Origin of the sequence: Streptomyces sp. NPDC127119 (genome assembly GCF_042677425.1) — a bacterium.
Lineage (GTDB): Bacteria > Actinomycetota > Actinomycetes > Streptomycetales > Streptomycetaceae > Streptomyces.
In genome coordinates this window covers 56,168-111,195 of the sequence record NZ_JBHXTO010000014.1, presented here as the reverse complement: position 1 = coordinate 111,195, position 55,028 = coordinate 56,168, and the positions used below count along the sequence as shown (strand labels likewise).

The window sequence follows — 55,028 nt, the reverse complement described above, 5'->3', positions numbered from 1 at the left end:
GTCCTGGAGACGGCCGAGGCGCACGGCTACCGCCGGCTGGTGCTGGGCGCCTGGGGCTGCGGAGTGTTCCAGAACGACCCGGCGCAGGTCGCGAGCACCTTCGCCACGCTCCTCGGGGACGGCGGACGCTTCTCCCGCGCCTTCGAACACGTCGTCTTCGGCGTCCTGGACCGGACGAGGGGAGCGGTGGTCAGGACGGCCTTCGAGCAGGCGTTCAGGCCCGTTCAGCGCCAGCCGTAGCGCTCCCGCAGCCGGTGCACCACCAGGTTGAACCGCATCCGGTCCAGCGCGCACGCCTCCCGGCGCATCCCCTTCTCGTGCAGCCGCAGCACCCGGTCCACGTCCACCCACGAGTCGCGCCCGGACCGGTCCCAGGGCCCGCTGCCGATCGGCACCCACTCGCGGTCGCCGTCGTGCCCCTTGCTCGACAACTGCACGGCGAGGAACGTGTCGGCACCCTCGCGGGCGACCACCAGCACGGGCCGGTCCTTGCCCCGCCCGTCGTTCTCCTCGTAGGGCACCCAGGTCCACACGATCTCGCCCGGGTCCGGGTCGCCGTCGTGCGCGGGGGAGTACTCGGTCCGCACGACCCCGACCCGCCGCGGATCGGCCTCGACGGTGGCGGAGGGCCCGAATCGCCCAGGAACATCTTGCTCGGCAGAAGCAGTCACAGCGGACACGTTAACCCGCGCCCCCAGCGGCGATTGCCACGCCCCTTTCCAGCCAGGGGCACGGGCCAACCGCCGCTTCCAGGGGCGCGGGGAACGGCGCGACCGGCCACGACGGACCCGCACTCGCCCACGATCACTCACCCCGACGGCGCCGCTACGACTCCCCAATCCGCGCCTCTTTTCCGCCGGGGCCGCGGGTAACGGCCGTTTTTTAGGGGCGCGGGGAACTGCGCGACCAGCCACGACGGACCCGCACCCGTCCACGATCACCCACCCCGACGGCGCCGCTACGACTCCCCGTCCACCGCCACCTTCTGCGAACCCGGTGAAGCCCCCGGAGACGTGAACCCGTTCACAGGAGAACCCTCCTTGCCCGCATGCCCGTTCGTGTTCATGGACGCGAGCAACTGCCGGGCAAGCCCGAGCCCCGTCCCACCCATGGTCAGCGCCTTGGCGAACATGTCCGACATCCCCTCGGCCCCGTTCAGCAGCACCATGTGCTCGACGTTCCCGAACGCCCCCGCACCGGCCTTGACGATCTCCGGCCAGTTCTCGGCGAGTTGCTGCGCGACGACGGCCTCCTGGTTCTCGGCCAGGGCGGCGGCCCGCGCCGCGATCGCCTCCGCCTCCGCGAGCCCCTTCGCCCGCGTGGACTCGGCGATCGCCAGCCCCTTGGCCTGCGCGGCGGCGGCCTCCGCCTCACCCGTCGCCCGGGTGGCCGTCGCGACCGCGGACCCACGCGCCTTCGTGGCCTCGGCCTCCGCCCCCGCGGCCGTCTTGACCCGGGTCGCCTCCGCCGCGGCGGCCAGTTCCGTCTCCTTCGCCTTGGCCTGCGCCGCGGAGATCCGCACATCGCGCTCCGCCTCGGCCAGCGTGCGCTTCTCGTACGCCTTCGCGTCCGCGGGCTTGCGGACGTCCGCCTGGAGCTGCTGCTCGCGCCGGTGCGCCTCCAGTTCGGCTACGCGCGTCTCCTGGACCACGACCTCCTGGCGGGCCCCCGCGTCGGCGAGCGGCCCGGCCTGCCGCGACTTGGCCGCGGCGTTGTCGCGCTCCGCCTGGTAGCCGGCCTGCAGGATCTCGCTGTCCCTGGTCGCCTCCGCCATCCGCGCGGAGGCCTGCTGTTCGGCCTCGGTGGCCAGCCGGTTGGCCTCGGCCTGCGCGATCCGGGCGTCCCGCTGCACGGCCGCCGCGTGCGGCATGGCCAGGTTCTTGATGTAGCCCGTCGGATCCTCGATCTCGTGGATCTGCAGCGAGTCGACGATCAGCCCCAGCTTCTCCATCTCCGTACCGCACGCGGCACGGGTCTGCCCGGTCAGCTTCTCCCGGTCGCGGATCATGTCCTCGACGGTCAACCCGCCGACGATGGACCGCAGATGACCGGCGAACACGTTGTGCACCCGCTCCGACATCAGCTTCTGCTGGTCGAGGAAGCGGCGCCCCGCGTTGGCGATCGACACGAAGTCGTCGCCCACCTTGAAGATGACCACGCCCCGCACCTTGAGCGGTATGCCCTGGTGGGTCACGCAGTCCACGGACAGTTCGGTCTCGTTGAGGTCGAGCGAGAGTTTGCGCACCGCCTGGACGCCCGGCATCACGAGCGTGCCGCGCCCGGTGACGATACGGAAGCCCATGCCCTCCTCGAGGCCCTCCATCCGGTGCTTCGAACCGGAGATGATCAGAGCTTCGTTGGGCTCCGCGACCCGCCACATGAGCTTGAAGACCACGACGATGAAAACGAGCGCGAGGACCACTGCCCCCGCTACGACGCCGACGATCATCGGCATTCGCCCCCTGTTGCATGGTGCCCTTTCGGCACCGAACGAAGGGAGTGTGCGCCCGCGCGGACCCGCGGGTACAGAGCCCGACGCGTCCTTGGGACATCCTTGATACGTACTACACGCTCGCATGGTCAAAGCGCCCGCACCGGCTTCAACTGTCGTACGCGGGCGACACGTACACCGTGCGCGGCGGCAGGTACTCCACCACCATGACGACCGTGCCGGACTCGATGCGGTCCTTCGAGGAGGCGGCGTACGCGAGGAAGTGCTCGGCGCCGCCCCGCACCCGGACGATCACCTCGCCGACGAGCCCGGGCCCCACCGTTCCGGTGACCCGCCCCATGAGCCCCACCATCGACGCGTCGTCCATGACACCAAGCCTACGGGCCCGCGGACCATGAACCGGTGTGCGGACCGTACTCCGTCGCACCGCCGCCCGGTTCGTGACCTGTCGCGTGGCCCGGCCACCGCTCGAACCACCGCTGGTCCGCCTCCAGTTGCGCGGCGAGCGAGACGAGGAGCGGCTCGCTGTGCGCGGGGCCGAGGAGCTGGGCGCCGACGGGCAGGGAGCCGTCGACGAAGCCCGCCGGGACGTTCACCCCGGGCCAGCCCAGCACGTTCCACGGCCAGGCGTACGGACACGCGGCGATCATGGCCCGGTCCGTGCCGAACCCGCTCAGCTCGTGCAGCGCGCCGATCCGCGGCGCAGGAGCGGCCGTCGTCGGCGCCAGGACCACGTCGTACGTCGTGAAGAGCGCCCCGATCCGCCGGTGCAGCCGTGCCTCGGCGCGCCGGGCGGCCCGCAGCGGGGCCCCGCCGAGCAGCCGCCCGAGCCGGGCCGCCTCACGGGTGCGCCGGTCGAGGAGGGCGGGGTCGGGCACGCCTCGTACGCGCTCGGCGATCCCGGCGGTGGCGCGCGGAAGGAACGCGAGACCGATCTGCCCGTACGCCGGGTCGGCCTCCTCGACCTCGTGGCCGAGCGCGGCCAGCCGTTCCGCGAGGGCGACGACCCGGGCCCGTACGTCGGGGCGCAGGCGTGCGGGCACCGCCGTGAACGGGGGCTTCAGCGACAGCGCGATCCGCAGCCGCCCCGGGTCCCGGCCCACCGCGTCGGCCGTGCGGAGAGCGGGCGGGCGGTGCAGGTCGCGTGCGTGGCTGCCGCTCGCCGCGTCCAGGAGCAGCGCCGCGTCCTCGACCGTACGGGCCAGCGTGCCGTTGACCGTGATGCCGTGGAAGGACTCCGGGCGCGGCCAGGTCGAGATCCGGCCGCGCTGCGGTTTGATGCCGATCAGATGGGTCCAGGACGCGGGGATGCGTACCGAGCCCGCCCCGTCCGAGCCCAGCGCGGCGGGAACGAGACCCGCCGCGACGGCGGCGGCCGAACCGCCGGACGAGCCGCCCGGGGTGTGGCCGGTGTGCCACGGGTTGCGGGTGTCGCCGAAGGCCGGGCCCTCGGTGAAGGGCCACTGTCCCAGCTCGCAGGTGTTGGTCTTGCCGACGATCACGGCCCCGGCCGCCCGCAGCCGGCGTACCGCCTCGCCGTCCTCGGCGACCGGTGGGAACGCGCCGCGACAGCCGAAGGCCGTCGGCTCGCCCGCCACGTCCATGTCGTCCTTGACCGCCACCGGCACCCCGAGCAGTGGCCGGTGGCCGCCCGCCGCCCGTTCCCTGTCGGCGGCGTCGGCCTCCGCGAGCGCGGCCTCGGCGCGCACCAGCCGGAAGGCGTTCAGGGTGCCCTGGGTCGCCGCGATCCCGGCGAGGGCCTCCTCGACGAGCGTCCGCGCGGACACCGAGCCCTCGGCCAGGGCGCGGGCGCGCTCCGCGAGCCCCGCGGGACGGGCGGACGTCATACGGGCTTCCGTACACGGTTGGGCGTCATGGGGGGCTGCCACCTCCGGGAGCACGATGTCTACCGAACGGTAACCTCCGGATGGCGTATGCGGTACGGGGCGTCCGGCTTCGTTGGCGGGGACGGCCGTTCGCTCATGCGCCGGGCCCTTCCCGGCGGTCCGCCCTTGCCTTGGAGTGCTCTTCAAGTTCTACCGTCACGGGAGTCGGCGACCGTCCGGCGGTGGTCCGAGGGCGACGGAGAAGCACATGCGGGTCGGCGTGCACATCAACCGGTTCAACCATCCCCGCGGCGCGAGCGCGCTCGGCCCGGAACTGGCCGCGGCGGGCGCCGCCGCCGAGGCCGCGGGGGTGAGCTGGATGTCGGTCATGGACCACTACTTCCAGATGGAGTTCAACGGCGGTGCCGAGGACGCCATGCTGGAGTCGTACACGACCCTCGGTTTCCTCGCCGCCCACACCTCCACCGTGCAGCTCGGGACGCTCGTGACCGGGGTGACCTACCGCCACCCCGGCCTTCTCGCCAAGATCGCCACCACGCTCGACGTCCTGTCGGGCGGGCGGGCCACGCTGGGGATCGGGGCGGCCTGGTACGACCGCGAGCACGAGGGTCTGGGCGTGCCGTTCCCGGCGCTCGCGGAGCGTTTCGAACGGCTGGAGGAGACGCTGCGGATCTGTCTGCGGATGTGGGACCCGCAGACGAACGGCCCCTTCGAGGGCAAGCACTACCGGCTCGCCGAGACCCTCTGCGTACCGGCTCCGGTGAGCACCCCGCGTCCGGAGATCATGGTCGGTGGCGGCGGCGAGAAGAAGACGCTGCGGCTGGTCGCCCGGTACGCGGACGCCTGCAACCTGTTCGCCTCGACCCCCGAGGAGGTCGGGCACAAGCTGGACGTCCTGCGTGGGCACTGCGACGCCGTCGGCCGTGACTACGCCGAGGTGCGCAAGACGATGGTCCACTCGGGCGACCCCAGGAGCGGGGCCGAACTGGACGCCTTCACACGGGAGATGGCGGACTACGCGAAGCTGGGCGTCGAGACCGTGATCCTGGGCCCGCGCGTCGACGAGCCCGCCGAGTGGATCGAGCGCGGGGTAGCCCCGGTGGTCGAGCGGCTGGCCGGACTTGACTGAGGCGCACCGGCGCCGCGTACGGCACGAGCACCGTGTACGGCACGAGGGCCGCGTACTGCACCGGTACCGCATACGGCTGTGACGCGCGGCGAGGGCCGCGCGTCAGCAGGGAACGTACAGGTGTGAGGGTCAGGCGGCGACGGGCGCGGTGGCCTCGCCGTGGATCCGGCTGATGACCTCGGTCAGCTGTGCGGCGACCTCGGCGTCGTCGGAGGGGTGCGTCTCGGCGAAGCGGACGACCGAGCCGGCGATGGAGAGCTTGATGTCCTCGAGAACCTTGGCACCGGCGATGCCGGCGGCCTTGCGGGCCTCGTCCTGCGCCCAGACGCCGCCGAACTGGCCGTAGGCGGTACCGACCACGGCGAGGGGCTTGTCCTTGAGGCCGCTCGCGCCGAACGGGCGGGACAGCCAGTCGATGGCGTTCTTCAGGACGGCCGGGATGGTGCCGTTGTACTCGGGCGAGAACAGCAGGATGGCGTCGGCGCTGCCCGCGGCCTCGCGCAGCCGTGCGGCGGCGGCCGGGACGTCGCCCTCGATGTCGATGTCCTCGTTGTAGAAGGGGATGTCGGCCAGGCCCTCGAACAGGTCGACCTCCGCGCCCTCGGGCGCGAGCTTGACGGCGGCCTCGGCGAGCTGGCGGTTGTGCGAGCCGGCGCGAAGGCTGCCGACGAGCGCGAGGATACGAACAGTCATGGGGGGCTCCAAGGAGGATGAAACATTGCCGTTACGATCCGGACCGGGGTCCGTTTAAAGTTCTACCAGCCAAACGGACCACGGTCCAGTTTTCTTCCCCCGGCGTTACGCTGTCTTCATGTCCGCCTCCCTGCCGCCCTTTCCCAAGCCCCAGGTGCCGACCGGCGAGCCCGTTCTCCTGGAACTCACCACCGGTGAGGACGAGCCGTGCCTGCGTGCGGACGCGGCCCGCAACCGGGCCCGGCTGCTGGAGGCGGCCACCCGCCTGGTCGCGGAGCACGGCGCGGCCGGCGTCACGATGGAGGCGGTGGCCGTGGCCGCCGAGGTCGGCAAAGGAACCGTCTTCCGCCGCTTCGGCGACCGCACCGGTCTGCTCATGGCGCTCCTCGACCACTCCGCCAAGCAGCTCCAGGCCGCCTTCCTCAGCGGACCCCCGCCGCTGGGCCCCGGCGCGCCGCCGGTCGAGCGGCTGAGAGCGTTCGGATGCGCCGTGCTGCGTCAGTCGGTCGAGCAGCTGGATCTGCAGCTGGCCGCCCAGCCGGAACCGGCCCGCCGCTTCTCGTTCCCGCCCCAGCGTTTCCTGACCGGCCACGTCACCCTGCTGCTGCGCCAGGCGGCGCCGGACGCCGACTGCGCCCTCCTCGCCCAGACGCTGATGGGATACCTCGACCCCGCGCTGATCCACCACCTGACCAAGGAGTGCGGGATGCCGCTGGAGCGGCTGGAAGCGGGCTGGACCGACCTGGTCGCACGCGTGACGCGCACGGAGTCGCCGGCCTGACCCGTACCGAGGCACCGGCTTGCCCCGCGCGCAGTCGCCCACCTGATCCGAACGGAACTGCCTTGGCGGGGAAGCGACTTGGGGCGCCCCGGCCCCGGGCCCGCGCGGGGCTTCTGCAAGGATGCCGTACCTCATGGTGCAGATACCGAAAACATCCGCCCCTCCGCCGCCCGCGCAGCGCTCCGTGCCGACGAGTGCCGATGTGGCCCGTCTGGCGGGTGTGTCACGCGCGACCGTCTCCTACGTCCTCAACAACACCAGCGCCGTACGGATCAGCGAGCCCACCCGCCGCCGTGTCCACCAGGCGGCCGAGGAACTCGGGTACGTGCCGCACGCCGCGGCCCGCAGTCTGCGCGCCGGGCACAGCCGCATGGTCCTGATGCCCGCGCCGGACGTCCCCGTGGGCCCGCTCTACAGCCAGTTCTTCAACGAACTCCAATGGGCGCTCAGCCGCCTCGAATACACCGTCGTGCAGTACGGGGGACTGGGCCTGCGGGGCGACGAGGCGGCCCGCGCCTGGGCCGAGCTGCGGCCGGTCGCCGTACTGGCGCCCGGCGGAGGCCTCGGACCGCGGGGCGTGTCCGTGCTCAAGCGCTCCGGCGCCCGGGCCGTGGTCACCCTCGGCCCCGAACGCATCGAGGGCGCACACGCCCTCCTCATGGACCACCAGGAGGTCGGCCGCAGCGTCGGCGCGCACCTGCTGGCCCGGCGCTACCGGCGCGTCGGGGTGCTGGTGCCCGAGGATCCCGGTCTGGAGATCTTCTCCAGGCCCCGGCTCGAAGGCGTACGGCAGGCCCTGACCGGCACGGACGCCACGGTGACCGAGGTGCCGCTCGCCTACGACGAGAAGGCCGCGGCCGATCTCGCGGGGCGCTGGAGATCGCTCGGCCTGGACGCCGTCTTCGCGTACAACGACGAGTTCGCGATGCTGCTGATGCGAGCGCTGCAGGACGAGGGGGTCGGCATCCCGGACGAGACGGCCGTCGTCGGCGCCGACGATCTGATGCTCGGACGGCTGCTGCGGCCGCGGCTGAGCACGGTCCACATCGAGCTGCCGTCCGGGGAGGAACTGGCCGAGCTGGTCGACCGTGCGGTACGGGAGCCTTCGGCGGAGCCGGAGGCCCGCGTGGTGCTGGGTGCGGAGGTCGTCCACCGGGAGTCGAGCTGACGGCTCCCCGACCGGCCGGCCGGGGGCAGCGCCCTGAAGCCTGCTGCCCCGGCCGCCAGGGCGCTGCGGCAGCGCACTGCGGGCTGCCGCCGACCGCCGGAACCGTCCGGCAGGATGTTCGTCCGCGGCCGTGTGGGGGCTGCTCGCGCAGTTCCCCGCGCCCCCTTCGGGGCGCCGTCCACGCCCCGCTACTCGGCCTGCTTCGCCTGCTGCTCCGCCACCGACTTGCGGACCTCGTCCATGTCCAGCTTGCGGGCCTGGCCGATGACGTCCTCCAGGGCGGCCTCCGGCAGCGCACCCGGCTGGGAGAAGATCGCGACCTGGTCGCGGATGATCATCAGCGTCGGGATCGACTGGATCTCGAAGGCCGCGGCCAGCTCCGGCTGCGCCTCCGTGTCCACCTTGGCGAACACCAGGTCGGAATTGGCCTCCGCCGCCTTCTCGTAGACCGGGGCGAACTGCCGGCACGGGCCGCACCAGGACGCCCAGAAGTCGATCAGGACGAATTCGTTGTCCGTGACCGTCTGGTCGAAGTTCTCCTTGGTGAGCTCCACGGTGCTGCTCATGGTGTTGATTCCCTCTTCTCGGGGTCGGTGCGTGGCCGTTGTGCACAACGGCACCGACCGGCGCCGTATTCCGCGCGCATACCCGTGTGGCCACGACCCACACCAACGACCAGACTGACCCCATGACGGAAACGGAAACCAACGTGTACGACGTCGTGGTGCTAGGGGCCGGGCCCGTGGGGGAGAACGTCGCCGACCGCGCCCGCGCGGCAGGCCTCTCCGCCGCGATCGTGGAGAGCGAACTGGTCGGCGGCGAGTGCTCGTACTGGGCCTGCATGCCCAGCAAGGTCCTGCTGCGCCCGGCGATCGCCCGCGCGGACGCCCGCAAGGTGCCAGGGCTGCGCCAGGCGGTGCAGGGCCCCCTCGACGCGGCGGAGGTCCTCGCCCACCGCAACTACTACACCTCGGACTGGACGGACGACGGCCAGGTCCAGTGGCTCGAGGGTGTCGGAGTCGACCTCTACCGAGGACACGGCAGGCTCGACGGACCACGCCGGGTCACCGTCGAGGGCCCCGACGGGGAACGGCACGTGCTGACCGCCCGGCACGCCGTGGCGGTCAACACCGGCACCCGGGCCGTCCTGCCCGACCTGCCGGGCATCGACGAGGTCAAGCCCTGGACCAGCCGTGAGGCCACCAGCGCCCAGGCCGTCCCGGGCCGCCTCGTCGTCGTCGGCGGCGGGGTCGTCGGCGTCGAGATGGCCACCGCCTGGCAGGCCCTCGGCTCCCAGGTCACGATCCTCGTCCGCGGCAAGGGCCTGCTGCCCCGCATGGAGCCCTTCGCGGGCGAACTGGTCGCCGAGGCGCTCACCGAGGCGGGCGCGGACGTGCGCACCGGCGCCTCGGTCGAGTCGGTGACCCGGGAGGGTGGCACGGTCGTCGTCACCACCTCCACGGGCGACCGCATCGAGGCCGACGAGATCCTCTTCGCCACCGGACGCGCCCCGCGCACCGACGACGTCGGCCTGGAGACGGTCGGCCTCACGCCCGGTTCCTGGCTGGAGGTCGACGACAGCCTCCGCGTCACGGGCACCGACTGGCTGTACGGGGTCGGCGACGTCAACCACCGTGCCCTGCTCACCCACCAGGGCAAGTACCAGGCCCGGATCGCGGGCGCGGCCATCGCCGCCCGTGCCGCCGGTGTGCCGCTCCTTGAGACCGACCCCTGGGGCGCGCACTCCGCGACCGCCGACAACGCCGCCGTTCCCCAGGTCGTCTTCACCGACCCGGAGGCCGGCTCCGTGGGCCTCTCCCTCGCCGAGGCCGAACAGGCCGGCCACCGCGTCAGGGCGGTCGACGTCGACCTCGCCACGGTCGCCGGCGCCGGCCTGTACGCCGACGGCTACCGCGGCCGGGCACGCATGATCGTCGACCTGGACACCGAGACCCTGCGCGGCGTCACCTTCGTCGGCCCCGGCGTCGGCGAACTGATCCACTCCGCCACGATCGCGGTCGTCGGAGAGGTCCCGGTGAACCGGCTGTGGCACGCGGTCCCGTCCTACCCGACGGTCAGCGAGGTGTGGCTGAGGCTGCTGGAGGCGTACCGCGACAGCAAGTAGCCCGGCGGGGCCGGGGAGTGGCCCGGCCCGGCGGGCAAGTGACCGGGCCCGGCAGGGAAGGGTTCGGGCCCGGCGCAGAGGCAGCCGGGCCCGACCGTGCGGAAGGGCGCGCTACAGCTCGAAGCCCAGGCCCTTCGCCGCCTCCGACGGAGTCGGCTGCGCCCACCACCGCACCATCGCCTCGTTCGAGGACAGCGAGCGCAGTTCGGCCCGGTCGAGGTAGAGCGTGCCGTCCAGGTGGTCGGTCTCGTGCTGGACGATCCGGGCCGGCCAGCCCGTGAACACCTCGTCCACCGGCCCGCCGTGCTCGTCCCGCGCCAAGAGCCGCACCTCGGCGGGCCTCGCCACCACCGCCTGCCAGCCCGGCACACTCAGACAGCCCTCGAAGAACGCGGCACGCGCCGTGCCCACGGGCTCGTACACCGGGTTGACCAGGACCCGGAAGGGCAGCGGCACCCGGCCGCGTACCTCGCGGATCTCGTCCGGGACGGGCGCCGGGTCCTCGATCACCGCGATCCGCAGCGGGATGCCCACCTGGGGCGCGGCCAGCCCGACTCCCGGCGCCGCGTGCATGGTGTCGCGCAGGGCCGCGACGAAGCGGGCCAGGAGCGCCGGATCGAGCTGGCCGTCGAACGGCTCGGCCGCACCGCGCAGCACGGGGTCACCGGCGGAGACGATCGGCAACGGGCCCGTACGGGAGAGGAGTTCCTCCACTCGGTCGCTGAGGGGCGTGAGGTCACTGGATGATGCCATCGCGCCAGCATGCCAAGCGGAACTCCGGGGTGCGAGGCGGCTCCCTGGCGTACGAACAGGCGTGTGACCCAGACCACATGAATCTCCGGGAACTCGACGGGCCCGCGGACCGACTACTGCACCGCAACGGCCGAGTACGGCCCCGTCGTCCCCTGCCCGACCGGAGAAGCCAGCCGATGTCCACCGCTCCCACGACCGAGACGGACGAGTCCCCGCAGTCCGTCACCCCCGCCCCGCCGAAACGCGGCGGCTGGGCGCCGCTGCGCCCGCTGGTGCTGCGGCTGCACTTCTACGCCGGAGTGCTCGTCGCCCCGTTCCTGCTGGTCGCCGCCACGACCGGATTCCTCTACGCGGCGTCGTTCCAGGCCGAGAAGATCCTCTACTCGCACGAGATGACCGTCCCGGTCGGCGACGAGAAGCTGCCGATCTCCGAGCAGGTCGCCGCCGCGCGCAAGGCCCACCCGGAGGGAACGGTCTCCGCGGTACGCCCCTCGCCCGAGGACGACGAGACGACCAGGGTGATGCTCTCCGGCGTCTCCGGCATCGCCGAGACCCACACCCTCGCGGTGTTCGTCGACCCGTACACCGCCGAGGTGCGCGGCGCGCTCGAACAGTACGGATCCAGCGGCGCGCTGCCGCTGCGCACCTGGATCGACGAGTTCCACGCCAATCTGAAACTCGGCGACGACGGCCGCCTCTACAGCGAACTCGCCGCCAGCTGGCTGTGGGTGATCGCCGGCGGCGGTCTGGTCCTCTGGTTCGGCCGCCGCCGTACGCAGCGCAGGATACGCGGCACCAGCGGGCGCCGGCGCACCCTCGGTCTGCACGGTTCGGTCGGCGTCTGGGCCGCGGTCGGCTTCATCTTCCTGTCGGCGACGGGCCTGACCTGGTCGACGTACGCCGGAGCGAACATCGACGAACTGCGCACCTCGCTGCGCCAGGCGACCCCGTCGGTGTCGGCCGCCGCGGGCGGCGAACACTCGGGCCACGGTTCGGGGTCGGCCGAGGGCGGCGTCGAACACGGCGTCGGCCTGGACAAGGTGCTGGCCGCCGCGCGGGCGGAGGGCCTGGGCGACCCGGTCGAGATCGTGCCGCCCGCGGACGCCGAGTCGGCCTACAAGGTCAGCCAGGTCCAGCGCAGTTGGCCCACCAAGCAGGACGCGGTCGCGGTCGACCCCGCGACCGGCGAGGTGACCGACACCGTGCGGTTCGCCGACTACCCGGTACTGGCGAAGCTCACCCGCTGGGGCATCGACGCGCACACCGGCATCCTCTTCGGCATCGTCAACCAGCTGGTCCTGATGGCCCTCGCCCTCAGCCTGATCCTGCTGATCCTGTGGGGCTACCGCATGTGGTGGCAGCGGGGCCGAGCCTCGGCCTTCGGCCGTCCCATCCCGCGCGGCGCCTGGCAGCAGGTGCCCGCGCACATCCTCGTCCCGCTGATGGCGGGCGTCGCCGTCCTCGGGTACTTCGTGCCCCTGCTCGGCATCTCGCTGGCCGCGTTCATCGCGGTGGACGTCATCCTCGGCGAGATCGCCTACCGGCGGGGCAAACGCACGTACGGCCCCACGAAGGGGCCCGACAAGGAGGCGGCGCGGGAGACCGAGAAGGAGACCGCCAACTAGCGAGGTCCCCCGGACCGCCAAGGGCGGTCCGGGGGACCTCCGCTCCCTCTCCACTCACTCCGCTCACAGGGAGTCGAAATCTCCCGCGAGGGCGGAGGCGAGCCGCAGGTGCGACGCGGCCTCGCCGTCACGGCCCTGACGCTGGAGCGTCCGGCCGAGCATGAGACGGGCGTAGTGCTCCACGGGGTCGTTCTCGACGAGGACGCGCAGTTCGGCCTCCGCCCGGCTCAGCTGCGCCGAGTGGTAGTACGCACGGGCCAGCAGCAGGCGGGGGCCCGTCTCCTGCGGCACCTCCTCGACCAGAGCGTCGAGGACGCGCGCCGAGGCGGCGTACTCCTTGGCGTCGAAGAACATCCGGGCGCGCTCCCAGCGCTCCGCGGTCGTCCCGTGGTCGTAGTAGGTCGTGTCCACGTCTGTGACCTCCTCAATCTCTTTCGACGGCCAGAACCGCACGGTGTTGTTGAATATTCCACGACCTGTGCGGTGGTCGGCGGAGGGGGCGGCGGGTGGTGCATCGGCGGTCTCCCCGGCGCGTGCGCCGGTTCTCGGTCAAACGGCTGCCGACGGGCGGGTCGACGGTATGACGGACGGTCCTTCACGGGGCTAGGTTGTGGGCCATGAGCAATCTTGATCGCGAGGCCGTTCCCGCGATGTGCGGCGGCCGGGGTTTCGTGGTGGCTGAGCCGGTACGTGAACTCCTCAGCCCCCGCCGGGTCAAGCTCGGCGAGTCCAGCGAGGTCCGGCGGCTGCTGCCCAACCTGGGCCGGCGCATGGTGGGCGCCTGGTGCTTCGTCGATCACTACGGCCCCGACGACATCGCCGAAGAGCCCGGCATGCAGGTGCCGCCGCATCCGCACATGGGCCTGCAGACCGTCAGCTGGCTGCACGAGGGCGAGGTGCTGCACCGCGACTCCACGGGCAGCCTGCAGACGATCCGCCCGCGTGAGCTGGGCCTCATGACCTCCGGCCGGGCCATCAGCCACTCCGAGGAGAGCCCCAGGTCGCACGCCCGCTTCCTGCACGGCGCGCAGTTGTGGGTCGCCCTGCCCGACACGGACCGCCACACCGACCCGCGTTTCGAACACCACAGCGAGCTGCCCGTCGTGACGGCTCCCGGCCTCAAGGCCACGATCGTCCTGGGCGGCGTCGACGGCGCCGCCTCGCCCGGCACGACGTACACGCCGATCGTCGGCGCCGATCTGGCCCTGGCCCAGGGCACGGACGTACGCCTGCCGCTGGAACCGGACTTCGAGTACGCCGTGCTGTCCATGTCCGGCGAAGCCCACGTGGACGGCGTACCGCTGCTCCCCGGCTCCATGCTCTACCTGGGCTGCGGCCGCACCGAACTGCCCCTGCGGGCCGAGTCGGACGCGGGCCTGATGCTCCTCGGCGGCGAGCCGTTCGAAGAAGAGCTCATCATGTGGTGGAACTTCATCGGCCGCTCCCAGACGGAGATCGAACAGGCCCGCGCCGACTGGGCGACGGGGGCGCGGTTCGGAGAGGTGAAGGGCTACGACGGGGGCCCGCTCTCGGCACCGGCCCTGCCGCCCGTCCCGCTGAAGCCCCGGGGGCGGGTGCGCTGACCAGCGCAGATGGTGCGGCTGCTGTCGGCGTAGCTGCGGCTTTAGGGGACGCGCCCTGCGTGCGGCGCATGCGAGTAGCTGTGGCGGGATGATCATGCCCGGCCCACGGGCTCCGAGGGCGCGTAGTGCTTCGCGCGTTCAGCCAGCTGTAGCAGGGTTTGGCAAACCGAATGCTGACCCAATACTGACTCCGCTGACGCGTAATCGGAGGAGTCTGCTGTTTAGCGCCGTGACGTGCTGAGGGCGATCTCGGCTCGGTCCGATAGGTACCGTTTACGGAGAGTCTTGACCGTTGACCCTGCGGTCGTGTCCCCCGGCGGGCCGATGTGGTCGGCGTTCCGGAAGTCGTGTGATCGCGGCGCTCACTGCCAGCCCGAGCGTGACACCGACAGCGGAGCCAACGGTCTGCGCCCAGGCGCCGTCGAGGGAGCCGGGCAGGACGGCTCTTGTGAGTCGGCTCGCAGTCGACAGGACTGTCAGCGCGGCCAGTGCGGCCGTCCAGCGGTACCGCACCCCGTCGATGATGTCGCCATAAAAGAGAAGCAGCAGCGCCAGGCCGAACTCGTCGTCCCAGCCGATCGCGGTGAGCCCGGCCCCGAAGGCAAGCGCGAACAGCCAGAGCCCCACCAGTTGCCGGGCGAACGTGCCCGGCTGCTGTCTTGCACCACGCGAGGGCCGGAAGAACCGTGTGATGTGTTGGACGATCGCGTACTTCTGCATGACTGGTGTCCCGATCCCCCGGGGTAGCCGACTTCTGCCGGCGCTCAGCAGTAGGACTCACGGGAGCAGGACGCGGTTGTGGTGAAGTGTGTAGCCACGCCATGCTCGGCATCGCCCGGATGCACAACCTCGGCCTCGCCCAGTAGCTCGACAGGTGGAACGGTGGCTCGCTATACCCGAGGTGACTCGCAGATCTTTACGGGATAACCCTTAGGGCTCGCAGAGAATCAACGTGTTGATTCTCTGCGAGCCCTAAGGCGCTGTTTCTCGGATCTCCCTCCGTGTGCGAGGTGTTGGGGCAGGCTGACGGCATGGGACGCGGAGACCTGACGAACGCGGAGTGGGACCGGCTGGAGTTGTTCTTGCCGCGCGGTGGTGCACGTGGAGGTCGGTGGAGTGATTACCGCCGTGTGATCAACGGGGTGCTGTACCGGGTTCGTACGGGGGTGTAGTGGCGGGACCTGCCTGAGCGGTTCGGGCCGTGGGAGACGGTCTACGAGCGTCATCGTCGCTGGTCGGCGAACGGGACCTGGCAGATGCTGCTGTCGAAGGTGCCGGCCGCCGAGGACGCCCAGGTCGATCCGGTGCTTCGGAAACTGGCTGTCCGGCTGGAGGAGGTGGTCAGATCGGCGAGTGTCCGGGATGCTCCCGCGGCGGCTTCACCACCAAGTTCCACCTCGCAGCCGACGGACGATGCCAGCCACTTGCCGTCCTCCTGACACCCGGACACTACGGAGACGGCCCCCAGCTGCAGCCTGTCCTGGAGCAGATGTCGGTGCCCCGCATCGGAGTCGGCCGGCCTCGCACCCGACCCGACCAGGTTCTGGCCGACAAGGCCTACACATCCCGCGAGAATCGCCGCTATCTCCGACGGCGCGGTCTATCTCACATCGTCCCCGAACGGCTCGACCAGCGGAGGCACCGCCAGAACCGCGGTTCGCGCGACGGTCGGCCCACCGGGTTCGACCGCGAGCGCTACAAGAAACGCAACACCGTCGAACGGGCCATCAACCGCTTGAAAGGCTTCCGCGCCGTCGGCACACGCTACGAGAAGCGGGCCTACACCTACCTCGGCACCGTCACCCTCGCCGCACTCATCATCTGGCTCCGTACATGATCCGAGAATCAGCGCCTAGGTCCTGTCGTCAAATTCCCGACGTCCGCCCGGCAGGCGGGAATTTGACGACAGGGCCTAGTGCCGTTTGCCAAGCCGCTCGGACCATCGGTGGTGTGAGCTCCTAGCACCGTCTGTCGCGCAGGAGAGCCTCGCGAGCGTTGACCATGGCGGCGGGAGAGCGCCATGGCGGCCTGGGTGTGGCGTTTGCCTTCGGTGCGTTGTGACCGATGGTTACCGAGTCGGGCTTTGGGAGCACGTGCCACACGCGGTACGGCCTCCTCTGATGCTGGTCAGGGTGAGTGTGATGTCCGTGCTGCACCTGCAACGGCAGCGCCACCGGTCGGCGGTCTTTCCCGGATAGGGCTCCAACGGCTCGAACCCGGCGGTGCGTACCTCCACGGCGGCTGCCGCCGGATCGGGGGCACTTCTTACAGCCGGTGGTGCCCGACCGGATGGAGGACAGGCGCGTCGTGACTTCGCTTCCACGGGAACAGCGGCAGCGCCAATGGTCCGTGGTGCGGCCGGGGCACGGCTCCAGCGGCTCGAACCCGGCAGCTCGCACCTCGGCGGACGCCCGCTCGTGTCGGTTCGCGGATGTGTCCTCGCCGACGGCCACACGGCACTTCGACATCAGGGACCGGGTGGCTGTGTCTTGCGTCGATGAACGCGACCCTGGTGCCGGAACTCGGCGGCGCGCGCCCATCGGGTGCCCGGGCCGGCCGCGCCGGGGCTGTTGTCCGCGTGGAGTGAGATCTCGATGTCGAAGGCCGACGCTTCGGGCCGGAACCGCCGGATCGAGTAGGTCTTCACTGCGGACGCTGTTTGCCGCCCTGGAGCGTGAGTTGGAGAATCCACCGCTCGCTGCTGGGCAGGAACACCTCGGTGGCGTCGTCGTCGGGGTCGGCGAAGAACAGACGTCCGGCCTGGTCGAAGCCTGACCGCTGAAGGTGCCGGACGTCCTCGCCGCCCAGTGTGACGGTCATGAAGTGCCCACTGGGCTGCTCGCTTCCCCGCACGGTCAACGACAGCATCCGCCGCTTGTGCGGCGGGAGGCCACCGCTACCTCCCCCGGGGACGGGACTTGAGCGTCATCGTGGTCATGCGACCACTGTCGGCGCGGCGCACTGCGCGAGACCACCGGTAAACTGACGCTTGATGCCGACAACCCGCCATCCTTCACCGACGCCCGCCGATGCAGAGGATCAGATCCTGCAAGGCGGTGCCTGGCTGCCGCACGGCTTCCAGCTCGACCCCCACAGCCACGTCCAGGGGCAGTTGGTCTACGCCGCCGCCGGCGCCCTGGCCACGGCGACGGAGCGCGGCACCTGGGTCGCCCCGGCGGACCGGATCACCTGGACGCCCCCGCGCTTCGCCCACTCGCACCGCTTCTACGGCCGGACCGACGTGCGGCTGGTGTCCGTACCGCTCGACCTGTGCGCCGAGCTCATCAATCACCCCAGCGTCTTCGCGGTGAGCCCGCTGCTGCGCGAGGCTCTCCTGGCGCTCACCGACGAGCCGGAACGGCGGTCCGGCGCCCACCGGCGCCTGCTCGCCGTGATCGTGGACGAGTTGGCCGACGCCGCAGAGACCTCCCTCCACCTTCCCGAAGCGAGCGACGACCGGCTGCGCGCCGCCACCGACCTGCTGCGCGCGGACCCCGCCCGGCCTTCCACCCTGGCCGAGCTGGGCAGGGCGGTGGGAGCAAGCGAGCGCACGCTCAGCCGCCTCTTCCACGCCGAGCTGAGCATGAGCTTCCACCGTTGGCGGACCACTCTGCGTATCCACCACGCTCTCGCGCACCTGACCGACGGGATGACGGTGACGGAGACCGCGGTCGCGTGCGGCTGGTCCAACCCGTCCACCTTCATCGACGCCTTCACCGAGGTCGTCGGCCAGACCCCCGGCCGCTACCAGGCCGGCCTGCGCTTCCACGCGCGCTAGCCGTCCCCCAGGGTTGTTTGCCCTGGTCAGGTGCGCGGTGCGCAAGGTCCGAGCCTTCTTGGCGGGTTTCCGGTATCAGGTGTCGACTTACCAGTGGTTCACAGCCCGCCGGATCTTCCACAGTGGACAGCGAGCGAGCGCCGGCCTCCCACTTCACGGCCGGCGCCGCAACGTACGCGCTCGGCGCGTACCGACCACTGCACGGACCATGAAGGGCTCCCACGCATGACTGAGACACGCGACGACACAGCCGTCGTCATCATCGGGGCCGGCGTCGCCGGTCTGACCCTCGGCAACTTCCTGCTGCGCAACGGCGTCGACTGCATCGTGCTGGAGAAGCACCCGCGCGCCTACGTCGAGAAGCGCCAGCGCGCCGGAACGATCGACACCTTCGGGGTGCGCCTGTTCCGCGAATGGGGCCTGGAGGAGGTCCTTGCGGGCGACCCCATCCCGCACAGCGAGGGCGGCTTCTACATCGACGGCCACGCGATGCCGATCGACGTGGACGAGGACAACAACGAGAGCCTGTACTGCCCGCAGCAGGTCCTGGTGCGCAACCTCACGGAGGTCTTCCTGCGCGAGGGCGGTGACCTGCGCTACGAAGCCGCGGACGTCGCCCTGGAGAACCTCACCCAGGTTCACCCCGTGGTGCGCTACCGGGACGCCGATGGTGCGGCCCGAGCCATCGACTGCGACTTCGTCGCCGGCTGCGACGGCTTCCACGGCGTCTCCCGCCGCTCCGTCCCCGCCTCCGCGCTGACCGAGTACTCCCACGCGTACGGCTACTCCTGGCTCAGCGTCCTGGCCGCCACCGAGACCAAGCCCTCGGGCATGGCGATCCACGAACTGGGCCTGGCCGGGATGATCCCCCGCGGCCCCGAAGCCAGCCGCATCTACCTCCAGTGCGCGGTCGACGACACCCTCGAGCAGTGGCCGGACGAGCGCATCTGGAGCGAGCTGGAGGCCCGGTTCGGCACGCCGCCCTCGCGCGGGCACATCGTGTCCAAGCAGATCGTTCCGCTGCGCAGCGTCGTGTTCGACCCGATGAGCTACGGCAAGCTCTACCTCCTGGGCGACGCCGCGCACATCGTGCCGCCGATGAGCGCCAAGGGCATCCACCTCGCTCTGCACGACACCCAGGTCTTCGCCCGCGCGGTGATCCACCACGCCAAGGAGGGCGACTCCAGCCTCCTCGACAGCTACTCGCAGACCTGCCTGCCGCACATCTGGAACTACCAGGCATTCGCGACGTGGATCACCGACACCATGCACAACGCCGGATTCACCGGCCACGAGGGCGAGTTCAAGAAGCAGATCGCCCGCGCCGAACTCCAGCGGCAGTTCGCCTCCGAGTCGGCGAACAAGCTGTTCAGCGAGCTGACCGCTGGTACCAACTAGACCCCGCCTCCTCCGGAATCATGCTGCGTCGTCGTCCTCGTCCACTTCCGGCCCCTCCGGGTCGCGCAGCGGTGACGTCGCCGAACTCCTGCGCGCCGCCCGCCGTATCCTCACCGAGCTCCTCGCCGGCCAGAACCAACTCCTGAGCCAGCTGCAGCAGGCGGACACCGCGGCCGCTCCGGCGGGGAGGCCGCTCATCGACTGGGGCAGCGCGCGTCCGACGTCCTGACCAGGTGTCCGCCGCCGGTCACCACCGCGGTCAGCGCCGCGGTGCTGGGACGGGTGAGGCGGTACGCGGCGGTCGCCGTGCACACCAGTTGCCGAACCCCGAGATCGCTCAACCCGGCCATGCCAGCGGGCAGTCGGATCGTCATCACGTTCCCCGCGACCGTCACGGTCGGGGTGTCCGACGCGCTCCCGGCTGCGCCGGACGGGTCCGACGGCGAGCCCCCCGGTACGTCGACGGCGGCCGACGGCGGTGCCATGGCGGTCGGCAGGAGGGGCAACTCGGTGGTGAGAGTGTCGGTGCCCCCCTCGCCGGCCAGCGGACCGGCCATCAGCAGCCGCAGCGCGTCCGTGGGGTCGCCGGGCTGGCCGGTGTTGCGCGGCAGGGCGGCGAGTCGGCCGTTCTCGACGAAGTAGACCGGTGTGAGCGGCAGGGCCCCGCTCGCGGGACCGCCCGCCTCGACCACTCCGGTTGCGGGGATCCCGCAGGAGGTGACGGCGAGCAGCGCCAGCAGCGGGGCGCGGTGCAGGGCCTTCATGGCCGGTACTCCTCGGTCGGCTCCGCCTGTCGCAGCGGGAGTTCCACGGTGAAGGCGGCACCGCCCGCCGGGTGGCTGGCGGCGCGCACGGTACCGCCGTGGAGGCGGACGTTCTCGGCGGTGATGGACAGGCCGAGGCCACTGCCCTCGGAGCGGATCCGGGCGCTGTCGGACTTGTAGAACCGCTCGAAGACGTGTGGCAGGACGTGGGCCGGGATGCCGGGGCCGCTGTCCCGGACCTCGATCACGGCCACCGTGTCGTCACCGCTCAGGCGCACCATGACCGGACGGGCACCGTGTTTGAGGGCGTTGCCGACCAGGTTGGCGACGATCACGTCGACGCGGCGCGGGTCGACTCGTGCGCGTACCGCGTGCGGCGGCGGCAGTTCGGTCTCCACCGTGTCCGTCCAGCCGCGGGAGGCGAGGGTGCGCCGGATCGACTCGGCGAGGTCGATCTCGTCCAGGTGGAGCACCGCGGCGCCCGCGTCGAATCGGGACATCTCCATCAAGTCGTCGACGAGCCGGGCGAGTTTGACGGTCTCCGTGCTGATCAGCCGGACCGCGGTGGCGGTGTCCGGGTCCAGTCGGGCGGCGTCCTCGTCGAGGACGTCGGTGACCGCCGACATCGCGGCGAGCGGAGTGCGCAGTTCGTGCGAGACGTCGGCGGCGAAGCGGCGGGCCCGCGCCTCCATCTCACGCAGTTCGGCGACCGAGGTCTCCAGCGCGGCAGCCGTCTCGTTGAACGTGTGGGACAGCTCGGCGAGTTCGTCGGAGCCGTTGACCGCGAGCCGCGTGTCCAGACGGCCCTCGGCGACCCGGCGGGTGGCGAGCCGCAGCTTCCGCACCGGGACCAGCACTCCGCGCGCGGCGAGGAGGGCGAGCACCACGGCGAGGGCCAGGGCGGCCGCCATGGCCCGTTCGGCCGCGGTCACCAGGGCGTCGACGTAGGCCTGTTCAGTGGTCTGCGGGACCACCAGGAACACCCGGGCCCCGCTGGCCGTCTCGACGCCGTCCGGGATGCGCTGGGTGCTGAAGAGGATCGACATGCCGACGACGAGGGAGGTCCGGCCGTCGTGGCGGACCCGTTGAAAGACGGTGGCCCGGCTGGACGCGACGGCCTCGCGCAGAGCGGGCGTCACCTCGGTGAAGGGGTCGCCGGAGGTGGAGGAACCGCTGAGGTCTCCATAGGTTACCAAGACCCGCCAGTTGCCCCGGGACTCGGTGGCCGCCATGTCCTGCGCGAACTTCCGCAGCGCTGACCGCTCGGGAGGAAGGGCGAGTTCGGCCGCGTACTGGTTGAGCTGGGTGCGCAGTTGTCTGATGGTGGCGTCCTGACTCTGCTGGAGCACTCCTGTGCGGGCCTCCCGGAAGGTCAGGGCACCGGTCGTGACCGCGGAGATCGCGGCGACGAGTCCGAAGGCCACCACCATGCGGAACCGGAGCCCGCGCAGCCGGCGCCTCCTCACGGCGCCGCGAATCGGTAGCCGAAGCCGCGCACGGTGTGGATGTACCGGGGTGCGCGCGGCGGTTCGGACATCTTGGTGCGCAGGCGCTTGACGCAGGCGTCCACCAGACGCGCGTCGCCGTGGTAGTCGTGCTCCCAGACCGCCTCCAGAAGCTGCTGACGGCTGAACACCTGACCCGGCGAGGCGGTCAGGGTGAGCAGGAGCCGCAGCTCGGAGGGGGCGAGGGCGATCGGCTCGCCGTGCAGCGCGACCGTCAGACCGGCCCGGTCGACGGCCAGTTCGCCGTAGGTGTGGATCTTCGGCAGGCCCTCGGCACCGGGCGCGGCCCCGGCCGCCCGGCGCAGGACGGCACGTATGCGCGCGTCGAGCACGCGGGCCAGGACGGGCTTGACGACGTAGTCGTCGGCGCCGGCCTCCAGGCCGACAACGATGTCCACTTCGTCCCCCCGGGCGGTCGCCATGATGATCGGCAGGGTCTGGTCGAGGGTCCGTACGGTGCGGCACACCTCCAGACCGGTCATGCCGGGGAGCATCAGATCGAGGACGACGATGTCCGGCCGGAAGGACCGCAGCCGGTCAAGGCCCTCCTCGCCGGTCGCGGCGGCGGCGACGTCATGTCCTTGCCGACGCAGGGCCAGAGTGACGCCCTCCCTGACGGCGGGATCGTCTTCGATCAGCAGTACGCGTGACATGCGCACAGTATCCACATCGGCATGACCACGAAGAGGGTTATCGTTTCGTTACCTTCCGGGCCAGGTCCGATCACATGGCGATCACATCGTGAACGACCGTGACAGCGCACAAACGAAAGCCCGGCGGCGGTCGTCGCCGGAAACGCTCCGCGCGGCGCGTGCAGGGCCGACTGACCGGCGGTCTGGCCGCGTTGGCGGTCTTCGCGGCGGTCGGTGGCGCGGTGATGGCGTGGCTGCCGTCCGACGCAAGACGATCGCCCACGGCGACCGTGCCGTCCGGGATTCCTGTGACCGACTCCCCCACGCCCTCCGGAACTCCGGCTCCGCCGCGGGCCGGTGAGCCGCCGGGACCGGACCGGAGCGTCGCGGCGGCCGGCCCTTCCACCACCCCCCTGCCCGAGAGCGGCCCGGGGACCTTCGTCACCGCCTCCGGCGAGGGCGAGAAGGTCGGCAGGGGCACGCCCCTGCGGTACCGGGTCGAGGTGGAGAAGGGCCTGCCGATCTCCCCCGCGGACGTGGCCGAACAGGTGGAGCGGACCCTGGCCGACCCGCGCGGCTGGACGGCCGACGGTCACTCGGCGTTCCAGCGGGTGTCGAGCGGGCCCACCGACTTCAGGGTGCGCCTCGCCACCCCGGGAACTGTCGACGCGATCTGTGCCGGGGGAGGCCTCGACACCGGCGGCAAGGTCAATTGCAGTGTGCACGACGACGTGATGGTCAACCTCAGACGCTGGGTCCTGGCGACCGAGTTCTACACCGAGGACGTCGTCGGGTACCGCTCGCTGATCATCAACCACGAGGTGGGCCATTTCCTCGGCCACGGCCATGTCACCTGCCCCGGCGAGGGTCGGCCGGCCCCGGCGATGATGCAGCAGATCAAGGGCCTGCACGGCTGTGTCCCCAATGTCTGGCCGTACGACCGTGACGGCCGCCTGATCACGGGCCCCACCGCCCCGTGAGTCCTGATCCACCGACCAATTGGAGTTCAGATGCAGTTACGCGTGCGCCACAGACACGCGGCCCTGGCCGCGGGGGTGGCCTCCGCGGCCCTGGTCCTCGCCGGGCTGCCGGCCGGGGCGGGAGCCGTCGGTACAGCAACGGTCGGCACAGCAACGGTCGGCACGGGAACGGTGGGCGCGGGAGTCGTCGGCGTCGCCTCGGGCAAGAGCACCCGTACGGCCTCCGCCGTCAGGACGGTCACGCTCGTCACCGGCGACCGGGTCCTGGTGGACGGCGCCGGACAGGTCTCCGGGGTGCAGCGGGCCCAGGGCCGCGAGGGTATGCCGTTCTCGGTCCGGGTCGTCGCCGGGCACACCCGAGTCGTTCCCGGTGATGCCCAACTCCTGCTCGCGCAGGGCACGTTGGATCCCCGGCTGTTCGACGTCACCCAGCTGGTCAAAGACGGCTACGACGACGCGGGCCGTTCCGACCTCCCGCTGATCGTCACCTTCCACGGCAACAGCGCTCCTTCCACGAGCCCGTTCACCGCGGCCGGGGCACGGCTGGGCCGACAGTTGCCGGTCGTCAACGGCAGGGCGATGCGCTCCGCGAAGAAGCGCGGTGCCGGGTTCTGGAAGGCCGTGACCGACAACTCGGCCGCGGGGACGGCGCGGTTCGCCTCCACGGCCGGCGTGGAGAAGCTGTGGCTCGACGGGAAGCGCCGGGCCTCGCTCGACCGGAGCGTCCCGCAGATCGGCGCGCCGACCGCCTGGGCCGCGGGCTTCGACGGCACCGGCACCAAGGTCGCCGTCCTGGACACCGGCATCGACACCGCCCACCCCGACCTCGCGGGCAAGGTGGTCGCGGAGCAGGACTTCAGCGGCACCGGCAGCACGACCGACAGGTACGGACACGGCACACACGTGGCGTCCACCGTGGCGGGCAGCGGAGCGAAGTCCGGCGGGAATTACAAGGGCGTCGCACCCGGCGCCGAGCTCCTCAACGGCAAGGTCCTGAACGACTGGGGCGAGGGCTACGACTCCGAGATCATCGTGGGCATGGAGTGGGCGGTGGCCCAGGGCGCGGACGTCGTCAACCTGAGCCTGGGCGGCCCGGATCTCCCCGGCATCGACCCGATGGAGGAGGCGGTCGACCGGCTCTCCGCCGAGTCCGGCACCCTCTTCGTCATCGCGGCCGGCAACGAGGGCGACGGCGAACGGACCGTCGGCTCACCGGGCAGCGCGGCGTCCGCCCTGACGGTCGGCGCGGTCGACAAGTCCGACGCGCTGGCCGCCTTCTCCAGCCGCGGTCCGCGCGTCGGCGACGGCGGGGTCAAACCCGACCTGACCGCGCCGGGGGTCGACATCACCGCCGCGGCCGCAGCCGGCAGTGTCCTGGCGGACCTGTATCCCTCGGACGTCCCCGGCTACCTGACGATCGAGGGCACCTCGATGGCCACCCCGCATGTGGCGGGTGCCGCGGCGATCCTCGCCCAGCAGCACCCCGGCTGGCGCGGTGAGCGGATCAAGGCGGTGCTGACCGGTTCCGCGAAGCCGGGCACGTACAGCTCCTTCCAGCAGGGCACCGGACGGGTCGATCTGGTCCGGGCGCTGGACGAGAACGTGGTCACCGAGCAGGCCCACCTCGACTTCGGCGTCCAGCAGTGGCCGCACGACGACGACACGGCCCGGACCAAGAAGCTCACCTACCGCAACCTCGGCACCGATCCGGTCACGCTCGACCTGTCCGTGGACGCGTACGGGGTGGACCGCAAGCTCGCCGCCGAGGGCATGTTCACCGTCTCCCCGCAGCAGATCACGGTCCCCGCGGGCGGCGAGGCGAGCGCGGAGGTCACCGCGGACACCCGCGCGGGAACCGTGGACGGCAGCTTCGGCGGCTCGGTCACGGCCTCCTCCGCCGACGGGAGGATCCAGGTGCGGTCCGCGGTCGGGGTGGACCGCGAGGTCGAGTCGTACGACCTGACGCTCAGGCACACCGACCAGGACGGCAGGGCGACCGGCGACGCCGTAACCTCCCTCGCGGACCTGAACGGCAGCTTCTACACCGAGTACGCCGACGAACGGGACGGCGAGCTGACGGTCCGGCTGCCCAAGGCCGATTACCTCCTCACCGGGGTGATCCACCCGTCGACCGGCTCCGGCGAGCACGCCGTCCTGGTCCAGCCGAGGCTTCGCCTGGACCGGGACACGACCGTGGAGGTCGACGCCCGGCAGGCGAAGCCGGTGGACATCACCGTGCCCGACGCGGGGGCCGTGAACGACGACGCAGCGATCACCGTCGAGTACGGGCGGGGCGAGGGGCTCGACGACGCCCATCTCGAGTTCCTGATGCCCACCTTCGTGGGCTCCCGGTTCGGGCGGCTCGGCCCGGACGGCTCGGTGACGGGGCTGACCTCCCTCTTCTCCGGCCGCTGGACCAGCAAGGGCAAGGACGGCAGACCCGTCAACTACCACCTGAGCTGGTACCGGGAGGGCAGCCTGGACGGCTTCACCGCGAAGATCGGGCGGGAGCAGCTGGCCAAGGTGAACCTGGAGGTGGGCGAGTCGGTCGACGGTCGGCGCGTCCAGGCCGAGGTGACCCCGCACCTGCCCGACGGCCGTCTGGTGCCCGGCGGGAGCGACATGCGCGGCGACCTGCCGTACCGGAGCACCGAGTACGTCCTCGACAACGGCGTGAAGTGGTCGGTGCGTACCTGGCAGCGCTTCGGCGACGGCCAGGACGCGGTCTTCGAGGGCTTCCTGATGCGCATGCCGAGGCACTGGAAGGCCGGCCGCACCTATGTCGAGCGATTCGGCATCGGCGTCTTCGGGCCGGTCCTGAACAGCCCCGACGACCTCGGGCCGGGCCGTGGCTACCCGGGTGTCGGCCGCGACGGGAACACACTCAGGGTCTTCCTGCCGCTGTTCGGCGACGGCTCCGGGCACTGGGGTCTGAGCCAGCCGGTCTCGGTGACGTCCCGGCTGGAGGCGGACGGCAAGGAGATCGCCGACGACTACGGCATCCAGCCGACCACCGACCCGACGGAGTACACCCTGCCCGCCGGGGACACCGCGTACCGGCTGACCGTGGACAACTCCCGTGATCCGGCCGTCTATCCGGTCAGCACCCGCGTCCACACCGAGTGGACCTTCCGCTCGGCCAGGACCCCCGAGGGCGACTTCGCCCCGGTGCCGCTGTCCACGGTCCGCTTCAGCCCGAAGCTGACCCTGGCCAGCACCGCGAAGGCGGGCCGGCACTTCGAGGTGCCCTTCACTGTCGAGGGGGCGGCTGCCGGACAACGCCCGGCCGCGCTCGCCTTCCAGGTGTCGTACGACGAGGGCAGGACCTGGCAGCCCGCCAAGTCCGTCGGCGGTACGCACCTGTCGCTGAAGCACCCGGCGAGGCCGGGTTCCGTGTCGCTGCGCGCGAAGCTGACCGACCGGGCGGGCAACACCGTGACCCAGACGATCGAAAGGGCCTACCTGATCACCGAGTGACCTGGGGACGCGCCTGCGCCCGGGACGGCCGTACCGCCGTGCCGGGCACGGGTGTTATCCAACCACTGTGAGAGGAAGGCCGGTTGGGGCCGATGATTCGCATGGGGTGACTTACGGGGACTGATGTGGAAGGTCCCGAACGGTCTTCGACCGTTAGGCGGTTCCCCCATCGCGCACAGGGGGAGCGTCCATGGCTGATCAGACGGAGAACGCGGCAGCGGAGGTACTCTCCAAGATCGACACCTCCGTCCCGCAGTCGGCCCGGATCTGGAACTACTGGCTGGGCGGTAAGGACAACTGTGAGGTCGGCCAGGTGGCCGGGGGCGCCTTCCGTGAGATCTTCGCCGGGATCGAGACCGGCGCCCGCGCCGCCCGGTACTTCCTCGCCCGTGCCGTCCGCCATCTCGCCGGTGAGGAGGGCGTACGGCAGTTCCTGGACATCGGCACCGGGCTGCCCAACGTCGGCAACACCCACCAGATCGCCCAGCGGGTGGCCCCGGAGTCCCGGATCGTCTACGTCGACAACGACCCACTGGTGCTGGGCGGCTGGGGGAAGCAGCGCAGTCGTACGCCGAGCTCACCGAGATCCCGGCGCGTACGTTCTGCAGGCGCGATGGCACGGTGCACGGTGAGCAGGCGCTGGACGGCGAAAGCGGTGGCCTCGTCGGAGGCCGCGATGTCCACCATGGCCAGACCCGGCCGGTCAAGATGGACGTCGCTGATCGGGTTCATGCCTGGCACGACGTGCTGGCGCCCGCAGTGGTTCTCCCGTCCGGGCGTTGTCGCCTGACCGGGTTCGGCTGCCCGGACCGGGCCCGCCCGCTGGGCGCCTGCAGTCCGTGGGCACTTGAGCTCCGGTGGGGCCGGGGCGGGGGAGTGGTTACGGCGCGACCTCGTAGTCGACCGTCTCCTGCCCGCGGCCATCGGCGAGTTCGGCCAGGGCGGTGTGCTCGCGCTCGTCGGTGGCGAGCTGCCAGGGACACAGTCCCAGGGCATGCAGCGACGCAGTCGGCCCCACGGACCGGTGGACGCCCACATGCTCCTCTGATCAATTCGGCTGCTGATCAACGACCTGGCCGTTGAGTCCCCACGGAGGACAGGAGTTCTTGTTCCCTCGGAAGAGCCGGACCCCGTCGGCGCATGCCGTGTCCGTGGTGGGCGAGGAGGTCGGGTAGGGCCGTGCCGGCCCTGGCGGACGGGCAGTACAACCGTGCCGGGTTCTCAGTTGTCGTACGCGCATGACCTTACGAAGATCTGTCGGCGCCGTCGTCATGGTCGCCCTCGGCACCGCCTTGCTCCTTGGCCCCGCCACAACCGCCGCGTCTGCGCTGCCACACCTTCAGAGCGGTGATGGCCGACGGGCGGCACAAGCCGACGATCCCGCGCCCGCCGCGCCGACCGGCCTTCAGGCGTCGTACGACCTTGCCGCTCAGACCACGACGGTCGGCTGGGACGCGAACACCGAACCGGACCTCGCCGGGTACCGGCTCTACCGGCGTCTCGCCGAGACCGAGGAATGGACGCTCGTCAGCGGCGCCACACCCCTGGCGGCGACCTTCACGACCGATCCCCTCCCATCCACCGGCGATGTCTATGCCTACGCCGTACGCGCCGTTGACCAGGCGGGCAACGAGTCGGAGCGCAGCTACGACTGGTATGTCGAGACGGCGGACACGTCGCCGCCCAGCGTTCCGGCGGACCTCACCGCGCGAGGCACAACGGCAGGCAACACCGTGCGCTGGCACGCCTCGTCGGACCACGTGGACCACTACGAGGTGTGGGCGGCGCCCGCGGGCGGGCAGGACCTGGACGGGCCGGACGAAGTGCGCGGCACCGCCTACACCGACCTGCGGGCCCCGCAGGACGTGGCCGTCACCTACACCGTTGAGGCGGTCGACACATCGGGGCAGCGTTCCGGCGTCTCCGGACCGGTGCACGCCACGCGGCCCGCGCCGGGCACCGCGCCGAAGCCCAGCGGGTTGATGGCTCGGCACGATGGGAACGGGGTCCTCATCTCGTGGGACGGGCACTCCGGTGACATGGGCCAGAGCTACCGTGTCTACGCCCGGTACCCCGACCCGTACGCATGGTCCTTCCTTGCCACCTCCTACCCCCGCAACGGGGAGGTGCGGGTCCCGGAGGCCGGTGGACTCTTCTACGTGGTGAGCGTCGACGACGAAAGCAGAGAGTCGGCCCCCGTCCATGTCGGTGCCTACTGAGCACCACCTGATCCAAGCAGACGTTCGTCGGGAGGTTCCGGGGCCTACATCTCGATGCCGATGTCCGGCGCCTGAGGAGCAGGGGCCGAGGGCTCCGGCGTCGGGGCGGTCGCCATCGCGATCGGCGTACGCCTGCCCCTCCTGCACCGCAACGCCAGCACATTCACCGCAGCCCATCCCCAGCCGCACGCCCTGGCGCAACTCTCGGTATGGGGCAGCACACCAGTGGGTCGGTCTCGGCGGCTGTGGACAGTTGCCGCGGACCTTTCTGATCCTGGTGGGGTGTCGGCGTATGCGTGCCCATGGTGGTGGCAGAGGCGGGTGTGGTGTTGGTGGCGGTGCCAGGAGTTCCGGCAGGTCACCTGGCCTTTGTCGAGGTGGCAGGATCCTTGGCGTACTGGCAGTCGTCTTCGTAATGATCGAAAGCCAGTGGGGAACGGGTCCGGTCCGGTTTCCGAGTTGACCGGCCTTGACCGTCATCGAGTGCCCCGACCTGGAGATGTGGCTCCGCCGGGCAGCTCAACGGCGTGGGTGACCTTCTCCAGGTGGTAGTGGTCGGCGCAACGCACTGCCGAGTCAGCTGTGTGGGGCCCCACCCGCGACCCGTGGAACACCGCCTGTGGCGACCACAACCTCAAGCCGATCTGGCTGTGGTGCTCCGCCGCCGGAGTCAGCGTCGCAGATGTGGACAGCCTCTGGCAGGCGTTCCTGCGCAGATCGACCTGGAACACACCTTCCGCATGCTCAAGCAGACACTGGGCTGAACCACGCCCAAGCTTCGCGAGCCGGCTGCCGCGGACCGCTGGACCTGGCTCGTCATCGCTGCCCATACGCAACTGCGTCTGGCCCGGCCCCTGGCCGAGGACCTTCGCAGACTCAGGGAGCGACCTGTTCGTCAGGGACGTCTCACTCCTGCTCGAGTACGCCGACGATTTCGCCGCCTCCACGGCAAGACCCTCAACCAGCCAGTGCAAGGAAACTCACAGAATCCGGCCCAGGCCGACCCATCGGCATGAAGAACAAGCACCGCGCATGCCAAGGAACTGCGGGAAAAAAGAACTCACCAGACCTCACAAGAGGCAAAACTGGATAAACGCCAAGCTTAGCCTGCGCTATTTCCGAGTATTCTCGCCATCACTCGCCGCACGGGGTCATCAGCAGACTGGCTGACCCTGATGATCAATCGGCGTGGAGTTCGCCTGTGAATGGATGAATTATGTACATGGATCACTTAGCGACGCTGCACGGTCTTCCCGTCTACCAGTTCGCGGCTCCGGGGGAGGGGAATGGGTCGATGCCTGCGGCGGGGGACGTCGCATGGCGCATCTGTAGCGCCGACTATGAGGCCAGTGAAGTGTGGAGCGAAGCCATACCCGATTGGGCTTACGAGAGGCAATGGGACCGCTTCCTCAAGACGGTAGACCTTGCGCGGGTGCAGGCTTTGGTCCTTGGTGACGGTGCCTACTCCTCGGAAGGCCCCCCTGATTGGGCGGTGAGCGAGCTGATTGCCGTTGCGGACCGGCTCACCGGCCTCAAGGCGTTGTACCTTGCCGATCTCACTCCCGAAGAGTCTGAGATGTCCTGGATAGTGCAGGGTGATGTGACGTCGATCCTCAAGGCTTTCCGCCATCTCAGAGAACTTGGGGTGCGCGGCTCAACCATAGGCATGGCGGCTGATGAAGAAGGCTCGGGCCTGCGGCTGACACCGTTGCGGCACGAGCACCTGCGTGTCCTGCGGCTGGAGAACGGCGGTCTGCCCGGCGAAGTGGCGCGCGCCGTGGCCGCCAGCGACCTGCCTGCTCTGGAGCACTTGGACCTGTGGCTGGGTGAGGAGTTCTACGGCTGCACCACGACCCTCGCCGACCTGGCCCCCATCCTTGACGGTGACCGGCTGCCTTCCCTGCGGCGGCTCGGACTGCAGAACAGTTACATGCAGGACGAGATCGCCGCCGCGGTGGCCGGTGCTCCCGTCGTCGCTCGCCTCACCGCGCTGCACCTGGGCCTTGGCACCCTGAGCGACACCGGTGCTACTGCGCTCCTCAGTGGCCAGCCTCTTACGCACCTTGAGGAACTGGATCTGCACCGCCACTATCTCTCCGAGCTCATGATGCAGCGCATACGCGAAGCACTGGAACCGGCCGGGGTGGTGGTCAACCTGGATGAGCAGGAGGAGATCGAAGAGGGCTCGGGCCGATACGTAGCGGTCGGAGAATGACTTTCCCTCACAGGCGGGTGCCGGGTGAAGGGTCCTTACCCGAGTGTCCGCATCTAGGGCGGCAACTGAGCGGTGGTCTCGCAGGCCGGGGGCGACACCGAGATCGGCCGCATGGTGCGTGTGGAGGGCTGGGACCAGATGACTGGGGCGGCCCTGGTCGTCGATCCCAAGCGTGGTGCTCTGCGTGCGGTGACGGATTACGAGGACTTCTCCCACCTGGAGCGGGCCGACCAAGTGGTTGCTGCGGTGCCTGGTGGAGGGTGGCGGGTGCACTGGAACGACGAGGGCCCAGGGGGAACGCTGCTGACGGAACAGGTCCTGGCCTGGCTCATCACGTCGCAGGAGCGGGCGACGGCCATCACGGTCGATGCTCAGGGGCATGTCGAGGATGCTGATGGTGCCGACGCCTTCATCCCGCCGGGCGAGGGTCCGGTGTCCTGATCGCAGCTGGTCAGGCCACGTCGTTCTCTCTCGATGGCCTGGAGGCGGTTCTTGAGCCGGTAGCTGGGGCCGTTGATGGAGGTCACTTCGCAGTGGTGGAGGAGGCGGTGGAGGATCGCGGTGGCGAGGACCTCGTCGCCGAAGACCTGGCCCCGTTCAACTGGGGCTGGACCAAGACACCTTCGCCGATCCCCGCCTCTGCGCGGCCATCGTCGACCGCCTCACCTTCGGCGGCAATATCTTCGAGACCGGCACCGACTCCTACCGACTCGCCACCACTGGCGCTCGCGCTGAACAGCAAGCGGTCAGGTGAGCCAAGGGTGGCGCCAGCCCTCATCGACTGCTGTCGAGGCTCCCAAAGACACGAGTGACCCACTGATCCATCCGGGTCCCGAAGTCTGACGCCGAGGTGATCCCCGACGCTGGCAGGCAACCAGCGTCGTCAAGGTCAGCGACGAAGTCCACATCCGCCCAGCCACCACGGAACAGCACCACCGACAACTCGGCCTCCGTCGGACCGGATATGACCACGCCAACCGAGTCCGGATCATGAACCCGAGCCCTGTCGGTCTCCAGTGGCTGGGGCCAGGACGCTTCCGCATCCCTCCACGTCGCCCGGTCCACTTCAAGGCCAGCCGACGTCCAGCCCGTCGTCCGCTGAGCCAGAACGGCAGCTACCTCGTCGAGATCAACAACTCTGTCCATGAGGGGATCATCCTTCATGGGGATCCCCAGCGGTTCAGCCCGAAGCCCCCTCCGGCGGCTTCCCTGTTCCTACTTCTCATCAACGTCTTCGCGATCGTCGACCTTTAGTCGTTCCCAGAATGGAATCGGCCTCTACAAGACGGAGTTGATCAAGCCCAGCAGGCCCTGGCACGGCCTGGCCGACGTCGAGCTCGCCACCGCGGAATGGGTCGACTGGTTCAACAACCAGCGTCTTCACACAGGGATCAGAGACATCCCGCCTCACGAACACGAGAGCAACTACTACGCTCAGCACCAGCCCCGACAGGCAGCTGGGGTCAACGCATAGAGCCTCCACCGATCCCGGAGCGGCAGGGTCATGTCCAGCACGGACATTTTGCGTCCATGAAGGAGAGGACGCCTCAGCCGAGGCCGTCTCCATCCCTGACCAAGAATATGTAGGCACCTTGCGGCCCGCTCACCTCATGGCCTCTGTTCACCGCCTGCTGATCGAACCGATATCACCGAGCGCGTGTCCCAGATAGGTAGGTCCGGCCGGGAGCGTACTGACCGGTTACCGGATCTTCGCCGGTGGAGGCCCCTTCCTCAGACCGGGACCGGGACCGGGACTGGGCGGGCGGGTGGCGAATCGGCTGTCCTGCGGGCGTTGGTTCCTGGTCAGGCGGTGGCGTCGAGTGATGCGAGCAGAGCCAGGGCGTCAGCCGAGGATGTGCCGGGCTCGGCGTGCAGGAGCATTGTCTCCAGCTCGGTAGCGCCGACTACCTGGAACTTTTCGACCAGGAGTTCCAGGGGGCCGACCCGCGGGTGTCTCACTCGGAATGTGACGCCCTTGGCCGAGCGCACGTCATGGCGTCCCCACAGATGGCGGAAGCGGTCGCTCTTGACCGATAGCTCCCCGATCAGCGCGTGCAGCCGCTCGTCACCTGTGTCAGCGCCGGCCTGGGCCCGCAGATGAGCCACGGCGACGGCCGTGTACCGCTCCCAGTCGGCGTGGTACTCGCGTGCCGCCCGGTCGGTGAACAGGACGCGCAGCCGGTTCGCCCCCGGCGCCAGGTCCGGTGACAGAGTCCGGGCCAGCCGGTTCGCGGCCAGGACGTCGCTGTACTTGTTGAAAACGAGGGCGGGCACGTTGAGCGTTCGCAGCAGCGTGTCGAGGCCGGGCGGCACGTGCTCGACGGGCCGGCCGCGGCGGCGGCGCGGTTTCGGGGCCGCGAGCGACATCAAGTACGCCGTGCTCTCCGCGTCGAGCTGGAGCACGGCGGCCAGCGCGTCGATCACCTGGGCCGAGGGGTTGCGGTCGCGGCCCTGTTCCAGGCGCAGGTAGTACTCGACGCTGATGCCGGCGAGTGTGGCCACCTCCTCGCGGCGCAGCCCGGGTACTCGGCGCGTCCCGTGTCCGGGTGCCAGGCCGGCCTCGGCGGGAGTGACCAGTTCGCGCCGCGCGCGCAGGAAATCCCCGAGAGCGTTGTCCACCGGGCAAGCGTAGGCTCTCCCGCGCCTCGCCGGGTGTCCCTCTCACTACCAGGAACACCACCACCTGGAAGGGCCGGGCGGCACCCGTGAGGATCGGCGGCATGACGACACAGACATGGTTCATCACCGGAGTCAACAGCGGTTTCGGACGAGAGCTGGCTCAGCAGTTGCTCGCCCGCGGCGACCGCGTCGCCGGCACGGTCCGGCGGGAGGGTTCGGCCGACGATCTGCGGGCCGAGTACGGGGACCGCTTCTGGCTCGGGCACCTCGACATCACCGACCTGCCGAAGGTCCGCGAGGTCGTGGACGCCGCTTTCACCGATCTCGGCCGTATTGACGTGGTGGTCGGCAACGCCGGCTACGGTCTCTTCGGCGCTGCCGAGGAACTCACGGACGATCAGGTCGTCCACCAGATCACCACCAATCTGCTCGGCTCGATCCAGACCGCCCGGGCCGCGCTGCCGCACCTGCGCGCACAGGGCGGCGGCCGGCTGATCCAGATCTCCTCGGTGGCCGGGCTGGCGGCACACGCCGGGGCCTCGCTCTACCACGCGGGAAAGTGGGGGATCGAAGGGTTCATGGAGGCCCTCGCCCTAGAGGTCGCCCCGTTCGGGATCGGTGTCACCCTCGTCGAGCCGGGCGGTGCCCGCACCGCGTTCTCGCGCGGCAGCCTGCGTATCGGCGAGCCACTGACAGCCTACGACGACACGCCGGCCGCGTTCGTACGCCAGTTCAAGAAGACTGCCGTCCCGGTCATCGGTGACCCGGTACGGATCGCCGCCCGCGTCATCGACAGTGCTGCGCAGCAGCCCGCGCCCCTCAGACTCGTGCTCGGCAGCGACTCCTACCAGGCGGTCACCGGGGCGCTGCGCCTACGCCTGAAGCAGGTGGAGGGCCAGAAGGACACCGCCGCGGAGACAGACGCCACCGCCTGACCTCGCCGGATCGGGATCCGCGCACCGACTTGCTGCCGACGGCCAGGCCGACCAGCGTGTCACCGGCCTCGTCGACCAGGCCGGCCGGCGGCGAAGAGGCGTGAGGCGTGTTGCAGGTCGGCCCGAGCTGCTCGTGCAGGCTGTTGTCGGTACTGGCTGTGATGCGGGGCGACGGCGGCCAGGGACGTGGCGCCGCCGAGGACTGCGACCAGGCCCAACGCGAGCAGGGAGCCCGGGCGATGAGGCGGCTCCAGACCCGAGGGGATCAGGTGCCCGGCTCAACAGCTCGGCCGGCGAGGTGTACTGCTGCGGTTTCCGATCGGGGCAGACGCGGGCGCTGTCCTGGCGGCGGCGCTGCAGGACACCGGTCCGGGAGGATGGCGGCGCGAACGCGCACCGGGTTCTCGGTATGGGGGACACGGATCGAGGCGTCAACCCTGGGCACCTTGATGCTGAAGTTGGAGCGTCCGGTGCTGTCTAGACCCTTCCGCCGGTGGCGCCAGGTCCGCAGGCCGTTGCGGCAGCCCGGCTCGACGAAGACGGTGGCGATGTCGGTCACCCGGAAGCTGCCGGCGGCGAACGGGCCGGGCAGGGCGAGCAGCCCGTGCAGGAATGCGCCGGGCGGGTCGGCCGGGCATGGCCCGTGCTCCTGCTCCGGAGCGAAGCTGTTGCAGTCGGCGATCCGCATCAGCGCCGTGCCGACCTCCGTCAGAGTCAGCTTTCCGTCCAGCACGAGGTAGCCGTACGCGGTGACGGCAGCGGCGCGCCCGGTGGCTGTGGGGCAACTCGGCGCTCGTGCGCTTGAGTTCGGAGCGCACGACGTAGGGCTGGTGCCAAGCAAGGCGAATCTGTTCCCGGAGCCGGGTGGCGAGCCTCGGCAGTTCCCCGCGCACTTGGTGCGTGCTGAGCGGGAGCGTGCCGTGAAGGCTGGCCGGCTCGCGGCCTGAATCCGCGGCGAGGCGCATCGGCGCAGGATTCACTGATCTTCGGCGAGAGCCCGTCTCCGGTGGTGCAGGGGGCGGCCGTTCGCCCGTCATCGCCGGCACGTCTGACAGCGACTGGATCGACTCTTTTCGGCCGGGATCTATGCCTGTGGCCGGTTTTTGGTGCAGTCTGTCGGTCCGGGCCCCGCCAAACCCCCAGGTGGACGCCCTGTCGCAGGGTCCTGCCGTCCCGTCGGCGGCAGGACCCGCCGCCTCCCGGCTCCCCACGGGAGGCCATGCGGCTGCGCGGGTGCCGGTATGACTGTTGCGGCGGCCGGGTGGCGCAGACCGATGGAACGAAAGCCTGCCGGCCGGGTTCCCGGTCGGCTCGCCTAGGCACGGGTGTTGTTGAAGTGCACGGCGGGACCCCGGTTCCAGGTCACGGCAGGGCACGTACGCCGTTCGCCGCCGCTCCCCGCGCCGTTCGGGGGCACTGCCGGCTGAACTGGGCTGGGCCCCAGGAGAGACGGAACAGAGAACCGGCGTAGCCGCCAGAGTCTTTGACAGGTATGACGGCGAACGCGGGACTGGCCTCCGGCTGGTGCCGGAGGCCAGTTCGCTGCGGGATCTCCGGCCGGGTGCCGGGTCAGCTGAGGGTGTTCAGCATCGCTTCTTCGACGTGGTCGGCGGCGTTGCGGTGGCCGCGGGCGTTGGGGTGCACGAGGGACAGCTGGTCGGGGAGGGTGACGAAGCCTTCGACCCACTTGGTGTCGTCGCAGACGCTGTGGTCCCGGGAGGAGGTGTAGAGGTCGACGAAGCCGGCGGCGTCCTGGGTGCCGGTGGAGTCGTCGATGGTCTTGTTGAGGGGTTCCAGGACGTCCTGTCGCAGCCAGGCCAGGTCGCCCTGGGTGATCGTGCCGAACTGTGTCAGGTCGCCGAAGTTGCACTTGGAGGCGTCCTGGGGAACGACCGTGGGGTAGCCGACGGTCAGGATCTTCGCGTGCGGGGCACGCTGGTGGAGTACGGCGAGCATCCGGTCGTACTCATCGCGCACGCTCTTCAGCCGGTCCGGGACGTCGGCCGCCATGGCGTCCTTGCACGGAGTGCCCTTGCCGTCGTTCTCGCCGCCCAACTGCGCGCACGTGGTGAGGAAGCCGGCGAAACCGAGGGAGTTGCCGCCCACGCCGACGGTGATGACGTCGGTGTCCGCGCCTACCGCCTCGGACTGAGGGGGAACCGCGGGGAAGGGGTAGTCCGGGTCCTCGGAGAAGGGCGGCAGGTGACGGCCGATCGGGTTCTGGGGGGTGTCGGTGATGTTCTCGACGGTGGCGGCGCCGCAGCTGACGTTGGTCAGCTCGAACAGACCGCCGAGATCGCGGTCGATGACCTGAGGGTAGGACCGGTCGGTGCGCTCACAGCCGTCGCGCGGGACTTCGAAGGTGTCACCCGCGGCCCGGATGACCCCGGCAGCGTAGGAGTCACCCAGGGCGACCCACTCCTGCTGCTCGGCCGCGGCGGCGGGGTGCGCACCGGCGAACTGCGCGGGAACAAGAGCGCCTGCGGCGAGAGCTGTGGCCGAGCCGAGCAGGGCCAGACGAGTGCGGAAGCGTGCCACGATTCCTCCATGAATACGGCGTTGGCGACGCTTTGACGCTAAAGAGAAAGTAACCAAGGGCACTAGATCCAATGCGGACAGTCATAACGCGTGGTGGGGCGCGCCCACGCGCGGGTGACGGGGGTTCGGTGTGTCGACTCCTTGCCCCCTCTTGGTGACCGCCGCTGTGCGGTCCGTGAACGGCACGGGAAGGTTCTTGATCGACTGCAGGGCTCCCGGTTGCAACGCCCCCTCCGTGGCTGTCTTGTTCTCGATCACCGGCAAGCTCGGCCTCCGGCCCGCCAACGCTCTCTTGAGGGAGCTCCCTGGAGGCCTCAGCGGCAATCGGCGGTGATCGCCGCTCTGGATTCCGGTCCGGCTGTGGCGGCCGCGGGCGAGTTGCCGACGTGGCGAGTCTGCGCCAGTGGATGCTGAACGGGCGTGTGGCGATCCTGCACGTCAACACGTCAACGGTGGGCGTCCTCACCAAGCCTGTCCCGGCCAGGGGCAAGCTGATCGGGGCGCCACCGGCGCCGCGATCGTTCCCCTGTTCCGGACCGCGGGCTCCTTCACCGCTTCGGCCTCCGACGGCTCGCTCGCCGGCTCCTCCATCCCACGTTCGCCCGCCCCCCGGCCAGCCAGTCCGCTGAGAGCGGTCAGCCTGAAGGGTGATCCGCTTTCCACCGTGTCAAAGCCCGCGGGGATCGCAGGGTGAGGCCAGACGAGTTCAGACCCGCAAATCATTCTCATAGGCATGGTTAGGGCAATCGCACGGGTGCGCTGACCGGGGCGGTTCGGTCAGGTCGACAGGCGTGACCGCGATGGGCGATACGGGAGCGTCGGCCGTCATGATGCCGGAGTTCAGGGGCGGGCCCGGTCGCGCTTGGGTGTCAGTCGTCGCGACCGGGTGTCATTTATCGCGACCAGGCGCACCGCAGGAAGGGTGCATTCCAAGGCCGCGCCGTCAGCGCCACCCGAGTTCGGGAGCGACGTGGGTCAGGATGCTCTCGATGACATGTGCGTTGTACTCGACGCCCAGTTGGTTGGGGACGGTGAGCAGCAGGGTGTCGGCGGTGGCGACGGCCTCGTCCTCGGCGAGCTGTTTGACGAGGACGTCGGGTTCGGCGGCGTAGGACCGGCCGAAGATGCTGCGTGTCTGGGCGTCGATGTAGCCGATCTGGTCCTTGGAGTTGCCTTCCCTGCCGAAGTAGGCGCGGTCCCGGTCGTCGGTGAGCGCGAAGATGCTGCGGCTGACCGAAACCCTCGCCTCACGGGTGTGGCCCGCGGCCCGCCACGCCTCGCGGTACGCCTCGATCTGCTTGCGCTGCTGGACGTGCAGCGGCTCGCCGCTCTCGTCGTCCTTGAGGGTGGAGCTCTGCAGGTTCATCCCGAGTCCGGCTGCCCAGACGGCGGTGGCGTTCGAGCCGGATCCCCACCAGATGCGCTCCCGCAGTCCCTCGGAGTGCGGTTCGACGCGCAGCAGCCCCGGCGGGTTGGCGAACATCGGTCTGGGGTCGGGCTGTGCGAAGCCCTCGCCTGTGAGGACGTCGAGCAGTCGCTCGGTGTGCTCGCGGGCCATGTCGGCGTCGGTCCCGCCCTGCGGGGGCGTGTGGCCGAAGTGCCGCCAGCCGTCGATCACCTGCTCCGGGGATCCCCGACTGAGGCCGAGCTGGAGTCGGCCGCCGGAGATGAGGTCGGCCGCACCTGCGTCCTCGGCCATGTACAGCGGGTTCTCGTAGCGCATGTCGATCACACCGGTGCCGATCTCGATCCGGCTGGTGCGCGCGCCGACGGCCGCGAGCAGCGGGAACGGTGAGGCGTGCTGCCGGGCGAAGTGGTGCACCCGGAAGTAGGCACCGTCGGCGCCCAGTTCCTCCGCGGCGACGGCGAGGTCGATCGCTTGGAGCAGGGAGTCCGCCGCTGAGCGCGTCTGTGAATGCGGCGATGGCGTCCAGTGGCCGAAGGACAGGAACCCGATCTTTTTCATGCCACATTCAACAATCAATGATCGGTTTCATTCCTCGGAACCCTGCGACCCTGCTACCGCCAGTCGTAGCCGGACAGAAGACCTGACGCAGCGCAGCGGCGTCCCGGAGGCCTGGTGAAGCCTCCGGGACGCCGTGGGGTGTGGTCAGGCCGTGCCGGTGGGTTCTACGGCGCGGACCTGGTCAGGGCGGTGGTCAGCCACGGTGGTGGCCGCCGCCGCCGTGACCGCCGCCGTGGCCGCGGCCCCAGGACTCGCGGTCGATGCGGCGGTCGTGGTCGTTGCGCAGGGTCGCGGTGTCGGAGTCGTTGTCCCACACGTACTCGTCGCGGTCCTGGAAGACGTGGCCGTCGCGGTCGCGGCCCTCGCCGGTGTGGACGCGGACGGACTCGTTGCCGCGCAGACGGTAGTGGCGGAAGGTGAAGGTGTTGCCGTCCTTGTCGGCCAGCGTCCAGCCTTCGAGGTTGACGCTGCGCCGGCCGGTGTTGGTGAGTTCGACCCACTCCTTGTTCAGGGAGCGGTTGGAGCCGTTGTCGTAGCCGGGCGAGTCGTACTGCACGGCCGAGATCTCGACGTGCGAGCGGCGGGCCTGCTGGTTGCCACTGTCCGCGGTGGCGGGCAGGGCGGTGGCGCCCAGCGCGGCTCCGGCGGCGAGAACCGCGGCGGCGATACGGCGGGTGGTGCGTGAAGACACGAAAAGTCCCCCAACGGTGCGTGTCCCGGTGGCCGGCCCTGACCGGTCACCGTGGACGGTGTGCGTTCCCGGCGAGTGCCGAGGACCCACAGCTTGGCCACATCCGGCCCGGCCCGGCAGGTGTCCTGCTTCGTGTTGCTGTATGCGGACATTTCAGTGACCGTCAATTGCATCGTTCAATCAACTCATCCGATAATCCGGGACATTTGGATGCTCGTCACACCGAACGCCGAAGATCAACGCGTAAGCGGTTTCCAGCTCCCCGCGCGCCCCCACTGCACCGCCCCTCGCGCCCCGGGCTGATGCTCCGTTCCTTCGTAACAGGGTGCAGGCGCGTTCCCTCGCTGAGGTGTTCTGACGCTGTGGAAGGGTTCGATACCGGACGCGGCCGATCTGGCCCGGGCCTTCCGTTGCGGTGGCTCGTGCGTACCTGCGGAGTGATTCCTCCTCCCGGGATACCCTCAACAGCCTTTGCAAGATCGACTTCGTGTTCCGGGGGGACCATGAGATGTTCCGTACGTCCGTCTGCGGTGCGGCGGGTGGCCGGCACCGCCTTCGCCGTCGTGCTGTTCGGTACAGGCGCCGGGGCCTGCGGGGCGGGTGACGGCAGTGGTTCCGCCACGTCCCCCACCGCCATATCCACCACCGCGACGTCCACCACAAAGGAGCCGCCCGCTCTGACGCCCGCCGAGGCCGTGGCACAGGCTGCGGAGGACTCCACCGGCATCACGTCCCTGCGGTACCGGATCACCGGGTCCGTGCCGGATCGCGGCCGGCTGACAGCCGAGGCGTCCATGGCTGCGAAGCCGTCGGCCATGAGCATGGAACTGATCACGGCGGACCACCGAGCGACGGGCCCGTTGGGGGTCAGGTTCGTCGGCAAGGCGTTGTACTTCGGCGGCAGCGCGCTCGACGACAGTGCGCTCGTCGGCGAGAAGTGGGGTCTTGAGGAGTCGGGCCTCGCGCAGTTGCGCGGCAGGAGCTGGCTCCGCGCCGAACCGGCGGCCTGGGGCCGTGGCGCGGTGGACAACAACACCTATGGCGTGCTGCCCCGCCAGATCGAGGGGAGCCCGGTCGTGCAGTCCACGATCCTGACCGGTTCAAGGAATCCGAAGAGGATCGGGACCGAGACCGTCGACGGCACCCGGACTGTGCACTACAGGGGAACGGTCACCCCCGAGGGACTGCGCGCCAGCCGTGACGCCGTCACGGGCAAGGCGGCCCGGAAGCGTCAGATCGACAGTCTCGATCACTTCTACGGGCTGAGGCTCGACAAGAACCTCACCATGGACCTGTGGATCGACGGCGACGGGCGCGCCAAGCAGTTCCGTATGCGCGGCGCGACTTACGAGATGCCTTACTCAGCCGACGGGGAGCCGCTCGAGCCGGTCGTCGGCGACCCCATCGACCTGACCTTCACCTTCCTCGAAATCAACGAGCCGGTCACGGTCGAGGCCCCGCCCGCCGGGGACACCGCCGACCTGGCCGCGCTGGTGGATACGCAGGCTGGCTGAGCGGTCCTGGACGCCGTCCATGAAGCGTAAGAAACCGTCGATGCCACAGTCGTACGCAGGGGCGCTAGGCGTTGCTCCAGCCGGCTGCGCCGCGGTACACGTCCAGCAGGTCCACCACGAAGAGGAGGGTCGAGCCCGCCGGGATCAACGGGGACGGCGACTGATTGCCGTAGCCGAGACGCGGCGGAACGATGATCTCGCGTCGACCGCCGACCTTCATCCCCTTCACTCCCCGGTCCCAGCCCTTGATGACCCTGCCACTGCCCAGGGCGAACTTGAACGGCTGGTCCCGGTCCCAGGAGGCATCGAACTCCTTCCCGGACTCGAAGGCAACCCCGACGTAGTGGACCCTGACCACCATGCCCGACTTCACCTCGGCCCCGTCCCCGACAACCAGGTCCCGGATCGTCAACTCGGTCGGCGCGTCACCCTCCGGAACGTCGACCTCGGGCTTCGTCAGTTCACTCATCGCACCCTCATCGCTCGCGGCCGAATGCCCTCCGTACGGGTCGGCCGGATACATGACACCCCATACGGGAGATCGACACGCTACCGGGAGCGCCGCATCCGCCCCGGAGGTCACTTCCCACATTGCTGGCAACTCCGCTCGGCGCCCGCCCCTGGTCAGGGACACGTGGTGGGGCGGACGCGACAAACGGCTCGGCCGCCTCACCGCCCAGGGCGGGGTCTCAGGTGGCGGGTGAGTCCTGGGCGGAGAGTTCCTCGGCCAGTTCCATACAGCGCAGGCGGGCGGGGGAGAAGGCGTAGGGCATCTTGCCGGTGGCTTCGAACGCGCTCATGGAGCCGGCCTCCCGCCTGCCTGAGCTGAGGCCGGCCTCGTCCGCGCCGTCGTCGTCGGTGGCAGGGTGCAAGATGTCCCAGGCGTCGAAGAGGTCATCGTCGTCCTTGCCCAGGCCGGACTCCTCGATGACGGCCTCCAGGGCGCTTTCGAAGGCGTGTCGCTCGACGGCCACTTGAGCCACCCGTGGATCATCGACGGCGACGCTGTCGTCGAGTGCCTCCTCGGCGTCGTCGACGCGGTCGGAGTCCGCCCGCAGAGCGGGATGCGTGGCCAGGACGATGAAGCGGGTGGCCTGGACGGCCGCGCCGAGCGGGCCGAAGATCCGCTCGGTGACCAGCAGAGTGTCCAGGTCCGCCTGACGCAGGGAGCCCTCGGGCAGGCTCTTGAGGCGTTCGGTGACGAAGTCGGAGAGCAGGCCCATCCGGCTGCCCTCGGTGCGCATCCGCTGCACGGCGGTGCGTTGCCGCCGGACTTCCGCCTCCTGCTCGGCGAGGGTTTCCTCCAACCGCTCCAGGAGGCCCGCGACACCGTCTCCGCCGTCCGCACCGGTGGAAGCCGCGCGGCTGATGAAGGCGTCACGGATGTCGTCCAGGGCGATCCCGGCGTCGGCCATCCTGCGGATCCACAGCAGGCGGATCATGTCCTCGTACCCGTAGCGGCGGCGGGCGTCGCCGCCGCGCTCGGGCTCGGGGAGCAGGCCGATCTCGTGGTAGTGGCGAATCGCCCGCGGCGTGCTGCCGGCGAAGGCCGCCGCGTCACCGATCTTGACCTGGCGGGGTGGCGTGAACGACGAATGCATGAAGATCAAGGACCCTTCCTCAAGGCATCGGGAGGTAGGTCCACGGGACCACATGCCGCTACGGAAGGTGCAACCCCCTCTGGCGAAACCGAACCGCAGGCCGGTCGAACCGGGTCGGCACGGCCCGGTGCCGCTTGAGACGGTTGATCCCGCATGCGACCGCGTGCACACCAGATGAATCCTCGTGGTGAACCCGCCTCGCGACAGAGACACGCTCTAGGCCGGCGGCAGGCAGTCCTCCTTTGGCGGTTTGCCTTCCGGCCAGGCCAGTTTCACGAACTTGGAGCCCCCGGCCGGGGTCAACTCGACGATCGGTACGGCCTTGTCGTACGGGTTGCCGTGGTTGTCGAGACAGAGCCAGCCGCTCGCGCCGTAGACCCGCAGACTGCCCCGCAGCTGTGGCCACACATCTCCGACGTCGGTGAGGCCCGGGAACCTGCTGCCGTCGGGTGTGGCCTGGCGGATGCCCTTCACGGCGAGGCGTGTGGCGTCGTACGCGACCGTCAGCTGGCCGCCGTCGAGGGGGGTGCGGCCGATGGGGCCGACGGGTTCGTGCCTGGCCTGCGCGAGCAACTTGGTCAGGGCTTGCGCGTCGGCGTGTGAACCGCCCCGCGCGGGCGGGTCGTCGGCCCAGGCGTCGAAGTGCGCGAGCGCGGTGTAGCGCACGGTCAGGTTGCGGCCCAGCACGGAGGTCTCCAGCTCCTTGTCGCTCGTGAGGTACGAGCCCTCGTCACCGGTGAGCACCGTGAACCTCCGGTCCAGGCAGCCGCGCCTGCCCAACGCGTTGACGAATTGCCGCAGTTGGGTGTGGCGGCCCGCGAAGAGAATCGTGTCCGTGGTGTGCGGCGTGTCGCAAATGTTGAAGGTGATGTTGCGAAAGGTGTTGGCCGTGGTCCCTTCCTGGGTGCGGTCCCGAGGCGGACGGAACGCGGAGGGCTGGTACGGCGAGCCTTTCAGCAGTCGTTCGAAGGATTGCCGGAGCGTACGGGTGTACGGGTCGCCCGGCTTGTCGTAGACCAGATAGGCCCTGTCCGTCGAGATCCTCGCGGACGAGGTGAGCGCACGGGCCAGGTCGGTGTTGGTGGGAGCGACCCGGGCGAGACCGGGGAAAGGGTCCTTGCCGTTCTGTCCGTTGGCGAGACTGTCGGCGGTGATGGAGGTGCCGATGACCGGGATGCCGCGCCGGGTCAGCTCCCTGACGGCCTGCTTGTTGGTGTCGGTGCTGCTTCCGATACCGGTCACCGCCCGCAGCCGGTCGGGTCCCTCCGTCATACGTGCCAGCGCGTCCACCGTCTCCCGCCAACGGGCGCTGTCCGCACCGGGGTTGGCGAGGACGAGCCGGATGGCGGGAGTCTGGCCGGTCTCGTGGTGATTGGCCTCGTACTGGGCCAGGTAGGCCCCCTGCAGCTCGCGCAGGGTGTCGTTGTCGGCCGCGGAGAACGGCTGGAAGACCGCCACGGTGACCCGGGCGCGCGAGGCGAGGGAGTCGTTCTCCCGATCGATCGCCCGTATGACGTCGGTGAGTTGGCGCTGTCCGAAGTCGTACGCCGTCGTCGAGACACCCACGCATTCGTCGCTGCCCGCAGGTCGTTCGACCCCTGGAGCACAGCTCCGGTTCCCCTGCGCGAGCGTCATACCGCCCCATACGCCGGCGGCCACCAGGACGATCGCGAGCGTCAGAGTGACGTACCGGCGGAAGCGGATCTCCCAGACGTGCTCGCGCAGCCACGCCGGCCAGCCCGCTGCCATGCCTGCCATCAGTGGCCTCCGTCCAGGTCCTCGTCGTCGCCCGGGACACGGAACGGCCGCCCGGCCGCCGCGTCCGCCGGCCAGTCCCGGGAGGCCCGCCACAGCGTTTCGCTGCCCGCGGGCCTCTGGTCGGAGAGCTGTTCCAGCTCCCATCGCAGTCGTTCGGTCACCTTCGGATCCGGCAGCACCAGCGGATCGGCCAACTGCCAGACGGCGTACAGGATGCGTCGTACGCGCAGATGAAGCGCCACGTCCACGCCGTCCGGGGGGTGTTGCGCGGCGTCCGTGCGGCCGAGCGCGACGGCGCCCCGGTCGTCGTGCAGCTCATTGCCCACGTGCCACCCTTCGGAGTCGTACGCGTCGTAGCACGGCGCCGAGGCGATGAGGACGAGCGCGGACAGCCAGTCACAGGCGTCCAGTCGGAGAAAGGTGTCGCGCAGGTGGGCGACCGCGACATCGGTGTTGCCCAGGGCGAGTTCGTGACGGACGCGGTAGAGGGAGTGGTCGGGGGAGTTACCGCGACAGTGGTCGATGAGGGTGCGGTGGACCCACTGCCACGCCGCGTGGTCGGGGTCGTGATGGTGCAGCCGGAGCAGGAGGAGCACGCGGAGGAAGGGGTCGCCGACGAAGTGCCCCGGAGTCCCCGGACGGCCCTCCTGGGCGAGCCGGTCCTCCAGTTCGAGGACACCGGCCGTGCCGAAGTCGTCCGGGAGCCCGGTCTCGGCGAGCGCGAAGGCCGAGTCGCGATCATGCGCGGCGGCCAGGACGGTCAGTTCGTCGAGTCTGTCGTCCGGCGCGAGCCGGTCGAGCAGTTCCCGGTGCGCGGGGTGCCCGGTGTGGTCGTCGTGCAGGGCCACGTCGGCGATGAGCAACTCACCCAGTGAGGCGGCGCCTTGGGGCAGATTCTGTCGGGCCGACTCGGTGATCAAGGCGATGCCGAGAGGGTTTCCGCCGGTCAGCCGATGTATGGAGTGCGGGAGGTGGGGTGGTGTCGGTAGGCCCGGGCAGGCGGCGTTCACCATGTGCAGGGTCTCGTCGGGCGAGAGAGGCGGCAGCGCGACCAGCAGGGCGCGGGAGGACGGCGCGCTGCCCGGCACCCATCCGCTGCCCCGGGTCAGTTCGGGCAGGGTGCGGCGGACGGTGTTGCGCAGCGCCGGATGGCTGTGGCCGCGCAACGTGGCGAAGAAGACGACCTGGTCGGTGATGCCGTCGGCGCGGTCCCGCAGCACCGACTCCATGAGCGGGAACCCGGCGGGCTCCTGCACGTTGTCGATCAGAACGACCGGTCGCCCGAGGCGGTGTGCGCGTTGCACGACCCCCGCGTACGCGTCGTCGAGGTCGGCCAGCAGAGCCCGTACGAGATATCGCTCGGCGTGGGTGTGCGAGGCCCCGCCCGCCCTGAAGTGCCCCGAGAGCAGGATCAGTCCGAGCTTCGGGTTGCCGCCCGCGTTCGGGTAGTCGCGGTACCACGCGGCCCCCTTGCGCAGCCGCCGCTGGGTCGGCGCGACGCCCTCGCCGAACGCCTCCAGAGCCGCCTCGATGATCGGCTCGACCACCGGCCCCGTCTCCGACAACGACGCGACGAGCTTCGCCACCACCTTGCCGATCCACCGTCCGGCGAACCCGGCCAGCCAGGACCCGGTGTCATTCATCAGCAGGATCCGCTCGGCCTCCTGCCGGATCCGCGGCAGATCACGGTCGTTCCAGCCACCGGCGGCGACGGCGAGCAGCCCGGAGGACAGGCGCGGAAAGCTGATGCGCCCGGCGCCGGTGACCGGCTCGGCGAGTTGCTCGGCGATCGTCAGCATCGCCTGTGACACGGGCGACCAGAACTCGTCGTGCCCGTCCGGGTGAGGCCGGTCGAACTGCGCGTCCTCCCCGTCGATCAGCGCGACAGGCGTGTGGCCGCGATAGGCGGAACGCAGCTCGCCGAGCACCGCGCTCTTACCGAGGCCCCTTCCGCCCGCGAACACCACGAAAGGCAGTTCCCTCTGGTGTTCGTACGGCATGGGGATGTGCTGGTAGGGCCGCAGACCGGTGAGCCGCGGAGCGAGCCCCGGCGGTTCGATGTCGAACAGTGCCCCCCGGCCGTGCAGTGATGAGTGCACCATGTTTCCCCCCTGGTGCGGTTCAACTCGATGTCACTGTTGCCCCCGCCGGGTCCTTCTTCCCCCTCGCCCGTCCATCGGAGCGGCATACGGTCGAGCCGGCAGGGCGGTCACTCTGAGTGCATCATAGGACTACTCACGGTCCCGTACAGGTGACCGGAGCATTCCGTTGAAGCAGGGAGATCTCATCACTCCGAGCGGCCCCATCTGCCTCATCTGCCCCACGCGGTTCAGGTGGTTCGTGTGGTTCGCGAGTGTGGGTGCGCCGGATCGGGCCGCCGAAGTCGGGTGGGCCGGCAGTCGTCGGCCGCCTCGCCGGCTTCGCCATCTTGTATCGAGCGTTTGACACAACGCTCCGGCAGGCGCCATCTTGTACCCATCGATTGGTACAAGCTCATTCGGGGGATCTACAGATGCTCGACACCGTCCCGTTGCAGTCCCGGATCCTCGACCATGCCGACCACTACGCCCGATGGTCCGGGCTGGCCATCGGGATCGTGGCCGCGCAGCATCTGATCACGATGAGCAGCGGCGACATCGCGCTGCCCCTGGTGTTCGCCATCACCGCTTTCGGGCTGTGCGCCGTGGGCGGTGTGCTGCTCGGGGACGCCTTCACCCTGCATCCCCAGGAGGCGGTGCGCACCGCGAGTCTCGCCCCGCGTCTGATCCGCGACCAGGTGCCCCCGCGGATGGCACCCCTGCTTCTGCTGCAGGCGGTGATCCTCGTGGCCCTGCTGGTGACCGGCGCGGTCACGGCCTCCTCGGTCGTCGACCGGCCCGACAGAGCGGGCAGCGTCATCAACGTCACCTGCGAAGGGATCCACACCTCCCTCGGCCCCTGGCCCGGTCTGTACTACAGCGGTCCGATGTTCGCCGCGCTCGCGGTGGCGACCCCGGTCTGCGTCTGGGCCCTGCGCCGCATCGCCGACGGCACGGGCGACGAACAGCAGCGCCGCGACCGCGCGTGGGCCGTCACCGGAGCCTGGGGGCTGCTGGTCTCCAGCCAGGTGCTGCTCGTCGTGCTGATGCTGTTCGTCGCGCTCACGGACAAGGCCTGCGCCGGACCGCTGGGCGCCGCCACCATCGTGGCGATCTGCCCGCTCGGCCTGCTGGGCATGTTCTGCTTCGGATGGTCCCTGGCCACCGTGGTGGCACCCAGGGCCGTCGACGACGAGACGGCCCACGAGGGGACTTCCGACGATGAGTGACCCCGTCGTCCGCGTCGACACCACCGGCCAGGTCCCGCCGTACGAGCAGATCCGCGCCCAGTTGGCCGCACTGATCCGCACCGGCCGGCTGGCGGAGGGGGAGCGGCTGCCGACCGTGCGCCAACTCGCCACCGACCTCGGGCTGGCGCCGGGCACGGTGGCCCGCGCCTACCGTGAACTGGAGGCCGCCGAGCTGATCCGTACGCGCCGTGGCGCGGGCACCAAGGTCGCACCGCTGCCGCCGGACACCCGCGCGCACGACGCCGGCCGACTCACCACGCTGGCCCGGGACTTCACCTCGGCCGCCCGTGCGCTCGGCGTCGACACGGAGGACATCCTGACCGCGGTCCGCGATGCCTTGGAACCGCCAGGAGCTCCCGCCTCTCCGCCCGCACCCGGAAGCGGAGGGGGAAGCGGAATCGGTAGCGCAACGCGCGGTCACAGGACCGCGGACGTCACTCCGGCGGTGCAGCGGCTGCCCGGGGGAGCGGCACGGTGAAGGGAGCGGCTCGCGCCCAAGGTCACGCCCGGTCCCGGTCCTGACCCGCGCACGTCCCGGGCTTGCCTCGCGTACGTCCCGGGCCCGGCCCGGAGTGCGGTGTCCGCGCCGGCAGCTACCGATCACCTCGCAGATACCGGGTGATCATGGCGGCCAGCTCCCGCTCCAGCCGATCGACCTGGACGGGGTGCGTGCTCGCCATGAGCTTGTGGGTGTTCATCTCCACCGTCCCCACGACGAGTTCCGCGGCCATGTCGAGATCCTCCACCCGGACGTCCGGATGCCGGGCGAGCACATCGCGTATCTGCTGCACCCGGTCCTTGCCGTGCCGCTCCATCGCCTCGATCAGTTCGCCGGAGACCGGCGCCTCCTCGATCATCATCCGCAGGAGCTGCGGGTCGTCACGATGGTGGTCGATCGCGTCGCGGACCAGGGCCAGCACCGCTTCCTTCAGGCTGCCGGGGCTCATGTCCAGCTCATCGGCCCCCGTCCAGCCACCGCGGTCGATATGACGGACCAGCAGCTTGGCGAGGATGGCGTCCTTGTTCGGGAAGTACTGGTACAGCGAGCCGATGGACACGCGGGCGTGCTCGGCGATGCGGTTGGTGGTGCCCGCGGCGTAGCCGTACTCGGCGAAAACGTGAGCAGCGGCGCTGAGGATGCGCTCACGGGTGAGTTCGGCGCGCACCTGCCGAGGCGTTCGACGTGGGGTGATGCGGCGTTCGTCGGAGGGCATCCGGCGGTCCTTCCGGGCGGCGAAAAGCGAGTAGCCAAGAGGTGAGCTTTTACTCAGAATAGTGCCATGACCTGCGCAAACAAGCGAAGCCACATCATCGGAGCACGTCCGTGATCCCCCAGGTGAGCGTTCCCCGGGAGCGCAGGACGATCACGTTGGAGGTGCGGCGGCGCGAGCTGCTGACCCCCGGCTTCGCCCGCGTCACCCTCGGCGGCCCCGGCGTGCGGGACTTCGCCCCGGGAGGCGGCGACCAGGCCGTCCGCCTCTTCTTCCCGAGGGAGGGGCAGAGCGAACTGAGGATGCCGTCCGCCTCGAACGAGGCGGCGTGGATGGTCCAGGTGATGCTCATGCCCAGGACGGTCCGCCCGTGGGTGCGCAACCTGACCGTCCGGCGGCTGCGGCCCGCGGAGCAGGAGATCGACATCGAGTTCGCCCTGCACGGCGACTCGCCCATGAGCGCGTGGGTGCGCGGGGTCCGGCCGGGCGACCAGGCCGGGATCTTCGACCTGGGGACCAGGTACCGGCCGCCTGCGCATGCTCGGGGGCGGCTGCTGGTGGGTGACGACAGCGCGCTGCCGGCCGTTCTGTCGATCCTGGAGAGCGACCCGGATCCGCTGCCCACCGAGGTGTTCGTGGAAGTGGCGACCGCGGCCGACGTCCGGCCCGTTGCCGCGCGGGCCGGCGTGCGTTTCCACTGGCTCAGCCGCGACGACGACAGCCTGCGGCCCGGTGTCCGCGCGCTTGAGGCGATCCGCGACACGGAACTCCCCGAAGGTCCCCTCCACGCATGGGTGGCCGGCGAGTCCCGACTGGCCACCGGTGTCCGGCGGCACCTGGCCGACGACCGCGGCGTACCCAAGCGGGACATCTCGTTCCACGGCTACTGGCGACTGGGCCGGTCCACCCCCGGCTGAACCGGCCCGGTCACCGACTGAACCGGTCCACCCCCGGCGAACCGGTGCGCTCCCGGCTGAACCGGTCCACCCCCGCCTGAAAAAGGGACTCCCATGCAGCAGCACACATTCCGGCCGGACGCCTTGCGCCGGCTCTCGTCCGTGGCCGAGGTCGAGGCGGTCGTCGGCCGACCGGCCGCGATCGTCATGCGCAAGCAGATCGGCGTCCTCGACGCGGGCTGCCGCGACGTCCTGGCCCACAGTCCCGTCGCGGCCTTCGGCCACCGGAACGCCGACGGCACCGCCCGGACCACGTTCGTCGGAGGGGCGCCCGGGTTCGCGCGTGTCCACTCCCCGAAGCGGTTCTCCTTCCGCGTTCCCGGGCCGGCCGTCGCACCCGGTCCGGTCTCGCTGTTCTTCCTGCTGCCCGGTGTGGGCGAGGTGCTGCGCGTCAACGGCACCGCATCCGCCCTCAGGGGCGGGGAGACGGCCGTGGACGTCGCCGAGGCGTACGTGCACTGCGCGCAGGCCGTGATCCGCTCCGGCCTGTGGGAGCCGCCCGTCCCGTTCCCGGCGGCCGAGCCGGTGGTGGGCGGGGGCCCGCTGACCGGCCCCGGCGTGAGCGACTTCCTGGCCGCCTCGCCCTTCCTGGCCCTCTCCACCTGGGACACGGACGACGGCGGTGACACCAGCCCGCGCGGCGACCGCCGGACGGTCGCGCGCATCCTGGACGGCCGCACCCTGGTCCTCGCCGACCGCAGGGGAAACAAGCGCGCGGACTCCCTGCACAACCTGCTGCAGGACGACCGGCTCTCCCTCGCCGCACTCGTCCCCGGCCGCAGCGGAGTGCTGCACGTCCACGGGCGCGGCGCGATCACCGACGACGCCGCGCTGCTGAGCACGCTGGCTCTGCGCGGGGCGCCCCCGCATCTCGCACTCGTCATCGACGTGGAGTACGCCGAGGTGAGCGGCAACGACGCGGTGTCCGGTGCGCGACTGTGGACACCGGACGCGCGGACCGGCCATGACCGGACACCCGACATGATGGCTCTGGGCGGCGCCCACCTGGCCGCCAACTCGGCGGAATCCGGGAGCAGATCGGCATGGCTGATCAAGCTCGTCACCTCGCTGCCCGGGGTGAGCCGCCTCCTGCGCAAGGCCGCCGACCGCGCCTACGTCTCCGGACTGCGCAAAGAGGGGTACGACGACGTCCGCGCCCCCGCTCACCATGGCGACGCCCTGCAAGGCGCCACCCAAGTCCCAGCCGTGGAAAGCCCGTTGCGCCCTGTCCGTGTCCGCGAGATACGCCAGGAGACACCCACCGCCCGGACCCTGGTCCTTGAGGACGTGGCCGGTGGGGCCGGGCGATTCGACTTCCACCCGGGCCAGTTCTTCACGCTGGTGACGGACTTGGAGGGCATGCCGGTACGACGTGCCTACTCGGCCTCCTCGGTCCCCGGCGCGACCCACCTGGAACTCACCGTCAAGCATGTGGAGGGCGGGCGCTTCTCCACACACGCCCACCGCGGACTGCGTCCCGGGGACCAGCTCGCGGTCCGCGGTCCCTCCGGCACCTTCCACATCCCGGCGCAGGCGCCCGGGGAACTGGTGCTCATCGCGGCGGGCAGCGGCATCACTCCCATGATGAGCATGATCCGAACCCGTCTGTCCGATCCTGCGGCGGAGGGCAGAATCCATCTGCTCTACGGCAGCCGGGGGCCCGAAGACATCATCTTCGGCGACGAGCTGACCCGTATGGAGAAGGACTGTCCGGAGCGACTGGCGGTCACCCACGTCCTCTCCCGCCGCGACGGCCGGCTCGGCGCCGACGGCGTCCACCGATGGGTGACCGGCCTGCCCCTGTCCGAGGGCGCACACCACTATGTGTGCGGACCCGAAGCGCTGATGGACACCGTCCAGGACGTCCTGCGGCAGCTCGGCGTGCCGGACGACCGCATGCACCAGGAACGCTTCACCGGTGGCGTGCCCGCTCCCGCCGCCGCGGCACCCCAGGAGATGAGAGTCGAGAACGAGGGGGTCCTCGTCGGAGCCGCCGTGGTCGAGCCCGGCCAGACGCTGCTCGACGCCGGTCTCGCCGCGGGGCTGCGCATGCCGTACTCCTGCACGGTCGGCAACTGCGGCGAGTGCGTGGCGCGCCTGCGCGGCGGAGAGGTCACGCAACCCGAGCACACCTGCCTCACAGCCGAGCAGAAGGCCGAGGGCTACGTGCTGACCTGCGTCGGTTGCCCCCTGTCGAAGGTGACGCTCGACATCGCCGGTCAGGCGGACTCCGCGGGCAGCGTCGGGTAGTCGGTGTAGCCGGTGGGGCCGCCGGTGTACATCGCGTACCTGGCACGTACGGGATTGACGGGGGCGCCCAGGCGGATCCGCTCGACCAGGTCGGGGTTGGCGAGGAAGGGGCGGCCCAGGGCGATGAGGTCGGCGCCCGCGGCCAGGAGGCGTTCGGCGGCGCGACGGCCGCCGTCGGCGGGGATCTGCTCCGGCGGCAGGACCGGGTTGGCGATCAGGGTGCCGGTCCAGAGGTCACGCAGCCGGGCGAAGAGCGGCCGGCCGGGGTCGGCGAAGGCGATGTGGAGATAGGCCAGGCCCTTGCCCGCGTTGGCGGTGAGCAGGGCCGGGTAGAGGTCGTCGGCATCGGTGTCGGTGATGCCGTTGACGGTGTTGCCGGGCGAGATGCGCAGGCCGGTCCGCTCGGCGCCGATGGCGTCGGCGACGGCGTCCACGACCTCGGTGGTGAAGCGGATGCGGTTCTCGACGCTGCCGCCGTGGGCGTCGGTGCGGTGGTTGGTGTTGGGGGCGAGGAACTGGTGGAGCAGGTAGCCGTTGGCGCTGTGCACCTCGACTCCGGCGAAACCCGCGTCGACGGCCCGGCGGGCGGCGTCGGCGAAGTCGCGCACGGTCCGGCGGATGTCGTCGGCCGTCATCTCGCGCGGGGTGACCGCTTCCTGGCGCCCGGTGGGGGTGTGGACGGTCTCGGGGAGCGGGATCGGTGAGGGGGCCAGTGGAGTGAGGCCGCTGGTGTCGGGGTGGCCGACCCGGCCGCCGTGCTGGAGCTGCAGGAACATCGGACCGCCCCCGGCGGCGTGGACCGCCTTGGTGACCTGGCGCCAGCCGGCGGTGTGGGCGTCGGTGTGCAGGGCGGTGATGTTCGGATAGGTCTGGCCGACCGCGTTCGGGGTGGACGCCTCGGCGATGATCGCCCCGGCCGTGGCGCGCTGCGCGTAGTACTCGGCCATCAGCGGGGTGGGGGTGCCGTCGCTCTCGGCGCGGTTGCGGGTCATGGGCGCGATGACCAGACGGTTCGCCAGCCGGTGGCTGCCGAGGCGGGCCGGGGCCAGGAGGGGGGAGGTCGTCGTTTCGTACGTCATGTGGGTACCGTAGAACTTGACGTCAATGTGAGAATCAAGCGGAAATGATGTGATCTGCGTCATGCGAATCGGTGAGCTGGCCCGGCGCACGGGCGTCAGTGAACGGTCGCTGCGGTACTACGAGCAGGAGGGCCTGCTGACCGCGGAGCGGACACCGGGCGGGCACCGGGACTACACGGAGCCGGCGGTGGCCCGGGTGCGACGCATCCAGGAGCTCTACGCGGCCGGTCTGTGCAGCTCGAAGATAGTGCGGCTGCTGCCCTGCATGCGTGACGGCGACGGCGAGGGCGACGGTGACGGTGACAGCGGACCGGCGGAGACCGCCGACGCGTTCCTGGTGAGCGAGCTGACGGTGGAGCGGGCCCGCATCGACCGCATGATCGAGGACCTGCAGCGCTCCCGCTCCCTGCTGGACAGCATCATCGACACCGCCGCCGCGTCCCCGGGCCGGGAGCGCGGGGCGCCTCGACCCCGGTGAAGCGGGCCGTCAGCGGCCGGTGAGCTTCAGGGCGGCGGTGTACTCCTCGTCGGTGACGGGCTCCAGCCAGGTGGTCCCGTCCCCGCCGCCGTCGCCGACGACCATGGCGATGTGGGCCATGAGGGTGGTGTCGGTGGCGCCGTGCCAGTGCTCCTCGCCGGCCGGACACTTGACCGTCTCACCGGCGCCGATGCGCACGACGCTCCCGTCGCGGGTACCGACCAGGCCCACGCCGTCGGTGACGTACAGGACCTGTCCCTTGGCGTGGGAGTGCCAGTTCGTACGCGCGCCGGGTGTGAACCGCACCAGCGCGGACGCCAGGTGGGCGGGCGCGGAGGGCGTCTCGATCATGTTGAGGTGGACGTCGCCGGTGAAGCGCCCGGCCGGGGCCTTGAGGGTGGGGGTTTCCATGATGTGTTCCACGACTGTCTTCCTCGATCCGAAGAGGGCGGGCTTGGGGAACCATCGTCTGTCGCGGTTCCTGCAGCGGCAGCGCGGGCCGGGTCCCTCACGAGATGTCCCGCAGGGGCGCGGCCCCACCGACGTCAAGGAAATCGCAGGTCAGACGGGCGTGGAAGGTACGGTCGTCACAGGTACCGACAGGGTCCCCCTCATCCGGGCCGACCGGCCCAGGGCCTGTCTGACCATTCCCGTCTGCCGGGCGACGCCATGCACGCCCTCTCGCCGCACCGGGCACCGAGCCAAGTATGTCCAGTACGAGGCTCTGTGCCCGGCACTCCCCCAGCCTCCGACCGGGGGACCCCCAGAGCACGCGCCTGACGCCGCCCGGCCGCCCTGCGGGCGACGACGGGAATGGTCAGACAGGCCCTAGCCTGGAACGCGTGAGCACCGAGAGCGACATCCGCGAGTTCCTGGCCTCCCGCCGCGCGAAGATCACCCCGCAGCGGGCCGGGCTGCCCGCCTACGGCGGCAACCGGCGGGTGCCCGGGCTGCGGCGCGAGGAAGTCGCCCTCCTCGCC

General features: G+C 70.5%; 52 protein-coding genes and 6 pseudogenes (2 of these 58 running past the window's edge). 28 read left to right on the top strand and 30 right to left on the bottom strand.

All coding sequences use genetic code 11. The annotated features are described in order from the left end of the window. A protein-coding gene (locus tag ACFVH5_RS10025) for a TIGR02452 family protein (protein WP_385833057.1) crosses the window boundary here: on the top strand, positions 1-240 show its final stretch. It extends 636 nt beyond the left edge of the window; the window shows 240 of its 876 coding nt (coding positions 637-876); the start codon falls outside the window, past its left edge; it ends in the stop codon at positions 238-240. Here the strand turns inward: ACFVH5_RS10025 and ACFVH5_RS10020 are convergent. The 4 genes from ACFVH5_RS10020 to ACFVH5_RS10005 all read right to left on the bottom strand — a co-directional run bounded on the left by ACFVH5_RS10020 (position 225) and on the right by ACFVH5_RS10005 (position 4,299). Next, the gene (locus tag ACFVH5_RS10020) at positions 225-671 is read right to left on the bottom strand and encodes a type II toxin-antitoxin system PemK/MazF family toxin (protein ID WP_384805693.1); all 447 of its coding nucleotides are present in this window, start codon (positions 669-671) and stop codon (positions 225-227) included. The two genes, ACFVH5_RS10025 and ACFVH5_RS10020, sit on opposite strands and share 16 nt — an antisense overlap. Before the next feature lie 287 nt (positions 672-958). Further along, positions 959-2,455, bottom strand: a complete 1,497-nt coding sequence (locus ACFVH5_RS10015) for an SPFH domain-containing protein (protein ID WP_384805695.1) — start codon at positions 2,453-2,455, stop codon at positions 959-961. A gap of 145 nt (positions 2,456-2,600) precedes the next feature. Then, positions 2,601-2,819 (bottom strand): hypothetical protein, encoded by a 219-nt coding sequence (locus ACFVH5_RS10010; protein ID WP_199854866.1) that lies wholly within the window; start codon positions 2,817-2,819, stop codon positions 2,601-2,603. Positions 2,820-2,829: 10 nt separating this feature from the next. After that, on the bottom strand, positions 2,830-4,299 hold the full coding sequence (locus ACFVH5_RS10005) for an amidase (RefSeq protein ID WP_385833056.1): 1,470 nt from the start codon (positions 4,297-4,299) through the stop codon (positions 2,830-2,832). Between the two features lie 247 nt (positions 4,300-4,546). On the opposite strand from ACFVH5_RS10005, the gene ACFVH5_RS10000 reads away from it, so the two are divergent. Next, positions 4,547-5,428, top strand: coding sequence for an LLM class F420-dependent oxidoreductase (locus ACFVH5_RS10000; RefSeq protein ID WP_385833055.1), 882 nt, complete (start codon positions 4,547-4,549; stop codon positions 5,426-5,428). A gap of 129 nt (positions 5,429-5,557) precedes the next feature. On the opposite strand, the gene ACFVH5_RS09995 is transcribed toward ACFVH5_RS10000, so the two are convergent. Next, positions 5,558-6,121, bottom strand: a complete 564-nt coding sequence (locus tag ACFVH5_RS09995) for an NAD(P)H-dependent oxidoreductase (protein WP_384805701.1) — start codon at positions 6,119-6,121, stop codon at positions 5,558-5,560. 118 nt (positions 6,122-6,239) lie between these two features. Here ACFVH5_RS09995 and ACFVH5_RS09990 point away from each other — a divergent pair, with 118 nt between their 5' ends. Together ACFVH5_RS09990 and ACFVH5_RS09985 are read left to right on the top strand one after the other, a co-directional pair. Next, positions 6,240-6,902 carry a TetR/AcrR family transcriptional regulator gene (locus ACFVH5_RS09990; RefSeq protein WP_384805703.1) on the top strand — a complete coding sequence of 221 codons (663 nt, stop codon included), beginning with the start codon at positions 6,240-6,242 and terminating at the stop codon, positions 6,900-6,902. Between the two features lie 133 nt (positions 6,903-7,035). Beyond that, on the top strand, positions 7,036-8,070 hold the full coding sequence (locus tag ACFVH5_RS09985) for a LacI family DNA-binding transcriptional regulator (protein WP_385833054.1): 1,035 nt from the start codon (positions 7,036-7,038) through the stop codon (positions 8,068-8,070). A gap of 188 nt (positions 8,071-8,258) precedes the next feature. On the opposite strand, the gene trxA is transcribed toward ACFVH5_RS09985, so the two are convergent. After that, positions 8,259-8,645, bottom strand: coding sequence for a thioredoxin (gene trxA, locus ACFVH5_RS09980; protein ID WP_385833070.1), 387 nt, complete (start codon positions 8,643-8,645; stop codon positions 8,259-8,261). 113 nt (positions 8,646-8,758) lie between these two features. On the opposite strand from trxA, the gene ACFVH5_RS09975 reads away from it, so the two are divergent. Next, complete coding sequence (locus ACFVH5_RS09975) at positions 8,759-10,195, top strand: dihydrolipoyl dehydrogenase family protein (protein ID WP_385833053.1); 1,437 nt, start codon at positions 8,759-8,761, stop codon at positions 10,193-10,195. Between the two features lie 111 nt (positions 10,196-10,306). Here ACFVH5_RS09975 and ACFVH5_RS09970 read toward each other — a convergent pair whose 3' ends face one another. Continuing rightward, on the bottom strand, positions 10,307-10,948 hold the full coding sequence (locus ACFVH5_RS09970; RefSeq protein ID WP_385833052.1) for a peptide deformylase: 642 nt from the start codon (positions 10,946-10,948) through the stop codon (positions 10,307-10,309). A 176-nt stretch (positions 10,949-11,124) separates the two neighbouring features. Between ACFVH5_RS09970 and ACFVH5_RS09965 the strand changes: the two genes are divergently transcribed. Beyond that, positions 11,125-12,573, top strand: a complete 1,449-nt coding sequence (locus ACFVH5_RS09965) for a PepSY-associated TM helix domain-containing protein (protein ID WP_385833051.1) — start codon at positions 11,125-11,127, stop codon at positions 12,571-12,573. A 63-nt stretch (positions 12,574-12,636) separates the two neighbouring features. Here ACFVH5_RS09965 and ACFVH5_RS09960 read toward each other — a convergent pair whose 3' ends face one another. Next, entirely contained in the window at positions 12,637-12,984 is a 348-nt protein-coding gene (locus ACFVH5_RS09960) for a tetratricopeptide repeat protein (protein ID WP_385833050.1), read from the bottom strand. A gap of 206 nt (positions 12,985-13,190) precedes the next feature. Here ACFVH5_RS09960 and ACFVH5_RS09955 point away from each other — a divergent pair, with 206 nt between their 5' ends. Further along, the gene (locus ACFVH5_RS09955) at positions 13,191-14,156 is read left to right on the top strand and encodes a pirin family protein (protein WP_385833049.1); all 966 of its coding nucleotides are present in this window, start codon (positions 13,191-13,193) and stop codon (positions 14,154-14,156) included. Positions 14,157-14,429: 273 nt separating this feature from the next. Here ACFVH5_RS09955 and ACFVH5_RS09950 read toward each other — a convergent pair whose 3' ends face one another. Beyond that, positions 14,430-14,876, bottom strand: a complete 447-nt coding sequence (locus tag ACFVH5_RS09950) for a hypothetical protein (RefSeq protein WP_385833048.1) — start codon at positions 14,874-14,876, stop codon at positions 14,430-14,432. 311 nt (positions 14,877-15,187) lie between these two features. On the opposite strand from ACFVH5_RS09950, the pseudogene ACFVH5_RS09945 reads away from it, so the two are divergent. Further along, a pseudogene (locus tag ACFVH5_RS09945) lies at positions 15,188-15,993 on the top strand (IS5 family transposase). 630 nt (positions 15,994-16,623) lie between these two features. Here ACFVH5_RS09945 and ACFVH5_RS09940 read toward each other — a convergent pair. Both ACFVH5_RS09940 and ACFVH5_RS09935 read right to left on the bottom strand, forming a co-directional pair. Further along, positions 16,624-16,803: a siderophore-interacting protein gene (locus ACFVH5_RS09940; protein ID WP_385833047.1), complete on the bottom strand. Its 180-nt coding sequence runs from the start codon at positions 16,801-16,803 to the stop codon at positions 16,624-16,626. Further along, positions 16,800-17,024, bottom strand: a complete 225-nt coding sequence (locus ACFVH5_RS09935; protein ID WP_385833046.1) for a siderophore-interacting protein — start codon at positions 17,022-17,024, stop codon at positions 16,800-16,802. Before ACFVH5_RS09935 ends, ACFVH5_RS09940 begins: the two co-directional genes overlap by 4 nt. 124 nt (positions 17,025-17,148) lie before the next feature. Between ACFVH5_RS09935 and ACFVH5_RS09930 the strand changes: the two genes are divergently transcribed. From ACFVH5_RS09930 to ACFVH5_RS09920, 3 genes and pseudogenes are all read left to right on the top strand, one after another. Next, on the top strand, positions 17,149-17,934 hold the full coding sequence (locus ACFVH5_RS09930; protein WP_385833045.1) for an AraC family transcriptional regulator: 786 nt from the start codon (positions 17,149-17,151) through the stop codon (positions 17,932-17,934). A gap of 225 nt (positions 17,935-18,159) precedes the next feature. Beyond that, positions 18,160-19,332, top strand: a complete 1,173-nt coding sequence (locus ACFVH5_RS09925) for a 4-hydroxybenzoate 3-monooxygenase (protein ID WP_385833044.1) — start codon at positions 18,160-18,162, stop codon at positions 19,330-19,332. A 70-nt stretch (positions 19,333-19,402) separates the two neighbouring features. After that, positions 19,403-19,561, top strand: a pseudogene (locus tag ACFVH5_RS09920) (transcriptional regulator); the annotation flags it as partial. Here ACFVH5_RS09920 and ACFVH5_RS09915 read toward each other — a convergent pair. From ACFVH5_RS09915 to ACFVH5_RS09905, 3 genes are read right to left on the bottom strand one after another with little or no spacing between them, the layout of a single operon-like run. Next, entirely contained in the window at positions 19,527-20,096 is a 570-nt protein-coding gene (locus ACFVH5_RS09915) for a hypothetical protein (protein ID WP_385833043.1), read from the bottom strand. The pseudogene ACFVH5_RS09920 and the gene ACFVH5_RS09915 overlap by 35 nt on opposite strands. Next, on the bottom strand, positions 20,093-21,526 hold the full coding sequence (locus ACFVH5_RS09910; RefSeq protein ID WP_385833069.1) for an ATP-binding protein: 1,434 nt from the start codon (positions 21,524-21,526) through the stop codon (positions 20,093-20,095). Before ACFVH5_RS09910 ends, ACFVH5_RS09915 begins: the two co-directional genes overlap by 4 nt. Before the next feature lie 32 nt (positions 21,527-21,558). Beyond that, positions 21,559-22,254: a response regulator gene (locus ACFVH5_RS09905; RefSeq protein ID WP_384805733.1), complete on the bottom strand. Its 696-nt coding sequence runs from the start codon at positions 22,252-22,254 to the stop codon at positions 21,559-21,561. Between the two features lie 98 nt (positions 22,255-22,352). Here ACFVH5_RS09905 and ACFVH5_RS09900 point away from each other — a divergent pair, with 98 nt between their 5' ends. The 3 genes and pseudogenes from ACFVH5_RS09900 to ACFVH5_RS09890 form a co-directional block, all read left to right on the top strand. Beyond that, positions 22,353-23,213: a DUF3152 domain-containing protein gene (locus ACFVH5_RS09900; RefSeq protein ID WP_385833042.1), complete on the top strand. Its 861-nt coding sequence runs from the start codon at positions 22,353-22,355 to the stop codon at positions 23,211-23,213. Between the two features lie 30 nt (positions 23,214-23,243). Further along, positions 23,244-26,690, top strand: coding sequence for a S8 family serine peptidase (locus ACFVH5_RS09895; protein WP_385833041.1), 3,447 nt, complete (start codon positions 23,244-23,246; stop codon positions 26,688-26,690). Positions 26,691-26,880: 190 nt separating this feature from the next. Beyond that, positions 26,881-27,231, top strand: a pseudogene (locus ACFVH5_RS09890) (SAM-dependent methyltransferase); the annotation flags it as partial. Here ACFVH5_RS09890 and ACFVH5_RS09885 read toward each other — a convergent pair. Next, complete coding sequence (locus ACFVH5_RS09885; protein ID WP_385833068.1) at positions 27,204-27,377, bottom strand: DUF6207 family protein; 174 nt, start codon at positions 27,375-27,377, stop codon at positions 27,204-27,206. The pseudogene ACFVH5_RS09890 and the gene ACFVH5_RS09885 overlap by 28 nt on opposite strands. A 193-nt stretch (positions 27,378-27,570) precedes the next feature. After that, positions 27,571-27,726: a hypothetical protein gene (locus tag ACFVH5_RS09880; protein WP_385833040.1), complete on the bottom strand. Its 156-nt coding sequence runs from the start codon at positions 27,724-27,726 to the stop codon at positions 27,571-27,573. A 202-nt stretch (positions 27,727-27,928) separates the two neighbouring features. Between ACFVH5_RS09880 and ACFVH5_RS09875 the strand changes: the two genes are divergently transcribed. From ACFVH5_RS09875 to ACFVH5_RS09860, 4 genes and pseudogenes are all read left to right on the top strand, one after another. Beyond that, positions 27,929-28,909 (top strand): hypothetical protein, encoded by a 981-nt coding sequence (locus tag ACFVH5_RS09875; protein WP_385833039.1) that lies wholly within the window; start codon positions 27,929-27,931, stop codon positions 28,907-28,909. Positions 28,910-29,545: 636 nt separating this feature from the next. Further along, positions 29,546-30,002: pseudogene (locus ACFVH5_RS09870) on the top strand (transposase); the annotation flags it as partial. A gap of 123 nt (positions 30,003-30,125) precedes the next feature. Then, a complete protein-coding gene (locus ACFVH5_RS09865; RefSeq protein ID WP_385833038.1) occupies positions 30,126-31,124 on the top strand; it encodes an STM4015 family protein in 999 nt (332 codons plus the stop codon). Positions 31,125-31,196: 72 nt separating this feature from the next. Then, positions 31,197-31,565 (top strand): hypothetical protein, encoded by a 369-nt coding sequence (locus ACFVH5_RS09860; protein WP_385833037.1) that lies wholly within the window; start codon positions 31,197-31,199, stop codon positions 31,563-31,565. Here ACFVH5_RS09860 and ACFVH5_RS09855 read toward each other — a convergent pair. Continuing rightward, positions 31,496-31,717: pseudogene (locus ACFVH5_RS09855) on the bottom strand (ATP-binding protein); the annotation flags it as partial. The gene ACFVH5_RS09860 and the pseudogene ACFVH5_RS09855 sit on opposite strands and share 70 nt — an antisense overlap. Before the next feature lie 12 nt (positions 31,718-31,729). Here ACFVH5_RS09855 and ACFVH5_RS09850 point away from each other — a divergent pair. Next, positions 31,730-31,878 (top strand): annotated as a pseudogene (locus ACFVH5_RS09850) (ATP-binding protein); the annotation flags it as partial. A 20-nt stretch (positions 31,879-31,898) separates the two neighbouring features. On the opposite strand, the gene ACFVH5_RS09845 reads toward ACFVH5_RS09850, so the two are convergent. After that, positions 31,899-32,288: a hypothetical protein gene (locus ACFVH5_RS09845; protein WP_385833036.1), complete on the bottom strand. Its 390-nt coding sequence runs from the start codon at positions 32,286-32,288 to the stop codon at positions 31,899-31,901. Here ACFVH5_RS09845 and ACFVH5_RS09840 point away from each other — a divergent pair. After that, entirely contained in the window at positions 32,269-32,598 is a 330-nt protein-coding gene (locus ACFVH5_RS09840; RefSeq protein WP_385833035.1) for an integrase core domain-containing protein, read from the top strand. The genes ACFVH5_RS09845 and ACFVH5_RS09840 overlap by 20 nt on opposite strands. A 329-nt stretch (positions 32,599-32,927) precedes the next feature. On the opposite strand, the gene ACFVH5_RS09835 is transcribed toward ACFVH5_RS09840, so the two are convergent. Next, positions 32,928-33,743, bottom strand: coding sequence for a helix-turn-helix domain-containing protein (locus ACFVH5_RS09835; RefSeq protein ID WP_385833034.1), 816 nt, complete (start codon positions 33,741-33,743; stop codon positions 32,928-32,930). Positions 33,744-33,844: 101 nt separating this feature from the next. Here ACFVH5_RS09835 and ACFVH5_RS09830 point away from each other — a divergent pair, with 101 nt between their 5' ends. Continuing rightward, positions 33,845-34,678, top strand: coding sequence for an SDR family oxidoreductase (locus ACFVH5_RS09830; RefSeq protein ID WP_385833033.1), 834 nt, complete (start codon positions 33,845-33,847; stop codon positions 34,676-34,678). A 265-nt stretch (positions 34,679-34,943) separates the two neighbouring features. Here the strand turns inward: ACFVH5_RS09830 and ACFVH5_RS09825 are convergent, their stop codons facing one another. The 4 genes from ACFVH5_RS09825 to ACFVH5_RS09810 form a co-directional block, all read right to left on the bottom strand. Next, positions 34,944-35,411, bottom strand: a complete 468-nt coding sequence (locus ACFVH5_RS09825) for a hypothetical protein (protein WP_385833032.1) — start codon at positions 35,409-35,411, stop codon at positions 34,944-34,946. Between the two features lie 836 nt (positions 35,412-36,247). Next, positions 36,248-37,216, bottom strand: coding sequence for an SGNH/GDSL hydrolase family protein (locus tag ACFVH5_RS09820; RefSeq protein WP_385833031.1), 969 nt, complete (start codon positions 37,214-37,216; stop codon positions 36,248-36,250). Between the two features lie 943 nt (positions 37,217-38,159). Further along, entirely contained in the window at positions 38,160-39,182 is a 1,023-nt protein-coding gene (locus ACFVH5_RS09815; protein ID WP_385833030.1) for an LLM class flavin-dependent oxidoreductase, read from the bottom strand. 193 nt (positions 39,183-39,375) lie between these two features. After that, positions 39,376-39,873 carry a lamin tail domain-containing protein gene (locus tag ACFVH5_RS09810; RefSeq protein ID WP_385833029.1) on the bottom strand — a complete coding sequence of 166 codons (498 nt, stop codon included), beginning with the start codon at positions 39,871-39,873 and terminating at the stop codon, positions 39,376-39,378. A 539-nt stretch (positions 39,874-40,412) separates the two neighbouring features. Between ACFVH5_RS09810 and ACFVH5_RS09805 the strand changes: the two genes are divergently transcribed. Further along, on the top strand, positions 40,413-41,387 hold the full coding sequence (locus ACFVH5_RS09805; protein ID WP_385833028.1) for a hypothetical protein: 975 nt from the start codon (positions 40,413-40,415) through the stop codon (positions 41,385-41,387). A gap of 64 nt (positions 41,388-41,451) precedes the next feature. On the opposite strand, the gene ACFVH5_RS09800 is transcribed toward ACFVH5_RS09805, so the two are convergent. The 4 genes from ACFVH5_RS09800 to ACFVH5_RS09785 all read right to left on the bottom strand — a co-directional run bounded on the left by ACFVH5_RS09800 (position 41,452) and on the right by ACFVH5_RS09785 (position 46,848). Further along, positions 41,452-41,856 carry an FKBP-type peptidyl-prolyl cis-trans isomerase gene (locus ACFVH5_RS09800; protein ID WP_385833027.1) on the bottom strand — a complete coding sequence of 135 codons (405 nt, stop codon included), beginning with the start codon at positions 41,854-41,856 and terminating at the stop codon, positions 41,452-41,454. A 220-nt stretch (positions 41,857-42,076) separates the two neighbouring features. Further along, a complete protein-coding gene (locus ACFVH5_RS09795; protein WP_385833067.1) occupies positions 42,077-42,988 on the bottom strand; it encodes a MerR family transcriptional regulator in 912 nt (303 codons plus the stop codon). A gap of 216 nt (positions 42,989-43,204) precedes the next feature. After that, positions 43,205-44,746 carry a hypothetical protein gene (locus ACFVH5_RS09790; RefSeq protein ID WP_385833026.1) on the bottom strand — a complete coding sequence of 514 codons (1,542 nt, stop codon included), beginning with the start codon at positions 44,744-44,746 and terminating at the stop codon, positions 43,205-43,207. Further along, entirely contained in the window at positions 44,746-46,848 is a 2,103-nt protein-coding gene (locus tag ACFVH5_RS09785; protein WP_385833025.1) for a hypothetical protein, read from the bottom strand. The genes ACFVH5_RS09790 and ACFVH5_RS09785 overlap by 1 nt, the downstream gene beginning before the upstream one ends. A gap of 410 nt (positions 46,849-47,258) precedes the next feature. Here ACFVH5_RS09785 and ACFVH5_RS09780 point away from each other — a divergent pair, with 410 nt between their 5' ends. Continuing rightward, on the top strand, positions 47,259-48,053 hold the full coding sequence (locus ACFVH5_RS09780) for a hypothetical protein (RefSeq protein WP_385833024.1): 795 nt from the start codon (positions 47,259-47,261) through the stop codon (positions 48,051-48,053). Next, a complete protein-coding gene (locus tag ACFVH5_RS09775) occupies positions 48,046-48,552 on the top strand; it encodes a GntR family transcriptional regulator (RefSeq protein WP_385833023.1) in 507 nt (168 codons plus the stop codon). Before ACFVH5_RS09780 ends, ACFVH5_RS09775 begins: the two co-directional genes overlap by 8 nt. Positions 48,553-48,667: 115 nt before the next feature. On the opposite strand, the gene ACFVH5_RS09770 is transcribed toward ACFVH5_RS09775, so the two are convergent. Next, positions 48,668-49,288, bottom strand: coding sequence for a TetR/AcrR family transcriptional regulator (locus tag ACFVH5_RS09770; RefSeq protein ID WP_385833022.1), 621 nt, complete (start codon positions 49,286-49,288; stop codon positions 48,668-48,670). 122 nt (positions 49,289-49,410) lie between these two features. On the opposite strand from ACFVH5_RS09770, the gene ACFVH5_RS09765 reads away from it, so the two are divergent. Beyond that, positions 49,411-50,202 (top strand): siderophore-interacting protein, encoded by a 792-nt coding sequence (locus ACFVH5_RS09765; protein WP_385833021.1) that lies wholly within the window; start codon positions 49,411-49,413, stop codon positions 50,200-50,202. A gap of 93 nt (positions 50,203-50,295) precedes the next feature. Then, positions 50,296-52,491, top strand: a complete 2,196-nt coding sequence (locus ACFVH5_RS09760) for a 2Fe-2S iron-sulfur cluster-binding protein (RefSeq protein WP_385833020.1) — start codon at positions 50,296-50,298, stop codon at positions 52,489-52,491. Here the strand turns inward: ACFVH5_RS09760 and ACFVH5_RS09755 are convergent. Next, positions 52,461-53,570, bottom strand: coding sequence for an alkene reductase (locus ACFVH5_RS09755; RefSeq protein ID WP_385833019.1), 1,110 nt, complete (start codon positions 53,568-53,570; stop codon positions 52,461-52,463). The genes ACFVH5_RS09760 and ACFVH5_RS09755 overlap by 31 nt on opposite strands. Positions 53,571-53,631: 61 nt before the next feature. On the opposite strand from ACFVH5_RS09755, the gene ACFVH5_RS09750 reads away from it, so the two are divergent. Continuing rightward, positions 53,632-54,048, top strand: coding sequence for a MerR family transcriptional regulator (locus ACFVH5_RS09750; RefSeq protein WP_385833018.1), 417 nt, complete (start codon positions 53,632-53,634; stop codon positions 54,046-54,048). 9 nt (positions 54,049-54,057) lie between these two features. Here the strand turns inward: ACFVH5_RS09750 and ACFVH5_RS09745 are convergent, their stop codons facing one another. Next, entirely contained in the window at positions 54,058-54,471 is a 414-nt protein-coding gene (locus ACFVH5_RS09745; protein WP_385833017.1) for a cupin domain-containing protein, read from the bottom strand. 419 nt (positions 54,472-54,890) lie between these two features. Here ACFVH5_RS09745 and ACFVH5_RS09740 point away from each other — a divergent pair, with 419 nt between their 5' ends. Further along, positions 54,891-55,028, top strand: the 5' end (the start) of a protein-coding gene (locus tag ACFVH5_RS09740) for a helix-turn-helix transcriptional regulator (protein WP_385833016.1). 852 nt of this gene lie beyond the right edge of the window; the window shows 138 of its 990 coding nt (coding positions 1-138); the start codon lies at positions 54,891-54,893; the stop codon falls past the right edge of the window.

Bases quoted from the DNA above. Each gene is read 5' to 3' on its own strand.
- ACFVH5_RS09750 (WP_385833018.1), top strand. From the start codon at position 53,632: ATGCGAATCGGTGAGCTGGCCCGGCGCACGGGCGTCAGTGAACGGTCG.
- ACFVH5_RS10010 (WP_199854866.1), bottom strand. From the start codon at position 2,819: ATGGACGACGCGTCGATGGTGGGGCTCATGGGGCGGGTCACCGGAACG.
- ACFVH5_RS09965 (WP_385833051.1), top strand. From the start codon at position 11,125: ATGTCCACCGCTCCCACGACCGAGACGGACGAGTCCCCGCAGTCCGTC.
- ACFVH5_RS09770 (WP_385833022.1), bottom strand. From the start codon at position 49,288: ATGCCCTCCGACGAACGCCGCATCACCCCACGTCGAACGCCTCGGCAG.
- ACFVH5_RS09840 (WP_385833035.1), top strand. From the start codon at position 32,269: ATGAGGGGATCATCCTTCATGGGGATCCCCAGCGGTTCAGCCCGAAGC.
- ACFVH5_RS09970 (WP_385833052.1), bottom strand. From the start codon at position 10,948: ATGGCATCATCCAGTGACCTCACGCCCCTCAGCGACCGAGTGGAGGAA.
- ACFVH5_RS09995 (WP_384805701.1), bottom strand. From the start codon at position 6,121: ATGACTGTTCGTATCCTCGCGCTCGTCGGCAGCCTTCGCGCCGGCTCG.
- ACFVH5_RS09795 (WP_385833067.1), bottom strand. From the start codon at position 42,988: ATGCATTCGTCGTTCACGCCACCCCGCCAGGTCAAGATCGGTGACGCG.
- ACFVH5_RS09845 (WP_385833036.1), bottom strand. From the start codon at position 32,288: ATGAAGGATGATCCCCTCATGGACAGAGTTGTTGATCTCGACGAGGTA.
- ACFVH5_RS09865 (WP_385833038.1), top strand. From the start codon at position 30,126: ATGTACATGGATCACTTAGCGACGCTGCACGGTCTTCCCGTCTACCAG.
- ACFVH5_RS09950 (WP_385833048.1), bottom strand. From the start codon at position 14,876: ATGCAGAAGTACGCGATCGTCCAACACATCACACGGTTCTTCCGGCCC.
- ACFVH5_RS09905 (WP_384805733.1), bottom strand. From the start codon at position 22,254: ATGTCACGCGTACTGCTGATCGAAGACGATCCCGCCGTCAGGGAGGGC.
- ACFVH5_RS09955 (WP_385833049.1), top strand. From the start codon at position 13,191: ATGAGCAATCTTGATCGCGAGGCCGTTCCCGCGATGTGCGGCGGCCGG.
- ACFVH5_RS09875 (WP_385833039.1), top strand. From the start codon at position 27,929: ATGACCTTACGAAGATCTGTCGGCGCCGTCGTCATGGTCGCCCTCGGC.
- ACFVH5_RS09895 (WP_385833041.1), top strand. From the start codon at position 23,244: ATGCAGTTACGCGTGCGCCACAGACACGCGGCCCTGGCCGCGGGGGTG.
- ACFVH5_RS09925 (WP_385833044.1), top strand. From the start codon at position 18,160: ATGACTGAGACACGCGACGACACAGCCGTCGTCATCATCGGGGCCGGC.
- ACFVH5_RS09930 (WP_385833045.1), top strand. From the start codon at position 17,149: ATGCCGACAACCCGCCATCCTTCACCGACGCCCGCCGATGCAGAGGAT.
- ACFVH5_RS09975 (WP_385833053.1), top strand. From the start codon at position 8,759: ATGACGGAAACGGAAACCAACGTGTACGACGTCGTGGTGCTAGGGGCC.
- ACFVH5_RS09785 (WP_385833025.1), bottom strand. From the start codon at position 46,848: ATGGTGCACTCATCACTGCACGGCCGGGGGGCACTGTTCGACATCGAA.
- ACFVH5_RS09760 (WP_385833020.1), top strand. From the start codon at position 50,296: ATGCAGCAGCACACATTCCGGCCGGACGCCTTGCGCCGGCTCTCGTCC.
- ACFVH5_RS09755 (WP_385833019.1), bottom strand. From the start codon at position 53,570: ATGACGTACGAAACGACGACCTCCCCCCTCCTGGCCCCGGCCCGCCTC.
- ACFVH5_RS09775 (WP_385833023.1), top strand. From the start codon at position 48,046: ATGAGTGACCCCGTCGTCCGCGTCGACACCACCGGCCAGGTCCCGCCG.
- ACFVH5_RS09790 (WP_385833026.1), bottom strand. From the start codon at position 44,746: ATGGCAGGCATGGCAGCGGGCTGGCCGGCGTGGCTGCGCGAGCACGTC.
- ACFVH5_RS09800 (WP_385833027.1), bottom strand. From the start codon at position 41,856: ATGAGTGAACTGACGAAGCCCGAGGTCGACGTTCCGGAGGGTGACGCG.
- ACFVH5_RS09780 (WP_385833024.1), top strand. From the start codon at position 47,259: ATGCTCGACACCGTCCCGTTGCAGTCCCGGATCCTCGACCATGCCGAC.
- ACFVH5_RS09990 (WP_384805703.1), top strand. From the start codon at position 6,240: ATGTCCGCCTCCCTGCCGCCCTTTCCCAAGCCCCAGGTGCCGACCGGC.
- ACFVH5_RS09985 (WP_385833054.1), top strand. From the start codon at position 7,036: ATGGTGCAGATACCGAAAACATCCGCCCCTCCGCCGCCCGCGCAGCGC.
- ACFVH5_RS09885 (WP_385833068.1), bottom strand. From the start codon at position 27,377: ATGGTGGACATCGCGGCCTCCGACGAGGCCACCGCTTTCGCCGTCCAG.
- ACFVH5_RS09830 (WP_385833033.1), top strand. From the start codon at position 33,845: ATGACGACACAGACATGGTTCATCACCGGAGTCAACAGCGGTTTCGGA.
- ACFVH5_RS10015 (WP_384805695.1), bottom strand. From the start codon at position 2,455: ATGCCGATGATCGTCGGCGTCGTAGCGGGGGCAGTGGTCCTCGCGCTC.
- ACFVH5_RS09935 (WP_385833046.1), bottom strand. From the start codon at position 17,024: ATGCTGTCGTTGACCGTGCGGGGAAGCGAGCAGCCCAGTGGGCACTTC.
- ACFVH5_RS09910 (WP_385833069.1), bottom strand. From the start codon at position 21,526: ATGGTGGTGGCCTTCGGACTCGTCGCCGCGATCTCCGCGGTCACGACC.
- ACFVH5_RS10000 (WP_385833055.1), top strand. From the start codon at position 4,547: ATGCGGGTCGGCGTGCACATCAACCGGTTCAACCATCCCCGCGGCGCG.
- ACFVH5_RS09915 (WP_385833043.1), bottom strand. From the start codon at position 20,096: ATGAAGGCCCTGCACCGCGCCCCGCTGCTGGCGCTGCTCGCCGTCACC.
- ACFVH5_RS09815 (WP_385833030.1), bottom strand. From the start codon at position 39,182: ATGAAAAAGATCGGGTTCCTGTCCTTCGGCCACTGGACGCCATCGCCG.
- ACFVH5_RS10005 (WP_385833056.1), bottom strand. From the start codon at position 4,299: ATGACGTCCGCCCGTCCCGCGGGGCTCGCGGAGCGCGCCCGCGCCCTG.